Below are 47,670 nucleotides of genomic sequence, written 5' to 3'. Positions count from 1 at the left end.
CCAGGCCGGCCTCGAGCAAGCCCGGCTACACCGGCTTGCCACCCACCGCCAAGAACGACAGACTCAACCCACCCAGAACCCCGACGATGTTGGCTAATCCAACGCCAAAGTGCGTCACGAAGTCAGAAACACGTCACCACCCCACGTGAACAATCGAGGTTAACGTGATCAGCGTTGACTTCACCTCGTGCAGGGACGAGGTGAAGTCCATCTCCACGAGGTGAAGCACCATCGCTGATCAGTCGAACTGGAACGAGCGCTTCGCCAGGCCGTACCAGTAGCCGTCGATGACAGCCTCGCTCGAGCGCAGCGTCTCGACGCCCGCGCCGAGAGCGACGAACAGCGGCGCGAAGTGCTCCGTACGCGGATGTGCCCGGTGCGCGGCGGGTGCCTTGCGCCGGAAGTCGAGCAGCGCGTCGACGTCGGTCGCGGCGACCGCGCCGTCGACCCAGTCGTCGAACTCGGTCGACCACGTCGGCGGAGCGATGTCACTCCCCCGGCTCATGTCGGTCTCGTGCAGGTTGTGCGTCGTGAACCCGCTGCCGACGACCAGCACGCCGTCGTCGCGCAGCGGCGCCAGGCCGCGTCCCAGCCTGAACAGTGTCTCCGGCTCCAGCGTCGGCATCGACACCTGGAGCACCGGCACGTCGGCGTCCGGGTACATCTCGACGAGCGGCACGTACGCGCCGTGGTCGAGCCCGCGCCTGGGATCGTCGTGCACCGGGTACTCGGGCGAGTGCAGCAGCCGGCGGACGGCGGCGGCGAGCTCCGGCGCCCCCGGTGCCGGGTACTCGACGTCGTAGTAGCGCTGCGGGAAGCCCCAGAAGTCGTACGTCAGGGGCACCGTCGACGTCGCGCCGAGCGTGAGCGGCGACTCCTCCCAGTGCGCGGAGACCATCAACACCGCGCGCGGCCGCGGGAACCGTCCCGCCCAGTCGGCGAGCTCGCGGGTCCACACGGCGTCGTCGGCGAGCGGCGGCGCGCCGTGGCTGAGATAGAGCACCGGCATCCGCGTGCCCGGGGTCCGTTCGTCGGACATGAGCGCCCCCTGCGTCGTGGTCCTGGGCTCAGCGTAGCTCGACGCTTGAATCGTCAACTAGACGGCGGGGATGAAAAAGCCACCTCTTCTCGCCCCGAGAGAGAAGAGGTGGCGAAGAGCGACTATACCGAAAGTGACCGCCAGATCACACCATCTCGGCATGAGAACGACACGTGTCCTTCGCCGCGATCGGGCAGGGCCCGCGAATCAACGTCCGTAGATGCGGATCTCGCTCACCGCGACCATCGCGCGCCGCTCGCCCTTGCGGACCGCGTCGATGCTCATGGTCACCGCGCGGGTCGTCACGGGGGCGTCGAGGGTCATCGTCGCCCACGCCGGCTCCGGCCTGGCGATGCGTTGCTTGACCGACGTCTTGTCGAACCGCCAGGCGACGGCGGTCGGGGCGCCGTTCTCGGCGAACCTGTCGGCCTTGCTGGTGGGGTCCTTCGTCGCCCAGCCGGGGACGAGCGCCACCTTGGTCACCTCGACCGGTTCGGCGAACGAGAACGTCACCTGCTGCCTGCTGCCGTCGCCAGGACACCGCCAGCCGGTGGTGGTCTCGCCGTCGACCAGGTGCTTCGCGCCGAACGTCACCTTCTTGCCCGCCGCGGTCGTGCTCGGCTTGGCCGCGCACGACGCCTTGAAGGACGCCGGTGCGAGCACCCGCACCGGGCTCTTCGCCACCGGCTTGGTGTCGGGTCTGCTGTCGAACGCGCCGACCGCGTACAGGAGACCACCGGACGCGAGCAGCGCCAGGACCACGACGAGGACGACGACGGGCAGGGCCCCGAGCCGCCTGGAGGTGGTGCGGACCCGGTCGGGAACGGCGAGGATCCAGGCGACGAACCTGGCCAGCGGTGGCGGGCCGTCGTCGCGACCCGGAGGCATCCTCGTGCCGTCGCTCCCACCGGGACGACGGCTGCGCGGCGACCCGGCGCCCGCGGGACGTCGGCGCCGGGCGACCGCGGAGTCGGAGGGATACGGGTCGTCACCGGGGTCGTCGTCGAGCGCGATCCGGTTGCCGCGCTTCGTGGCCATCGACGAGCGGACGGCTTCCTCGACGACGTCCCTCACCTCGGTGTGCCTGGTACCCGTGTCCTGGGGACCCGCGGAGACGGGCTCGGCGGTCGACTCCTCGGCGAGCGCCTCCGCGCGGCGCCCCGTGACGGCCGCGGGCTCGACGGTCCGTCGCGAGGCGCCCTCAGCGGCGACGCCGGACCCGATGAAGCTCCTGCACCGCGGGCAGAAGGCACCGTCTCTTGGCACCGTCGCATGACAGTGCGGACAAACGATCTCGGCCACGGTCGCTCCCCTGTTCGCGAGGAACCTCGAGGTCACAGTGGCACAGGGCGTCGCGGCACGTTTGGAGGCGCACCGGCGCGGGTTCGAATCCACGCGCCGATGCGCCGGGTCTGTTGTGGTTTGCCCGCCGGGGAGGTCTAGGCCGCCGCGACCGATCTCGACCGGCGCCGGCGCTCTGCCGCACGCTCACGGCCGTTCATGCCGCCCCACAGGCCGTGCAGGCCGGGACGGTCGACGGCGAAGTCGAGGCAGACGGCGAGAGCCGGACAGCCGGCGCAGACCGCCTTCGCGGCCCGTTCACGGATTTCGCGTCCTTCTCGCGTCTCGCCCTCGCTGTCGAAGAACAGGTCGGCCGATACGGTGCTGCATGCGGCAGAATCGCTCCAGCGAGCGCTCGCGGACATCAGCAGCTGTAGGTCACGCACTTTTGTGTCTCCCCCGGTGTGTGAGGTTCGACGATACGAAGCGTGGGACGCCGCGATCAACACGCCGGTTCCGAATGAATTCAGCGCGACCGCAGTCCGTGATCATGCCCTAACGCAGCGAACACGCCGGCGTCGTCACACTGCTCGAAACTGTCGTACCAGCGCCCGACGGACTCGAAATCGGCCGGGGTCACGAGGGTGATGAGGTCGTCGACCACGTCGCGCAGCAGGTGTACCGCGTCGGGAGACCCGACGGGGACGGTCAGCACGAGCTTCGCCGGCCTGCGCCGCCGTACGAAGCCGACCGCGGCGCGGGCCGACCCGCCCGTCGCCAGGCCGTCGTCGACGAGCAGCACGGTGCGGCCGTCGAGGGAGTCCGGCAGCAGCCCCGACGTGAAGCACGCCAGCCGGCGCTTCATCTCGGCTCGTTCGCGCGCGAGGATGCCGTACCTGGCGGACTCGGTGCTCGGTGCCTGGCCGAGCACCGGCTCGTTCCAGACGGGGACGCCGTCCTCTGCGATGGCGCCGAGTCCGAGCTCGGGATAACAGGGATGACCGAGCTTGCGCACGAGGGTCGCGTAGACCGGGACATCGAGCGCGCGCGCCACCTCGGCGGCGACGACCACACCTCCGCGCACGAGTCCGACGACGACGGGCCGGGTGTCGCGGTACAGCTCCACCGCGAGTCCCAGCTGCCTTCCCGCATCCGCTCGGTCACGGAACTGCATGCGCACAGTCTGTACCTCGTGGTGCGCCTGCGGAAGGCGGCACCTGGGCAGCCGCGCATTCAGCGACGGGCGCGGCCCCTGGCGTCTCGCGCCTCGCGTCCGCGGCGCAGTTGCTCCTTGCGGCGCTCGGCCCGGAGGCGCTGGTCGACCCTTGCCTGCTGGTACAGCGCCTCGCGTTGCAGCTTGCGCCAGCTGCGCATGCGGCGTTCGGCCAGCTCGCCCGCGTCGAGCGCGGCGCGCACGGCGCAGTCGGGCTCGACCTCGTGGGTGCAGTCACCGAACCGGCATCGGGACGCCAGCTCCTCGATGTCCGCGAAGACGCGGCCGACGTTCTCCCTGGCGACGTTGAGGCCGATGCTGCGCAGTCCAGGGGTGTCGACGAGCACCGTGCCGTCGGGCAGCGGGATCAGCTCGCGGGTCACCGTCGTGTGCCTGCCCTTGCCGTCGGCCCGCAGCATGCGCGTGGCCATGACCGTGACGCCGGCGAGTGCGTTCACGAGTGTCGACTTCCCGACGCCGGAGGCGCCGAGCAGCGCGGCCGTCCGTCCCGGGCCGAGGTGCTCGCGGACGCCTTCGAGACCGTCGCCGGTGACGGAACTCACCGCGTGGACGGGCGCACCGGGCGCGATGGCGACGACGTCGTCGACGAGTACGTCGATCGCGTCGCCGGCGAGGTCGGCCTTGGTGAGCAGGATGACCGGGGCGGCGCCGCTCTCCCAGGCGACCGCGAGCAGCCGTTCGAGCCGGCCGAGATCGGGGTCGGGGACCGCGCCCTCCGCGATCAGGACGACGTCGACGTTGGCGACGAGCGGCTGGCTGGCCGACTGCCCGGGGGTGACCACGACACGTTGGACGAGCGTGCGTCGCTCGAGCACGACCTCGATGGTCACGCGGTCATCGGGCCAGCGTCGCGCGCCGATCCAGTCGCCGGTGCAGGGCAGGGTGGTGAGGACGCCGGATCCGTACGTGGCGCGCCAGGGGCCGTCGGCGGTCAGCAGGTCGCAGCCGCCGCGGTCGACCCTGGTGACCCGGGCCGGTGTCAGTGAGTCGTCATCGAGGGCGGCGAACGCCGCCGCTCGCTCGGCGTCCCAGCCGAGCGAGCTGAACGTGGGAGCTGACATGAGAAGGTGCCTTTCCGGCAGGACGGGCACAGGCGACGGAGGGCCGGACGCCTGTCACCGTCGCACGACCCGGTGGTCGGGAACGTGCAGTACGTGGGACGAGACCGCCATTTCCACCACCTCCTCGTACGCCGTATCTGCTCGAGGCAGACACTAGATCCCCCGGCTGCCGGTGTCACAGCAATTTCGCGTCGACGTTCACGCCGGGCCGGCCGGGCAGGCCGTTGCCGCGTGCCTGCGCGGTGCTCGGCGACGGCCACTCCCTGTCGATCTCGGCGTTGAGCGAGGCGCCGATGAGGATCGCCAGGGCCGTGAGGTAGAGCCACGCGAGCACGGCGACGGGGGCGGCGAGCGACCCGTAGATCGTCGAGCCGGAGAACGAGGCGCCGAGGTATTCGCGGAGGAAGAAGCTGCCCGTGACCCAGATGACGATCGCGACGACGGAGCCGGGCAGGTCGCGCCACCACGCCGTGCGCACCGGGACGCTGATCGAGTACAGCGACGCGAGGAACGCCACGCTGAACAGCACGACGACGGGCCAGTAGAAGATGTTCACCCAGCGAGCGCTCTCCGGGATCGCCTGCTCGACGAGGGTGGGACCGGCGACGAGCAGCGGGAGCACGACGAGCCCGATCCCGAGCCCGACGACGTAGAGGGCGAACGACAGGGCTCGGGTCCTGACGATCCCGCGGTGGCCGGCGAGGCCGTACGCGATCGTGATCGTGTCGACGTACACGTTGAGCGCGCGCGAGCCGGACCAGAGGGAGATCAGGAAGCCGATCGAGATGATGTCGGCCGAACCGCCACGGAACACGTCGTCGACGATCGGGGCGACGACGACGTCGACGGTGCGGTCGGTCAGCACGACGGCGGAGCCGTGCAGGATCCATTCCCTGATCGCGTTGAGCGTGTCGGGTCCGAGCCAGCTGCGGAAGTGGCCGAGCATGCCGATGAGCCCGAGGACCAGCGGCGGCAGCGACATCAGCGCCCAGAAGGCCGCCTCGGCCGCGAGGCCGGTGACGCGGTAGCGGAACAGCGCGACGACCGTGCGCCTGACGATGAGGCCGGCGTGGCGGACGGGACGGAACCACGGCGCACCCCACAGGCGCGCCAGTGAGCGGGTCACGAGCGCTCGAATCCCACGACGTTGACCGGTGGCCGTCGCCATGGGCTCTAAGGTACGGCGTGCGGGTCGGGATCGCCGACCACGGCCCGCCGACCACGAGGAGACCGCATGTCGACGGCACCGCTCAACCAGGTACCACCGCCGGACGACTACGACGCGTTCGCCGCCGACCCGACCCTCGCCGCGGGGGTCGGGGCATACGGCGCAGGGTGGGCGGGCGACCGGCTCACCGAGATCGGCAGGGCCACCGGCAGCGCCGAGGCGCAGGACTGGGGCGACCTCGCGAACACTCATCCGCCCGAGCTCCGCACCCACGACCGCGGCGGCGCGCGCGTCGACGAGGTCGAGTTCCACCCGTCGTGGCACCGGCTGCTCGACCGCGCCGTCGGCTGGGGGCTGGCCGGCGGGCCGTGGGCCGAGCCGCGTGCCGGCGCGCACGTCGCGCGCGCCGCCGGCTTCTACCTGTGGTCACAGGTCGAGCAGGGTCACCTGTGCCCCGTCTCCATGACCCACGCGGCGGTTCCCGCGCTGCGCGTCGACCCCGCGCTGGCCGCCACGTGGGAACCGCTGCTGACGTCCGGTCGCTACGAGCCCGGCCTCACGCCGGCGCACGGCAAGGCCGGCGCACTCGCCGGCATGGGCATGACGGAGAAGCAGGGCGGGTCGGACGTACGCGCGAACACCACGCGCGCGGAGCCCGCGGGCAATGCGGGCGAGTACGTCCTCACCGGGCACAAGTGGTTCTGCTCCGCACCGATGTCGGACGTCTTCCTCGTCCTCGCCCAGGCGCCCGGTGGGCTCACCTGCTTCGTCCTCCCCCGGGTGCTGCCGGACGGCGGCCGCAACGCCTTCCACATCCAGCGGTTGAAGGACAAGCTCGGCAACCGGTCGAACGCGTCGAGCGAGGTCGAGTTCGACGCCGCGCACGCGGCGCGGCTCGGCGAGGAGGGCCGCGGCGTACGCACGATCATCGAGATGGTCGCTGCCACCCGACTCGACTGCATCGCAGGCTCCGCCTCGGTGATGCGCCAGGCGGTGGTCCGGGCGGCGCACTACGCCCGCCACCGCACCGTGTTCGGCTCGGCGCTCGCCGACCAACCGCTGATGCGCAACGTGCTCGCCGACCTCGTCGTCGAGTCCGAGGCGGCGACGACGCTCCTGCTGCGGCTCGCCGCGGCGGTCGACGCGGGCGAGTCCGAGCTGCTCCGCATCGGGCTGCCCGTCGGCAAGTACCTCGTCTGCAAGCGGGCGCCCGTCACCACCGCCGAGGCGCTGGAGTGCCTGGGCGGCAACGGTTACGTCGAGGAGTGGGGCATGGCGCGGCTGTACCGCGAGGCGCCGCTCAACTCGATCTGGGAGGGGTCGGGCAGCGTCAACGCGCTCGACCTGCTCCGCGCGCTCCGCGACCGGTCCACGCTCGACGCACTGCTCATCGAGATCGGGTCGGCCAGGGGCGCGGACGCCCGCCTCGACAAGGCGGTGACCGACCTGCTGACCGACCTCGCCGACCTCGCCGGTGTCGAGGCCCGCGCACGACGCCTCGCCGAGCGCACCGCACTGGTCCTGACCGGCTCACTCCTGGTCAGGCACGGCGACCCGGCGGTGGCCGACGCGTTCTGCGCCACACGCCTCGGGGGTGACTGGGGTCACACGTTCGGCACCCTCCCCCGCGGCGTCGACACCGAGGCGATCATCGCCCGCGCGGCCACCCCTTAGCACGGCGAGAGGTGACCGTTACGTCCCGTCCACGGACGATCGCGGACAGCGGCGGACCGGCTAGTCTCGCGGCATGACCGTCTGGCCAGGACAGCCGTATCCGCGTGGCGCGACCTACACGGGTGCGGGCACGAACTTCGCCGTGTTCTCCGAGGTCGCGGAGCGGGTCGAGCTCTGCCTCTTCGACGACGGCGGCTCCGAGACCAGGCACGAGCTCACCGAGGTCGACGGGTACACGTGGCACGGCTACATGCCCGGCATCGGTCCTGGACAGCGGTACGGCTATCGGGTCCACGGGCCTTGGGACCCGGCCAAGGGGCAGCGCTGCAACCCGGCGAAGCTGCTGCTCGACCCGTACGCCAAGGCGATCGAGGGCGGTATCGAGTGGGAGCCCGCCGTCTTCGCGCACCGACTCGACCAACCGGCGGCACGCAACGATGACGACAGCGCGCCGTACACGATGCGCTCCGTCGTGGTGAACCCCTACTTCGACTGGGCCGACGACCGCAACCCGAAGACCCCGTACAACGAGTCAGTGATCTACGAGACGCACGTCAAGGGCCTCACCGTCCGGCACCCGGGCGTGCCCGAGGACCTCAGGGGCACCTACGCGGCGCTGGGGCACCCGGCGATCGTCGAGCACTTCACCTCCCTCGGGGTGACCGCCGTCGAGCTGATGCCGGTGCACCAGTTCGTGGTGACCGAGGAGCAGCAGAAGCACGGCAAGACCAACTACTGGGGCTACGACACGATCGGCTACCTCGCTCCGCACAACAGGTACGGCTTCGCCGGTGAGGCCGGCGAGCAGGTGCAGGAGTTCAAGCAGATGGTGCAGGCGCTGCACGCCGCCGGCATCGAGGTGATCCTCGACGTGGTCTACAACCACACCGGCGAGGGCAACCACAAGGGACCGACCCTGTGCTTCCGCGGTCTCGACAACGCCGCGTACTACCGGCTGCTCGACGACGACCCCCGCTACTACATGGACTACACGGGCACCGGCAACAGCCTCAACGTCCGCAACCCCAACACGTTGCAGCTCATCATGGACTCGCTGCGCTACTGGGTCACCGAGATGCACGTCGACGGGTTCCGCTTCGACCTCGCGTCCGCGCTGGCCAGGGAGCTGCACGACGTCGACAAACTGTCGGCGTTCTTCGACCTGGTGCAACAGGACCCCGTGGTCTCCCAGGTGAAGCTGATCGCCGAGCCGTGGGACGTCGGCGAAGGCGGCTACCAGGTCGGCAACTTCCCGCCGGGCTGGACCGAGTGGAACGGCCGCTACCGCGACACCGTGCGCGACTTCTGGCGGGGACAGACCCCGAACGTGCCCGAGTTCGCGTCGCGCATCTGCGGGTCGAGCGACCTGTACGAGTCGAGCGGCCGGCGCCCGTTCGCGTCCATCAACTTCGTCACCTGCCACGACGGCTTCACCCTCGACGACCTCGTCTCGTACGACCACAAGTACAACCAGGCCAACGGCGAGGACAACCGCGACGGCACGGACGACAACCGGTCGTGGAACCACGGCGCCGAGGGTCCCACTGACGATCCCGACATCCTCGGGTTGCGCGCCAAGCAGAAGCGCAACTTCCTCGCGACGCTGCTGCTCTCGCAGGGCACCCCCATGCTCTCGCACGGCGACGAGATCGGGCGTTCGCAGGGCGGCAACAACAACGGCTACGCGCAGGACAACGAGATCACCTGGATCGACTGGGACCTCGAGGACCGCGACACCGAGCTGCTCGACTTCACCCGCCGCCTCGTCGCGCTGCGCCACGAGCACCCGGTGTTCCGGCGCCGCCGCTTCTTCCAGGGCCGGCGGGTGCGCGGCACCCCGGACGGACTGCGCGACATCACCTGGTTCACCGCCGGCGGCGAGGAGATGACCGACACCGACTGGAACGACGGGTTCAGCCAGACGCTGAGCGTCTTCCTCAACGGCGACGCGCTCACCGAGCCCGACGCGTACGGCGAGAAAGTGCGCGACGACTCGTTCCTGCTGATGTTCAACGCCCACGACCAGGACCTCACCTTCACCCTGCCGGACAAGAGCTTCGGCGAGACCTGGGAGGTCGAGATCGACACGGCGACGCCGAGCGGCACCTACCGGCCGACCACGAAGGCGGGACAGCAGATCGACGTCGAGGCACGGTCGATGATCGTGCTGCGAAGGACCTGAGGACCTGCGGAAACCGCAGCGAAGGGCGACAGGCGAAGGAGCACGACCGTGGCGACGCCGGTGTCGACGTACCGGATCCAGCTCACGGCCGACTTCGGCTTCCGCGACACCGCGGCGATCGTCCCGTACCTGGCGAGCCTGGGCGTCACGCACGTCTACCTGTCGCCCGTCCTGGAGTCGGCTCTCGGCTCGCGACACGGGTACGACGTGGTCGACCACGGCCGGCTGTCGCGCGAGCGGGGCGGCGCGGACGGCTGGCGGGTGCTCCAGGGCTCGCTGCGCGAGCACGGCCTCGGCTGCGTGGTCGACATCGTGCCCAACCACATGGCAGTCCCGGCTCCCGAGTCGACCAACCCGGCCCTCTGGTCGGTGCTGCGTGACGGCCCGTCGTCGCCCTACGCGCGGTGGTTCGACGTCGACTGGGCGGATGACGACGGCAGGCTCGTGCTGCCGGTCCTCGGCACCGGCCTCGACCAGGCCGTCGCCAACGGCGAGCTCGTCCGCGACGGCGACCTGCTCAGGTACCACGAGCACGAGTACCCGATCGCCGACGGCACCGGCGGGCTGCCCTGGCCCGACGTCGTCCATGCGCAGCACTACGCCCTGGCCCTCTGGTCCGATCCCGTCGACCGGCTGAACTACCGGAGGTTCTTCGACGTGTCCGGCCTCATCGGGCTGCGCGTCGAGGATGCCGAGGTGTTCGAGGAGACCCACCGGCTGCTGCTCGACCTCGTCGCGGCGGGCGACATCCAGGGTCTGCGGGTCGACCACCCCGACGGGCTCGCCGATCCGCGTGGCTACCTGCGCCGGCTCCGTGCCGCCGCTCCGGACGCGTGGGTCGTCGTCGAGAAGATCCTCGGCGTCGACGAGGCGCTGCCGGCCGACTGGCCCTGCGACGGCACGAGCGGCTACGACGTGCTGCGCGCCGTCGACGACGTGTTCCTCGACGCGCCCGGCCTCGACGCGCTGACGCGACTGCACGAGGACGTGACCGGCGAGCATCGCGGCTGGGACGCGGTGGCGGCCGAGGCGAAGCGGGACGTGCTCGGCGAGGTGCTGACCGCCGAACGCGCCCGGCTGGCGGCGCTGGTGGGGCCCTGCCTGCCCGCGCACGACGAGGACCTGCTGGCGCGTGCACTCGACGAGTTGCTCGTCGCCATGCCGGTGTACCGCACGTACGTCGTCCCCGGCGAGCAGCCGTCCGCGGTCGACACCGAGGTCGTCGAACGGGCCAGGCAGCGGGCGGAGTCCGCCGACCCCGTTCTCGCGCCGGTGCTGCGTGATCTCGCCGACCTCGTGCTCGGCCGGCTGTCCGACGTCCCCGCCGGCGAGGTGGTGGTCAGGTTCCAGCAACTGTCGAGCGCGCTCACGGCCAAGGGCGTCGAGGACACGGCGTTCTACCGGTGGCACGTGCTCGTATCGCGCAACGAGGTCGGCGGCGACCCCGGACACCCGGATGTCGGCTCGGTCGCGCGGTTCCACCGCTTCGCGCAGCACCTGCCGGCCGGCACGATGACGACCCTGTCGACCCACGACACCAAGCGCAGCGAGGACGTGCGTGCCCGCCTCGCCCTGCTGAGCGAGGTGCCGGACGTCTGGGCACGGTTCCTCGCCGGCCGGCACGCCTCGGGTCCGGCGGACGTGCTCGACGGTCCGACCTCGGCGCTGTTCTGGCAGACCCTCGCGGGTACCTGGCCGTTGACGCCGGAACGGCTCACCGCGTACCTGCGCAAGGCCTGCCGCGAGGCCAAGCGCCGGACGTCCTGGCTCGCTCCCGATCCCGGCTACGAGGAGGCCGTCCTCGGGTACGCGGAGGCCGTGCTCGCCGACCCGGCGACCCGGGCGGCGGTGGAGGCGTTCGTCGCCGATCTTCGGGAGCCCTGGGCCTGCAGCATGCTCGCGCACAAGGTGCTGCAGCTCACCATGCCCGGCGTGCCCGACTGCTACCAGGGTGCGGAGGCCCTCCACCTCGCCCTCGTCGACCCCGACAACCGCAGGCAGGTCGACTACGGCCGGCTCGGCGGGCTGCTCGCCGCGCTCGACCGCGGGTCCGCGCCACCCGCATGGCGCGACGATCCCGACGTGGCCAAAGTGCACGTCGTGAGCCGCGTCCTGCGGCTGCGACGCGACCGTCCCGACCTCTTCGCCGGGTACGCCCCGCTGGCCGTCACCGGGCCCGCCGCCGACCATGCGATCGCGTTCGACCGCGGTGGCGCCATCGTCGTGGTACCCCGCCTGCCCGTGCGGCTCGCCAGGTCGGGCGGCTGGCGGGACACGTCCGTCGACCTCCCCGAGGGGACGTGGACCGACGCCTTCACCGGTCGGTCACACGCGGGCGGTACGCGGCTCGACACATTGTTCGCCGACCTTCCCGTGACCCTTCTCCACCCCTGATCGCGAGGCGGACGACCTGTGAAATGCTCCTGCCCGGAATGACGAACCTCCGTGTCTGGGCACCGAATGCGACCACCGTCGCCGTGCGTCTCGACGACGGTCGCCGCCCGATGACCGTGTCCGGGGACGCCGGCTGGTGGGAGGTCGAGCTGCCCGGTCTCGAGGCGGGCACGTCCTACGGATTCGTGGTCGACGACGGCGACCCGCGACCCGACCCGCGCGGCGTGTGGCTGCCCGACGGCGTGCACGGACTCAACCGTGTCTACGACCAGCGTGCGTACGACTGGGCCGACGAGGACTGGCGTGGGCTCGCGCTTCCCGGCGCGGTGGTGTACGAGCTGCACGTCGGCACGTTCACCGCCGAGGGCACGTTCGCCGCCGCGGCCGAGCGGCTCGACCACCTGGTCGCCCTCGGCGTCGACGTCGTCGAGCTGCTTCCCGTCCACGCGTTCCCCGGCATCCGCGGCTGGGGGTACGACGTCGCGGCGCCGTACGCGGTGCACGAGCCGTACGGCGGTCCCGACGCCCTCAAGGCGTTCGTCGACGCCTGCCACGCGAAGGGTCTCGGCGTCGCCCTCGACGTCGTCTACAACCATCTCGGTCCCGACGGCGCCTACCTCGTCGACTTCGGCCCGTACCTCACCGACACGTACACCACGCCCTGGGGACCCGCCGTCAACCTCGACGGTCCCGGATCCGACGACGTCCGCGCGTACCTCGTCGACAACGCGCTGATGTGGCTGCGCGACTTCCACCTCGACGGCCTGCGCATCGACGCCGTCCACGCGTTCGTCGACCGGTCCGCGACGCACCTGCTCGAGGAGCTCACGGTCGCGGTCGAGGCGCTGGCGGCGCGCACCGGCCGCGCCAGGTTCCTCGTCGCGGAGTCCGACCTCGGCGACCCGCGTGTCATCACGAGCAGGGCGAGGTACGGGTACGGGATCGACGCGCAGTGGAGCGACGACTTCCACCACGCGTTGCACGTCACGCTCACCGGGGAGACGGCCGGCTACTACGCCGACTTCGCCGCGGGGATCGACGACCTCGCGACCGCACTGCGCGAGGGCTATGTCTACACCGGTCAGCACTCCGTCGTCCGCGGCAGGCGGCACGGCCGCGCGCCGGAGGGCGTTGCGGGCTGGCAGCTCCTCGGCTACCTGCAGAACCACGACCAGATCGGCAACCGGGCGCGCGGCGAGCGCAGCTCCGCGTTGCTCTCGCCCGGGCTGCAGCAGGTCGCGGCGGCGCTCGTCCTCACCGCACCGTTCACGCCGATGCTCTTCATGGGCGAGGAGTGGGGTGCCAGCACACCGTGGCAGTACTTCACCGACCACGGCGACACCGCGATCGCCGACCTGGTCAGGTCCGGGCGCCGGGCCGAGTTCGCGGGCTTCGGCTGGCGTCCGGAGGACGTGCCCGACCCGCAGGACCCGGCGACGTTCACGAGGTCGACGCTGGACTGGTCGGAGGTCGACCGCGAGCCGCACCGTTCCCTGCTGGCGTGGCACCGCAAGCTGATCGCCCTGCGCCGCAGGGTGCCCGAACTGGCGAGCGGACGTCTCGGCGACGCCCATGTCGACCACGCCGACGACGGCTCCTGGCTCGTGGTGCGGCGCGGTGACGTCGTCGTCGCCGCCAACCTCGGACCCGACCGCCGCCAGGTGCTCGTCGGCGGCGCGCCGACCCATGTCCTGGCCGCGTCCGAGCGCGGCTGGTCGTTCCGCAACGGCAGCATCGACCTGCCCGGCGAGTCGGTCGCCATCGCCACCATCAGGTGAGAGAACGGAGACCATGCGCCTCGTCGTGCCACCGGCACCGCTCGCCTCGCCCACGTGGGGCGACCCCGACGAGCCCGACCTCGACGCGGTCTACGCGTACCCGCCGGTGCCCTGGCTGCGGGTCAACATGATCGCGAGCGCCGACGGCGCCGCCGTCGTCGACGGCGGCTCACGTGCGCTCGGCAGCGACGCCGACCGGCAGCTGCTCGGCCTGCTGCGCGGGCTGGCCGACGTCGTGGTCGTGGGCGCGGGCACGGTCCGCGCCGAGGGGTACGGTCCGCTCCGCCCCCGCCAGGCACGGCGCGACGCGCGCATCGAGGCCGGACTCGCGCCCGTCCCCCGGCTCGCGGTCGTCACCCACACCCTCGACCTCGACCTCACGGCCCCGGTCTTCACCGAGCCCGAGGTCACCACGCTGGTCGTGACGTGCGAGGCGGCCGACCCCGACCGCCTGCGCGCCGCGGGCGAGGTCGCCGAGGTGGTCCTCGCCGGCGGCGACCGAGTCGACCTGGGGGCCGCGCTCGACGCCCTCGTCGGACACGGGCTCCCCCGCATGCTGTGCGAGGGCGGTCCCGGCCTGCTCGGCGGCCTCGCCGCCGCCGACCGCGTCGACGACCTCTGCCTCACCGTCGCGCCGGTGCTCGCCGGCGGCGACGCGTCGCGCATCGCGCGGGGCCCCGACCTCGTCCCGCGGGCGCGCATGCGCCTCGCCCACGCGCTGGAGGACGACAGCTATCTGTACCTGCGCTACACCCGCTAGTGCCCTGGACACTAGGCCCGGCGAAGGACACCGGTGGATGCCTGGGCTCGGTGTCCGAGCTCGGGTGTCTGGGCCGAACCCGTCGATCCCGCGGGGGCGTCCGCCGGTGGAGCAGCGACCTCGGGCCGCCTGCGCCGCCATGCGCCGAGGGCGGCGCCGATGACGGGCCAGGGGGCGCTGACGAGTAGGTAGAAGAAGGAGAGGCCGCTGAGGGCGTTGCGCACCGCCTCGCCCGGCCCGGCGATGCCGTGCATCGGGGCATCGCCGTCGAGGATCCACGCGCCCGCCTCGTGGTACCAGGTGACCGCCTCGGGCACCGCGGCCACCAGGACCCCGGCGAGCGCTGCGAGCAGACCCACGACCCCGCTCTCGAGCCCAGCGCGGAACGAACGGCCGGAGCGGGCCGCGACCAGTCCGACGGCGAGGAGGACGAGCCCCGGCACCAGGGCGCCGACGAGGATGCCGCCCCGGTCGCCCGCGAGCATGATCCGGGACGCGGCGAAGGTGAGAGCCGCGAAACCGAGGAAGGAGACGGTCGCGACGAGCCGCGGCATCCTGCCCCAGTCGGTGCGCAGTGCGGTGAGGGCGAAGCCGAGCGCGAACTGCCGACGCTCCGCCGGGTCCGTGATGCTGGCGAGCTCGGCGCGCATCGCGGCGCCCCACTCGTCACCGCGGCCGTGCCGCCCGGCAGTCGCGAGGGCGAGGAGCCGTGCGGCGGCGTCCGGGCCGCGCGCAGCCCGCGCGACGTGCCACGCCACGGCAGCTGCCGCGATCGCGAACGGAAGGCCGAGGACGACGACCGCCCACGCGACCGCCTGGACGGTCGGCGGACCCGTCCCCGCCTCGACCATCGCCCAGGCGAGCCACACCCAGAGTCCGAGTGTGACCGCCGCGGTGACCGCGGCCGCCCTGGCGCCGCCCGCGTACCGCCCGTCCTGGCCGGCGCTCACGCCTCGGCCCTCGCGGGTCTCGACGCCATGACACGGGGCACGATCGTCGCCGCCCCCTCCGTCGTCGACCGAACTGCCGGCGACTGGGCGAGCCGCAGCTCGCGCACGTACTCCGCGCCGTCGGCTGAGAGGCGGTACAGGTGACGCGGCGGGCGACCCGACGGTGTTTCCTGTTCCCACGCCGTCTCGACCACGCCACGCTCGGCCAGCCGGATGAGGATCGGATACAGGGTGCCGGCCTTGATGTCGAGCGTGCGCGACAGCTCGTACCCGTGGCTCCAGTCCGCGGTGCGCTCGGCGAGCGCCGCGAGCACGGCACGTGTCTGCGGGGAGGGCTTGCGTGCGAACGTCATGGCACGATTCTCTATCTAGATAGACTTTTACGCAAGAGGGAAGGAACCACTGGCCGACGCCAGTCGCGGAGCCGGGGCACGTCAGGGGCACCCTCACCGTGTCCTGGCGCGGTGAGGGTGCCGCTCACGGGTATGGGGCCTAGGACAGACCGATCTGCGTGTAGCCGCGCAGCAGGTCGCGGGACAGGATCAGCCGCTGCATCTCGTCGGTGCCCTCGAAGATGCGGAACAGCCGCACCTGCCGGTACCACCGCTCGATCGGCAGCTCCCGCGTGTAGCCCATGCCGCCGTGGATCTGCAGGACGTCGTCGACGACCCGGTTGACCATCGCGGCACCGGAGAGCTTCGCCATCGACGACGCGTGCCGGGACGGCAGGCCCTGGTCGACGGTCCACGCGGCCCGCAGCGTCAGCCAGCGTGCCGCCTCGAGCGCGGTCTCGGCGTCGGCGATCTTCCACTGGATCGCCTGGTTGGCGCCGATCGGCCGGCCGAACGTCTCACGGGTGTTCGCGTAGTCGATCGCCATCTGCAGCGCACGCTCCGCGATGCCGAGCGCGAGGGACGGGATGACGTACCGGCCCTTCTCGATCCACTCCATGCCGAGCGGGAACCCCTGCCCGACCTCGCCGAGCACGTTGCGACCCGGCACCCGCACGTCCTCGAACACCAGTGCCGCCGGACCTCCCTCGCCCATCGTCTGGATCGGCTCGGACCGCCAGCCCATCGCCCGGTCGACGAGGAACGCAGTCGCGCCGCCGTCGCGGGGGCTCCTGTCCCTGTCGGTGACCGCGACCACGATGGCGAAGTCGGCCACGTCGCCTCCGGTGATGAACGTCTTCTCGCCGTCGAGCACCCAGTCGTCCCCGTCGCGCCTGGCACCGAGCCTGATGTTCGCCGCATCGGAGCCGGCACCCGGCTCGGTGATGGCGAAGCAGGACAGCCGCTCCCCCTCGATCGTCGGCACGAGGTACTCGCGCCGTTGCTCCTCGTCGGCGTGGAACAGGATGTTGTCCGCGTCACCGCCGAAGCGGAACTGCACGAACGTCCGCCCGATCTCGGTCCAGACCAGCGACTGCACGACGGCGGAGAGGTCCATCCCGCCGTACTCGGTCGGCGTCGCCAGGCCCCAGAAGCCGAACTCCTTCGCCTTGAGCTGCAGCTCGCGCAGCTCGTCCCTGGTCAGCCCGGGCTCGTGCGCGCGCTCGCGGCGCAGGGCCTCCTGCTCGATCGGCATCACCTCCTTGGTGACGAACGCCCGGACGGTGTCCCTGACCGCCGTCTCCTCGTCGCCGAGCGAGAAGTCCACTGCGCCACCTCCGTCGAGTCGACGCCCGCAGTCTAGGTACTGTCGGTGGGCGGTGGCAGGCTCGTGCCATGAGCGACGACGCCGAGCAGCACCCGCCGATCCAGTACTCGGAGCAGTGGGCAGACGACACCCGCACTCCACCGCCGCCGATCGCGGACGAGCGCACGATGCTGACCGCCTACCTCGACTACTACCGCGACACCCTCGCGCTCAAGTGCGCCGGGCTGTCGCACGAACAGCTCTCCGAGAAGAGCGTGCCGCCGTCCGGGCTCAGCCTGCACGGGCTCGTCCGCCACCTCTCCGGCGTCGAGCGGTGGTGGATACAGATCCAGTTCGCCGGCCACGACGTCCCGATGCTCTACTACTCCGACGACGACCCGAACCAGGACTTCGACGACCTCGGCGGCGACGTCGAGGAGGCGTTCGAGATCTGGCGGGCGGAGTGCGGGAGGTCACGCGAGATCGCGGCCGCCGCGGAGTCGCTCGACGACACCGGCACCAGGCGCCGCGACGGCACGCCGTTCTCGCTGCGCTGGGTGCTGCTGCGGATGATCGCGGAGTACGCCCAGCACGACGGCCATGCCGACCTGCTCAGGGAGCGCATCGACGGCGCCGTCGGCCACTGACGGCGGGCGTGCTCAGCGCAGGCCGAGAATCTCCTCCAGGTCGAAGCTGACCGGTTCCTCGAGCTGCTCGTACGTACACGACGTCGGCTCGCGGTCCGGACGCCAGCGCACGAACTGGGCGGTGTGGCGGAAGCGCACGCCCTCCATGTGGTCGTAGCGCACCTCGACGACGCGCTCCGGGCGCAGCGGGACGAACGAGAGGTCCTTGCCGCCACTCCACCTGCTGCCCTCGCTGTTGCGCGGTGTGCGGCTCCCCTGCTCCTGGCGCTCCCACGCCCACGGGTGTTCGTCGAAGGTCGTGACGAGCGGCTGCATCTCGGCGAACAGCTCCTTGCGCCGCGCCAGCGGGAACGCGCCGATCACACCGACGCTCGCGAGCTCGCCCTCGTCGTTGAAGAGGCCGAGCAGCAGCGAGCCGATCGCGTCGGGGCCGCTCTTGTGCACGCGGTAGCCGGCGACCACGCAGTCGGCGGTGCGCTCGTGCTTGATCTTGAACATCACGCGCTTGTCCGGCTGGTACGTGCCATCGAGCGGCTTCGCGATCACGCCGTCGAGGCCGGCGCCCTCGAATCGGGTGAACCACTGATCGGCGACCGCCGGGTCGGTGGTGGCCGTGGTCACGTGGACGGGCGGCCGCGCCGCCGACAGCGCGTCGACGAGCGCCGCACGCCGCTCGGTGAACGGGCGCTCGGTGTAGTCCTCGTCGCCGAGCGCCAGCAGGTCGAACGCGACGAACTTCGCCGGAGTGGTCTCGGACAGCATCGTCACGCGGCTCACAGCCGGGTGGATCCGCTGCTGCAGCACCTCGAAGTCCAGCCGGTCGCCCGACGGCCCGACGACGACGATCTCGCCGTCGACCACGCACCTCTCGGGCAGGTTCGCCTTGACCGCCTCGACGAGCTCGGGGAAGTACCTCGTCATCGGCCGTTCGTTCCTGCTGCCGATCTCGACCTCGTCGTGGTCGCGGAAGATGATCGACCGGAACCCGTCCCACTTCGGCTCGTAGCTGTGGGCGCTCGCGGGGATCTCCTTGACCGACTTCGCCAGCATCGGCGAGACCGGCGGCATGACAGGTAGGCGCATGTGGCCATCTTGACCGAACACCCGACGCGACGCCGGCAGCGACCCGAGATCGGTCGTGTCGGCAGTCGGGAGACCACCGCCTGCGACGTCCGTGCGTACGAAGATCTGCGTACACCGATGCCGTCACCACACGGACGACTGCGTAGGGCACGACCGACCACCCTGAAGGCATGGATACACACACCAGGTTCATCCGCTCCCGCGTCACGACGATCGCCGGCCTGGTCGTTGGTGCCATCGGCATCGCGATCCTGTGGGCCTCGGGCGTGGAGTTCCCGTTCGCCGTCCCACCGGGCCTCGTCATCCTCGTCGCCGGGGCGATCTTCGTCGCGGTCGCCCCCTGGCGGTGGGTGCCGGCCGTGGGAGCGTTCCTCGGGTTGTTCGTCGTCGTCGGCTTCCTGATCAGCCCCACCGGTGTGCCGAACCTGCTCGGCGAGGCGGGGACGAGCGTCGCCGTCGGCCAGGGAGTGCAGGTGATCGGCGTGGCGACCGCGCTGGTCGCGGGCCTGCTGGCTACCAAGGCCCACTATCGCCGGGCCGCGGGTGGCACGAGGTGAACTCCGGACTCAGGGCGCCGGCAGAGTGAGCCCGTGCTGCATGGCCAGGACGACGAGCTGCGCGCGGTCCCTGGCGCCGAGCTTGAGCATTGCGCGACCGACGTGTGTGCGGACGGTCGCCGGGCTGATGACAAGCTCCCTGCCGATCTCGTCGTTCGACCGGCCGGTGGCCACCCAGGCGACGAGCTCTCGCTCCCGCTCGGTCAGCTCGTCGACGCCGGGCAGCGGAGCCACGGATCTCGCCTGTGGACCACAGAACCGGCCGATCACCCGACGCGTCACCGACGGCGACAGCAGCGCCTCACCCGCCGCCACGACCCGGATCGCATGCACGACCTCGTCGGGCGCGGCGTCCTTGAGCACGAAGCCGCTCGCCCCGGCCTGGAGCGCACGGAAGACGTACTCGTCGGTCTCGAAGGTGGTCACGACGATCATGCGCGTGCCCGCCAGCTCGTCGTCGGCGCTGATCGCGGCGAGCGCCTCGAGCCCGTCCATGCCGGGCATCCTGATGTCGAGCAGCAGGACGTCGGGACGCAGCTCGCGGACCAGAGCGACGGCCGCCACGCCGTCCGCCGCTTCGCCGACGACCTCCAGGTCGGCCTCGCGGTCGACGAGCACACGCAGGCCCATCCGCACCACGGCCTGATCGTCGGCGAGCGCGACCCGGATCATGCCGCGCTCCCGGTGGGAAGCCGCGCGGAGACGAGGAAGCCCCCGCCCGTACGCGACTCCGTCACCAGCACCCCGCCGGCCGACGCCACTCGATCGCGCATCCCGCCGAGTCCGCGGCCGGCTCGGACGTCCGCGGCGCCGACACCGCGATCGGTGATCTCGACGAGGAGCGTGTCGCCGTCGCGGGCCACCCGCACCTCGGCGCTCGTCGGACCCCCGTGTCGCAGGACGTTGGTCAGGGCCTCCTGGACGACGCGGTAGGTGACACCTTCGATCTCGCGCGGCACCCGGACGTCGGGCAGGTCGAGGCGGACGGGGAGACCTGCCGCACGTACGGAGGCGACGAGCGGTTCGATGTCGCGGAGACTCGGAGCGTCGAGGGGATCCGCACCGTCCTGCCCGTTCCCCGACGGTCGGGGGAACGCGTCGAGCATCGCGCGGAGGTCGGTGAGTGCCTGCGTGCTCGTCGACCTGATCGCCTCGAGCGACTCCTTCGCCTGGTCGGGTCGCTCGTCGAGGAGCAGCAGGGCCACGCCGGCCTGCATCGCCACCGCGGAGAACCCGTGACCGGCGACGTCGTGGACGTCCCTCGCGACGCGTACGCGTTCCTCCAGGGCCCCCGTGGCCAGCAGGTCCCGCCTGGCACGTCGCGTCGCTGCCGCGCGCACCTGCACCAGGGCGCCGACCGACCACGGGAGGACGAGCCAGCTCGCCCAGAAGACGACGAGCAGCAGCGGCAGCTCGGCCTGCAGGACGGCGCGGAACATCAGCGCCGCTACCGTCACCGCAGTGGCGATGCCGCAGACCAGGAGCGACGCCCGCAACCGGCGCAGCCTCGCGACCTCGAACATGGCGACCACCATGCACAGCTGGATCGGCCCGTACGGATAGCCGCTCAGCAGGTACGCCGCGACGAGCGCGACCACGACGCCGAGAACGACGACCGGCGCCCGCCGGTGCCACGCGAGGGCAAGGCCCGCGAGAGCGACGAGTGCCGTCGAGCCAGCGTCGAGGGCGTGTCCGGTATCCTGCCGCATCGCTGCGACGACCGTGCCTGCGACGGCGAGCGCTGCACCCGCGACCCCGACCCCGGCGTCCAGCCTCGACGGGACGGCGATGCGGCGCCTGACCCGACGCACCTCAGGACGGGTGGAACGGCTCATTGATGTCGGCGACCGATGACGGGTTGCCGGTGTAGCTGAGCCGTCGAGGGTCGCAGCCGTAGATGTCGCGCAGCGTCGTCACGGCGACCCGGGCGACGCCGGGCGCCTTCACGGGCACGTGCAGCGTGCGCGCGTGGTTCCAGGTGCCGCTGGCCTCACCCTGTCCCGGCGGCGACCAGCCGAGGGCACGCATGCGCTGCTCCTGGTCGCCGTCGAGCCGGCGGCCGGCGGGCAGGAACTGGTTGCTCACGGCCTCGCAGGTCAGCGTGCCCCGCTGCCTGCTGCTCGCCAGCATGACGTAGTAGCCCGTCATGGCCTCCTCGACCACGAGGAAGCCGTCGGTCTGCAGCAGGCGGTGCAGGCGCTGCTCGATGCCGCTCAGGATCTTGTTCCACAGCTCGGGCGACTGCCGCGCCGACGACGGCACGCTCGGCTGGGCCGGTGCGGGCGGCTGCTGACCGCCGTACGGGCCCTGCTGCTGGTACGGCGCCTGCTGGTACTGGGGCTGCTGGTACTGAGGTGGCGGCCCCTGCGGGTACGGGTTCTGCGGGCCGTAGCCGCCCTGCTGCGGCGGGCCGTACTGCGGCCCGTACTGCTGGGGCGGGCCGTACTGCTGGCCGGGATACGGCTGGTAGGGCTGCTGGTACGGCTGGCCCTGGTGCTGGCCAGGGTACGGCTGCGGCGGGCCGTAGCCGCCGTGCTGCGGCGGGCCGTACGCCGGCGGCTGGGCCGACGCCCCGCCGTACGGCTCGTGCGCCTGCGGCGGACCTGCGGGAGGTTGCTGCGCCCGGGGCTGGGCCACCCGCTGGCCCGGCTGCGGCGGAGCGGGCTGCCGCGGAGGCGACGACGGGTGCTGCGGCGCCGGGGGCCGAGAGGCGTCGGACGGCGGCCGCGGCGCGCTCGGCGCGGGCTGCGGAGGTTCGGACACCGGCTGCGGCACCCGCTCGGGGTCGGCCTTCGACGGCGTGGGCGAGGCGCCCGCGGCGCCGTACTTCTTGCCCGTGATCATGCAGGCGCGGCGGTTGTCAAGCGGCAGCTCGACGTCGCGCTCGGCCATCAGCTCGAGCAGCCGCGACACCCCGCGATCCTGGGCGAACTCGATCTCCGGCGTCGTGAGCGGGTACGCCCAGAGGAACCGGCAGCTGGTGCCCTCGATCTCGAGCTGGTCGAAGGCGGGGTCCTCGTAGACCGGCGGGAGCAGGACGACGCCGGTGAGCAGCGACTCGTCGGTGAGCGGCTCGTCGGGGTCGCCGCCGAGCAGCTGGCCCGGCGCGTACCAGGTCTCGAGGCGGTGCACGAGGCGTCCGACGTCCTTGAGCATGCGGCACGGCCACCAGCGCGCCTCGTCGGTGCCGTACGACCAGATGGCCGGCAGGTAGGTGAACAGCTCGATGTGCCGGTAGGACGCCATCGCGTCGGGCGCCGAGGTCGGCTTGGTGCTGACGCCGACCGTGACGACGGTGGTGCGCTCACGGTTGTGTGCGGGGAGGTAGGGGTCGAGGTCGATCCTGACGAGATCGGACGAGGTCTCGGCGATGACGTTAGGACACGGACCGAGGTGGCGGTCGCAGTGACCCTCGATGGCGTCACGCCACGCCTCTTCGGCAGGATCGGTGCTGCCCTCGTCACCCTCGGGCACGCCTGCCTGCTCCTCGACCATGACCTCCCTTGCCTTCCCGCCCTGGACGCGAAATCCGCAGGCGCCACCCTACCCCGTCGTACCGGCCACGCGGGGGTGACCGACCCACTCCCGTCCGCGGTCAAGTCGGCGACGCCGCCGCGCCGGCACCGCTACGGTGTCTGCATGTCCGAGGCACTTGAGCTGCAGGTCGGCGACCGTACCGTGCGGGTGTCCAATCCCGACAAGGTCTACTTCCCCGAACGGGGCCACACCAAGGGCGACATCGTCCGCTACTTCCTCGCCGTCGGTGACGGCATCCTCGCCTCCCTGCGCGACCGTCCCACCACGCTCGAGCGGTGGCCGTCGGGCGTCTTCCCCGGCGCGAAGCTCTCGACGCGCCAGGACAACCGCGGCGACGCGTTCTACCAGAAGCGGATCCCCAAGGGCGCGCCCGACTACGTCGAGTCGGTCAGCATCGCGTTCCCCAGCGGCCGCAAGGCGGACGAGGTCTGCCCGACCGAGCTCGCGGTGGTCGCCTGGGCCGGCAACCTCGGCACGCTGACGTTCCACCCGTGGCCCGTCCGCCGGCCGAACGTCGACCACCCCGACCAGCTGCGCATCGACCTCGACCCCCAGCCGGGCACCGACTTCGCCGACGCCGCGCGGGTCGCCGGCGAGCTGCGCGGCCTGCTCGAGGAGCTCGGCATGACGGGGTGGCCCAAGACCTCGGGCGGCCGCGGCCTGCACGTGTACGTGCCGATCGAGCCGCGCTGGACCTTCGTCGAGTCGCGACGCGCGCTGATCGCGCTCGGCCGCGAGCTCGTCCGCCGCATGCCCGACCACGTCACGCTGAACTGGTGGAAGGAGGAGCGCGGCGAGCGGATCTTCATCGACTACAACCAGATGGCCCGCGACCGCACGATCGCCTCCGCCTACTCCGTCCGCGCCAAGGCCGAGGCGCGCGTGTCGGCGCCGCTGCGGTGGGACGAGGTCGGCGACGTGACGCCCGACGACTTCGACGTGGTGTCGATGCCGAAGCGGTTCGCCGAGCTCGGCCACGTCCACGCGGGCATCGACGACGAGGCGTACTCGCTCGACACCCTGCTCGAGTGGGCCGACCGCGACGAGCGCGACGAGGGCCTCGGCAACCTGCCCTATCCCCCGGACTACCCGAAGATGCCCGGCGAGCCGATGCGCGTCCAACCCAGCCGCGCCAAGCGTGTGACCAGCGATAATGCACCCGCGTAACTCGGCATGACGCCTAGTATGCCGCAATCTCGCCAGATAAGCTAGCCTCATGGCAGAACGGCTCGACGACCTGGTCGCCTCCTGGCGGCGGCACCTGCGCGCCGCGGACAAGGCGCCCCGCACGGTCGAGCTGTACGGCCAGTCGGTGCGGTTCTTCACCCGCTGGCTCACCGACCGTGGCAGGCAACCGACGCTCGACGAACTCACCCGCTCGGCGATCGCGCACTGGCTCGGTGATCTCGCCGACGCCGGGCAGTCGACCAACACCCTGTCCACCCGGTTTCGAGGTCTCCGCCGGTTCTGCCGCTGGCTCGTCGCAGAGAACCTGGTCGACCGCTCCCCCATGGAAGGGATGGAGCAACCGAAGGCCGCGCCCCAACCTGTTCCCATACTCACTGACGAGGAGATCGGCGCTCTACTGAAGGCAACGGCAGGGTCGGCGTTCGCCGATCGCCGTGACCACGCGATCCTGCGAGTGCTGTTCGACTGCGGCGTGCGGATCTCCGAGGTCACCCGACTCACTCTCCTCGACGTCGACTTCGACGTCGAGGTGGTCCGGGTGATCGGCAAGGGCCGCAAGGTGCGGGTCGTGCCGTTCGGTGCGAAGACGTCCCGCGCCCTGGACAGGTACTTGCGGGAGCGGCGCAAGCATCCCAAGGCGGGCGAGACCGACCGGCTCTGGCTGTCGCAACGCGGACCGCTATCCGTCGACGGACTAGACGAGCGGATCCGTATCCGGGGTACGCAGGCGGGCGTCGTCGACCTTCATGCGCACCGGTTCCGGCACACCGCCGCGCACTCGTGGCTAGCCGCCGGGGGCGGCGAGCAGGACCTCAAACGGTTGATGGGCTGGACATCCGACGCGATGTTGGCGGTCTACGGTTCATCCGCCGCCGAGCAGCGGGCGCGGGAAGCGGCGCGGCGGCTCCGCCTCGGAGACCGGCTCTAACTGCGCAGCGGCAGTTCGACGACACGGCTCCCGGTCCCCAGCGCGGACACGTACGCGTGGAACATCCGCGGCCCGGTGATGGGGTACGACCGGTCGCAGCGGTCACAGTCGTAGATGTGATCAGGTTCGCTGCTGACGACGCGGCGGAGTTGCCCGAGTCGGCGCCGGCAGCCTCGGCAGCAGACGCGGACGAGCGCGTCCCGACCTAGCTCGCGGGTCTGCCGGGTGAGCCCCTCACCATCCGTCACCCCTACATGCTAGCCTGGTGTCACAGCCAAATACCACGCGTGTCATTCACGGCGCGCCTGGCATGAACCCCGGCTCTCGTGTGACTCCCGGGACTCGCCGCGCAACGCGGCTGGAGTCCCGCATGGCCGCATCCAAGAATCTCACCCCTGAGCAGCGCGTCCTGCGCGCTCGGATCGCTGCGAACACCCGGTGGTCGCAGGAGGACGGCAAGGCCAACGCGCAGCGCGCGCATGCCGGTCTGCGTGCCAAGTTCCGCCGGCAGGTCGAAGCCGAGTCCCCCGGCCTGTCCGACGCCGAACTTGAGCGACGCGTCGACTGCGCGTACCGCGCGCACATGCAGCGATTGTCGTTCGCGGCATCGCGTGCCCGCAGTAACCGCAGCGGCGGTAACGGGTGACCGCAGAGAAGAGCCGCCCTGTCGGGGGACCGGGCGGCTCCGCGACGAATCAGCGGCAAGGCGTCGACGTCACGGCCATGGTACCCCCTCCGCGCCCATGCCCCTGCGGATGCTGGTCGCGCCCCCTGCCGTTGCCGCCGTGGCGGCTCGACGACCCTGACTGTCGTCTCGTCGACCTTGTCGGTGTCGTCGACTACGGCCACAGCGCGATCGGCGGGTACGGACCGCACGGGCCCTACATCACCAGTCTGCGTCAACGGATGGCAGCGGCATGACGGCGCCCGACACGTTCGTGTGGATCACTGTCGACGAGTCCCGTGGTCTGGCCCTGGTCACCGGCAGGGGCGTCAAGCGCATCTTGCAGACGGAGTTCCTCCTCACCGACCGCATGGCGAAGTGGAGCCCTTACGCGCGCGGATGGGTGATCCCGGCGGTCAAGGTCCCCGACCTCGTCGCTGCGTGCGAGTACTGGTCGGTGCCGGTCAAGGTGCGGCAGGTGACGCCGTGACGACCTTGTTCGACCTGCCCTCACGGCCTGCCGTGTCGACCGACGGGCGACGACGTGCGCGCCAGCGGGCGGCAGCCCAACGTCACCGGGGGACGCTGGCCGTACGGCTCGACCGGTGCCGTGAGATCGCGCGCCGGCTCGCCAGCTCCCCGTACGCATCTGCGACTGCTCGCCGGCGTGCCGCCGCTTGGCTACGACGGGAGGCACGCGGATGAGTTGGGTGCGCTATGACGACCGGTTCACGTCCGCCAAGGCATGGGACAACGTCTCTCATGCCGCGCGCTGGCACTATCTCGCCCTGGTCGAGACGTGCAGCGCAACCGAGCGGTACGACGGGACACTGCCGCTACAGGTGGCGTGCCGCGTGTCAGACGTCCGTGACCCTGGCGCGTGTCACGAGGAGTTGCGGTCGGCCGGTGTGCTCGATATCGGCGACCACGACGTCACCGTGTTGACCATCGACGAGCACCTGCCGCCGCCGGGTGAACGTGACGAAAGCTTGCTGCCGAGGAAGCGGAAGAACACGGCGGCGTACCGGAAACGGCAGTGCGAGGCGGGCAATCACTCGCGTCACTGCCCGCGGGATACGTGCCCGAGCAAGGCCGGGTTACCGGTTACCGGGTTACCGGTTACCCCAGGACGGGACGGGACGGGACGGGACTCACGGCAGTAACCATTTAAGGCCGTAACTGAATCGCTTAGAAGAACCAACAGAGGAGTGGCGAGTTGATCATGAAAACGGAGACTGTTCAGGCGATCCGGGGAGGGGCCGAACCGCGCTCGGATCTTCGCGCCAGGTGTGGCCCAGTGATCACGTCGGCGCGTGTGTCCGGCAAGTGTGGCCGTGGCCGTGGCCTATATAGCGGGGCCACGGGCCACACCCACGCCAAGTGCGGCCGGGCCACACCGGGCCACACCGGGCCACACCGGAGATGCGGCAGTGAGCGATGACTGATCAGCGCCGGGAAGATCACCGGGAAGCTCGTCGACATGGCGTCACCAGACGGCTCGTCAAGCGACTCCGTTTCTTCGGGCTAGGACCGGAACGCACCGGGCAACTCCTCACCGCCGCCGACCTCGACAGCGACGACCCCGACCCACGGGGTAGCGCGGTGGGCGGCAGCGACCGCAGCCGCTATCCGGCTCCTCGCAGCCCGAGACGACCACGCATCCATCAACGCCATCACTGCCGTATTCGACGAGGTGAACACACATGACGATCACTGACAACCCACCGGAGTACGAGCCGCTGGACCCGACCGACACCGAGGTCATGGCGGCACTCGACAGAGCTGAGCGAGAGCAGCGGGTGCCCAGCATCTGGGTGCGTCGTCGCCCTGGCCGTCACCGACGACGCGGCCGGCGTGGTCGACGAGGCGACACCGAGTGACCCTCGACGACCTGATCGCCAGGCTGGTCGGCCACGGTGGCAGCGACGCACACACCAGGCGTGCGAGGGGCTGGCCAACCGCACGTGCACGACGTCGGGCACGACAACGACGCAGGCACTCGGAACGCAGAGGGCGTAGGGCCATGACACGCACGCACATGACCACACATGGCCCTAGGAGGGCACAGGGAGCCCGTAGAGACCCGTACAGGGCCACCCCGGTACCGAGTACTAGGAACGGGGTGCCGGGGCCTCACAGGACACCCGTACCCCCCATGAGTACACCCGGTACCCCCCCGGGGGTGTTTTCTGATCCCGACTCCTCACGCTGACCGCTCAGTCGGGCGTTTCTGACCGTGGGTGGGAAAAGAAAACCCGTTGTGATCTTGAGCTGAAAGGGAACGAAGTGGATCTTGGTGATTTTCGGACGGAAGTGGACAGGCTCGTTGAGTCGCTCGGTGAGATGGATCCTGGTCGTCGTGCGTGTGCGGCGTTGGCCGCGCATCTGGCGGAGCGGCTGACGGATGGTTCGATCCCGGGTTACGGGTTGGGGCCGGCGGTGCGGGAGATGCGGCTGCTGCTGGCGGATCTCACTGGTGAGGGTGGCATGGGTGGTCGTGGTGTGTCGGATGCCGAGCTTGATGATCTTCTGCGACAGCGCGATGCGTGAGGCTCGGGTGCGTCGCTATGTGGCGCGGTCGGTGATTCCCGGTAGCCGGGGGTCGCGTGATCTGGCGCGTCTGGCGCTGCTGCTGGCCGAGGATGGCGATCCGGCCGCGCAGAAGTGGCTGCGTACGGTGCTGCGTGCTCTGGGCGCTTGCCGTCAGGGGGATGACGTGTTGGACGCGCTGCTGGCGCGTCGGTGCTGGCGGATGGTCTGTGCGGCTCTGTGGTCGTCGGCCGACTGCGGGTCGTGCCGGCCTGGGTGTTCCGCCTGGCGTCGCAACTCGGGTTCGGTTCCCCGAGGAACTGGGGGGCAGACATGATCATCCGCGCGTGGGAGTTCGATGACGGCGAGCTTGACCGCGCGCTGGCGCAGATCGCGCGGGAGCGTGATGCGTTGATGAGCGCGGCTCTCAAGCTCGCTGAGGAGCGTGACCGGCGGCGTGCGTTGGCGCGTGCGGTCGACGACGCGGTGACGCCGGCCGCGGGCCGTGTCGAGTGGCCGATGGGGCTCGACGAGGGGGAATAGTTCCAGAAAACTTTACTGAAACCAAGCCTCAGGTTCGTGATCGCTGATGCAGAAGGAAGCCAAGGAGCGGCAGCGGGAATCCGGGCTGGCAAGCGTTGCCAAGCGTGAACACCGGGACGGTTCAGAAAACTTTACTGAACCGTCCAAGCCTCAGGTACGCGACCAACTCGGGGAACTGGTCGGCAGAAGTCGAGTGGTAGAATGGGTAGCGCACCGACAGTGCGGCGTAAGCGGGCAGGGCGCAACCCACCCGCGAACGCGACACGGATGTGGTGGACAAACCGAGCCGCTGACCTCGAACCTAGGTTGGCCTCGCCGGGGCTTTAGTGCCCGGGGTGAACGGTTTCTACTCCGTAAGTGAATCCCTTTTGACACTTACGGAGTGAAGCTATGTCAAGCCTTGAGAAGGTGCGCGCTAATCGTGCGCGAGTTTACGAGCAGGCACGCGCCTTGGCGCAGGCCGCGGCCGATGAGAACCGTGCGTTCAGCGACAGCGAGCAGCGTGCATTCGAGGGCCTGAACTCCCAGATCGACCAGTTCGACGAGCGGATCGCCGAGCAGGAGGCGTTGCAGGCGCGCCTGGCGCATTCGGATGCGCGGTTCGAGGCGCTGGGCGGGTCCCACCGCGCCTCTGCGCATCCGCTGGCGTTCAGGCCGGAGGCGCTGGACAACCTGCAGGCTGCACTGGACACCCGTTCCGCGGGTCGGTTCGAGGCTGCCGATGTAGAACAGCGCGCGGCGCTCGTGACGACCACCTACGGCGCTCCGCGGGTGTGGGGCTCCAACGTGCTGTCCGGGCCCCGGATGCTTCACGTGGTGGCCGGTGTGCCGCGACAGGAGGCGGACGCCGCGCTAGCGCAGCACCCGAACCTGACGCTGCCCACGGCTCAGGCCTCGGTCGGGGAGAACGTGAGCCTGGCCGAGTTCGCCGCGTCCACCGCCGGAAGCGTCACCCTCGCCCGCTTCGGCCGCTGGACGGACATGAGCCGTGAATCGCGTATCGGCACCGACGCCGGCGCGATCGTCGGGATGCACGCAATCGGGGTCGCGAAGGACCTGGACCTGGTGCTGGTCAATGCGGTCGAGGCCGCGGCGGGTGCCGCGGTCGCGTTCAGCGCCGATGTGCCGGCTGCGGTCCGCTCGGCGATGGCCCGGGTGATCGACGCCACCGCCGCCACTGACTCGACCGACCTCGTGGTGCTGGTCCATCCGGACAACGCCGCGCTGCTGCAGGACGTGTCCCCGATCGGCGGTGCCACGATCGCCGAGTCGTTCCAGCGGTTCAGTGGCGCGCTGATCTATCCGTCCAGCGCGGTCAACACCGGGTTCGTGACGGTGGCGAATTTGCGGGCCGGTGCCCGGTTCTTCGACGCGCAGGGGTTCCTGACTGAGACTGAGGTCTCGGTGAAGACCGGTACCGTGACGGTCGCGTCGTCGGTGATCGGCGGGTACGGCGTTGGACTCACCGGCGGGTTCGCGTCGACGGTCGACGTGGTGACCCCGTGAGCGAGGACCGGATGTCCCGGATCTGGCGGGAACTCGCCGACGATACCGAGCTTGACGACGTGCTCGCCGAGTCTCGCCGACGTGGTGGCGCCGTGAGCGCGGACCGGATGGCCCGGCTCTGGCGCGAGGGCGACGACCCGCCGCCTGCGATGGTGGGTGCTGTCGCCTGAAGTCTTCCCCGGCGTCTCGCGGGCCGTCTAAACGGACGCTCGATGCCAGCCTGCGGCGCCGGGGGAAACGTGTCACGGCATGACACGAGGCCGGAGGCGCTGGCTACCCGCCCAACCGGCCAAACCATTGTGGGCGCGGCGCTCGGTTTACCCTTTCACGAGCGCCGCGCCCACAGTGCAGTTTGGGTGATTAGCGGGATCCTTGGGTAGTTCGCGCTTGCCGCGTGGCGGGTGAGCTGATCACGACGCGGGTGTATGAGGGCGACGCGGTGAAGTTCATCGTCAGCCACAACGTTCACCGCCGTCACCTGACGGACGCGCAGCGGGCGATGATCGCGGCCAAGCTCGCGCAGCGCGGGGGAGGGAAGGCCGAAAACTCCGCCATATGGCGGAGTTTCTACCTCCTCCACCGATGAGGCCGCCGAGCTGTTGAGCGTCAAGCCTCGCACCGTTGATCGCGCTCGCAAGGTGATGAAGGACGGCACGGAGGAGCTGCAGAAGCTCGTCACCGACGGCCGCGTACCTCTCACGACGGCGACCCGCGTCGCTGAGGAATCGCGCGAAGACCAGGTCGCGTACGTCAAGGAGGTCAAGGCTGGCGCCGATCCCGTGAAGGTGGCGCCACCTGACAAGGACGGGCAGCAGAAGAAGGCGGACTGTCGGACGTGCGGCACACCGGCATAGAACGAGCCCCCGACCACCGTGGGCCGGGGGCTCGACTAGAAGGTCTGCGTCTAGGAGTCAGAGCCTCCCCGAGCTGAGCGTGGCCAGCGTCTTGACGATCAGGTCGGCCTGCTCACGCGTCTGGGGTTGGTACGCGGCGACGATGTGCACCGCAAGCTTGACCACCAGGGGGTCGACATCACGGTCGCCGCCATGGTTGTAGTAGGCGTCGAACCCGCGTTCCAAGCGCTCCAGGTACGCGTCGTAGTCGTCAGGCGCGCTGAACCGGTACGTGTCGGTCACGAGTGGTCTCTCTTCCACTGTTCGATGAGGACAGCGGCGGCGAGCTGCCGGGTGCGCATCCGCTGGCCGATGGGGACGCCGTCGACAATCGCCTGCCACTGCCGGGCGCGGCCGAAGCCACGGAGGATGGGCCGGACGTAGCCGGCCAGCTGGCGCTCGACGAGCCCGTCGACGTCGGTGAGGATGTTGACGCGGTAGGAGCCGGTGCTGTCGTAGTCCCCGGACTTCTCCAGGCTGTAGTTCGGTAGGTTGCTGTTCACGGTGCTGACCCCTGTCGGTCGGTGCCGAGGTCCCGGGCGGGTGGTAACGCACCTACTCGGGACCGCTTACGGATTGGGCGCTTCACCTCGCCGGATAACCTGGCGGGAGCCGCTCAGCTCCGACCAGCGTTTATGCAGGTGAGCATGCCGATTAGGCGTGCGACACCCCGAAGATGCCCGGCGAGCCGCCCCGCGTGCAGCCCAGCAAGAAGAACCCGCTGAACTGGGAAAACGAGGCCGAGTGAGGCGAGAGTCGCGGCGCGTCACGACCGGGCCTGTTCACCTCGCGTTGGGTACGTACGGCTAGGCGCGGGCCTTCTCTGCTGGTAGGACTGTCCGCGGCCTAGCAACGGAGGAACCCATGCGCCGCCCAGTCGCTCTCGCGTCAGCCGCCCTCGTCGCGGCCGGCCTCACCCTCACCGCCGTTCCCGCGCATGCGGACGCCACCACGCGGATCCGCGACGTCCAGGGCAGGGCGCACGTGTCGCCGCTCGCCGGCGAGGACGTCGCGGACGTGGCGGGCGTCGTGACCGCCGTCGCCTCGAACCAGTTCTTCATGCAGGACCCGGAGCCGGACCGCGACCGGGCGACCGCGGAGGGCCTGCTCGTCTACACCAGGTCTGCGCCCGGGGTCTCGGTCGGCGACACCGTCACCGTGTCCGGCGAGGTCACCGAGTACCGCCCGGGCAACGAGCCGACCAACCTGACGACGACCGAGATCTCGACCACGCCCGACGCGGTCACCGTCGCCTCGTCGGGCAATGACCTGCCGGCCGCGACCGAGATCGGCCGGGGCGGACGGGTGCCTCCGTCGCGCGTGATCACCTCGGGGGTGGACGGCGACGTCGAGGCGTCGGGAGTGTACGACCCGCGCCGGCACGGGCTCGACTTCTGGGAGTCGCTCGAGGGCATGCGGCTGCGTCTCGACGACCCCGTCGCCGTCGGCCCGACGAACAGCTTCGGTGAGCTTCCCGTCGTCGTCCGCGGCGCGTCGCCGCGCAGCGCGAGCGGCGGCGTGGTCCAGACCGAACGCGACGGCAATCCCGAGCGGCTCGTCCTGCGCGGCGCGTTCGCGGACGTGCCGACGGCGAACGTCGGCGACACCCTGCGCGGCGCGGTCACCGGCGTGCTCGACTACAACTTCGGCAACTACTCGCTGGAGATCGACGCGACGCCGGCGGTGCGCGACGGCGGCATCCAGCGCGAGGTGACCTCGCGACAGCACCGGAGCGAGCTGTCGGTCGGCGCGTTCAACGTCGAGAACCTTGCGCCGAGCAGCCCGGCGGAGAAGTTCACCGGCCTGGCCGAGACCATCGTCCGCAACCTGCGCGCTCCCGACATCCTCACCGTCGAGGAGGTGCAGGACGACTCCGGGCCGACCGATGACGGCACCGTCACCGCCGGGCAGACGATCGAGAAGCTCACGGCCGCGATCACCGCCGCCGGCGGACCGGCGTACCGGTGGGAGTCCGTCGACCCCGAGGACAACGTCGACGGCGGCCAGCCGGGCGGCAACATCAGGGTCGGGTTCCTCTACCGCACCGACCGCGGCATCGGCTTCGTCGACGCCCCGCGCGGCGACGCCACGACCCCGGTCGGCGTCACCACCAGGCACGGGCGGCCGAGGCTCACGGTCAACCCCGGGCGCATCGACCCGGCCGACCCCGCGTTCGAGGAGAGCCGCAAGCCGCTCGTCGGCCAGTTCACCTGGCGCGGAGACGACGTCTTCGTCATCGCCAACCACTGGAACAGCAAGGGCGGAGACCAGCCGCTGATGGGACGGTTCCAACCGCCCTCGCTCACCAGCGAGGCGCAGCGCGTCGGACAGGCGAATGCCGTCGCGGCGTTCGTCGACACGCTGCAGCGCGCCGACAGGGACGCCGCGGTCGTCGCCGCGGGTGACTTCAACGACTTCCCGTGGTCACCGCCCCTGCGCACGCTGACCTCGCGCACCGGGCTGGTCGACCTGCCGCGGGCACTGCCGCTGCGGGACCAATACACGTACGACTACCAGGGCAACTCCGAGGTGCTCGACCACATCCTGCTCAGCCGCGGCCTCGCGAAGCGCGGGTACAGATACGACGTGGTGCACGTCAACGCCGAGTTCGCCGACCAGCTGAGCGACCACGACCCGCAGGTCGTCCGCGTGCGGCCCTGAGTCAGGGCAACGACGCGACGATGTCGGCGACCGGACGCCGGGTGCCCGTGTAGAACGGCACCTCGATGCGCGTGTGCAGGCGGGCCTGGGCGCCGCGGAGGTGGCGCATCAGGTCGGTCAGCCGGTGCAGCTCGTCGGCCTCGAACGCCAGCATCCACTCGTAGTCACCGAGCGCGAACGACGCGACCGTGTTGGACCTGACGTCGGGGTACTCGCGCGCCATCTTGCCGTGCTCGGCCAGCATCGCCCGCCGCTCGAGCGGGTCGAGCAGGTACCACTCGAGCGTCCGCACGAACGGGTAGACGCAGATGTACGTGCGCGGCTCCTCCTCGGCGAGGAACGCCGGGATGTGGCTCTTGTTGAACTCCGCCGGCCGGTGCAGCGCGACCGCGGAGAACATCGCCTCGCACGAGCGCCCGAGCTGCGTGCGGCGGAACCGCGCGTAGACGTCCTGCAGGCTCTCCGGCTGCTCGGCGATCCACCAGAACATCACGTCGGCGTCGGCGCGGAAGCCGCTGACGTCGTACGTGCCGCGGGTCGTCACGCCGTCCGCCTCGGCGGACGCCAGCAGTTGCTCGACCTCCCCGGACACACGCTGCCGGTCGCCGTGGCCGTCGATCGGGGACGTCACACGGAAGACGGACCACATCGTGTAGCGGACGACCTCGTTGAGCTCGCGTGCCTGCTTGCCATCATTCGTCACGCGGCCATTCTCACGTGTCGGCCAGAGCGGCCGACACCCGGTCGACCGCCTGCCGCGCGCTCGCCACGCACGCGGGGATGCCGACACCCTGGTACGCCGCGCCGCACACCGCGAGACCGGGGAGTCGGTCGACGGCGGCGGTGATGCGCGACACCAGGTCGAGGTGCCCGACGGCGTACTGCGGCAGGGCCCCGCCCCATCGCGTCACCCGGGTCTCGATCGGCGGGCCGGTGACGCCCACCGCCTCGGCGAGCTCGGCGGAGACCGCGGCAGCCAGCGTGTCGTCGTCGACCTGCAGCGAACGTTCCTCGCCGTGGCGACCGACCGAGCACCGGACGACGACGATGCCGGCGCCGGCGAGGTACGGCCACTTCGTCGTGACGAACGTCGCGGCCTTCGTCAGCCGGCCCCGCGACGCGGGGACGAGGAATCCGCTGCCCACAGGCGGTTCGGGGAACGCTCCCGCGGGGAAGGCGAGGGTCACCAGCGCCGTGCTCGCGTACTCGATCATCGCGAGATCCGCCGCCGCGTACGGACTCTCGACTGCGAGCAGCCGCGATGCGGGACGCGCCGGCAGCGCGAGCACGACGGCGTCCGCGGTCACCTGCTCCGGCGACCTGGGCGACCCGACCGTGAGCGACCAGCCGCCCTGCAGCAGGCGCAGCTCCCTGACGGTCGCGGACGTCCTGATCTCCGCGCCGCACCGCGACGCGAGCGCCGTGGGCAACCGGCCGAGCCCGCCCCGCAGGCTCGCGAACACCGGTGCGGACGTCCGTGGTGCACCCGCGGTCACCGCACGTGCGGCCGCGACCAGCGAGCCGTTGTCACGCAGGTACGGCACGAGCTGCGGGACGGTGGCGTGCAGCGAGAGCACGTCGGCGCGGCCCGCGTACACGCCGCCGAGCAGCGGCTCGACGAGACGGTCCACGATCGCGCGACCCATCCGCTCCCCGACATACCGGCCGACGGACACGTCCTCGATCACCGGAGTCGCCGGCAGGCGTTCGTCCTCGCGTACCCGGTCGACCTCCGCGGGCGCGAGGAGGCCCGACGACGCCAGCGCGTCGAGGTCGGCGGGGACGCCCATGACGTGCCCCGTGGGCATCGGTCGCAGCGTGTCCGTCCAGATCGCGGCTCTCGTGGTCCCGGGCTCCACGAGCTCGTCGCCGAGACCCAGCGCGCAGACGAGCTCGACGCCCTCAGGACGCCGGGCGAGCATCGCCTCGGCACCCTCGTCGACGGGCACGCCGGCGACCTCGGACACCTGGAGCTTGCCGCCGACCCTGGGCGAGGCCTCGAGGAGGGTGACCCGGACGTTCTCGTCGCGGCGGGTCAGCTCCCACGCCGCGGTGAGCCCCGCGACTCCCCCGCCGACGACCACGACGTGCCGACGACCTGACGGGTCGGGACCACTGGACATGACCGAAAGGCTCTCAGACCGCGCGGCGGGTAACGGAACGGCGTCGGTCACATCCCGGAGGCATCCCTCCAGCCGGGTGAGGCGTGTAGGGGGACATCGGACGATCGAGGAGGCACACGGTGACCCATCGGACCGCGCCGCGCAGGCGGCGCCTCTACTCCGCGGTGGCGATCACGCTCGCGTGCGTGGCCGCCGCCACCGCATGCAGTGCGGGCGACGCCATGAGCGGCCCGAGCGGTGACCGGGCGGAGTCCCGTGCGGCCGAGCCTGCCGACACCGCGGTGCCCGGCCAGACGCAGGGCGGGTCGAGCAGGGAAGAGGGCGGGTCGGGCAAGGACGAGGGCGGTGCCTCGAAGCAGGCGCCGGTGGACGACCAGCTCCTCACCTACACCGCGAGGCTCGAGGTGCGGGTGAAGAACGTGGCCGACAAGAGCGCCGAGGCCGACCGGATCGTCACGCAGGCCGGCGGCTACGTGGAGAACCAGCAGGAGTACGGCGAACGGCCCGAGGCGCGCACCGTGACGAGCCGGTTCCGCGTGCCGAGCGACGAGTACCGCCGGGTGCTCGGCCGGCTCACCAAGCTCGGCACGAAGACCAGCTCGTCACAGCAGGTCGACAACGTCACCGAGGCCGTCGCCGACGTCGACGCCCGGGTGAAGTCGGCGAACGCCTCCCTCTCGCGGCTCCGCTCCCAGATGGGCAAGGCGGAGGACCTCACCGAGGTGCTCGCCGTCGAGAGGGAGATCAGTCAGCGCCAGGCCGAGCTCGAGTCGTTGCAGGCACGCCAGCGCGTCCTCGCCAAGCAGGTCAGCCACGCCACGATCACCCTCGAGCTGGTCGGACCGAAGCACGCGCCGGATCCCGACGAGGCCGGCTTCCTGCCCGGGCTGCGCGCCGGCTGGCACGGCCTGGCGGTGTTCGTGACCGGAGCGCTCACCGTCGTCGGCGCGTTCGTCCCGTTCCTGCTCATCGTCGTCCCGCTCGGGGTCGTCACGTACGCCGTCGTGCGCCGCCTCCGGCGCTCCCGCAAGCCCTCGACCCCGGTGGAGGAACCGGCCGACGCGTAGCCCCGGCCCCTCTCCGAATGATCATGTTGAGTGCGTCGTTTCCGTGATCCCACCGTGATTCGGGGGTTCCCACCTGCTGCAGGTGAGGGGAACCCCCGAATCGCGATGCACCGCTGGACCCCGGCAGGGGCCAGCACCCCCGCTGGGGTCCCCGGCTGGGGTGGACACCACGACCGGGGACCCCAGCGAGGGCCGGGACCACGACCGGGGACCCCGACAGGGGTAGGCGGCACGAGACGGCCGTCAGTGGCGAGCACTATCCGGCGGGCGTGGGGCGGCCAGGGCCGTCCTGGTCGTCGACGGCGTCCGCGAGCTGGTCCAGGGACCGCTGGAGCTGCGCACGATTCACCACCGGCATGTGGGCCAGCATGTCGAGGTGGGTGAAGGAGGACCAGTCGTACGTCTGGCTGACCACGGTGCGGTGCTCACCATCGGGTTCCAGGCGCCACACGTAGGTGTGCCCGGCGGGCTCGTGGCCCGGCTCGGCCGGTGCCCAGCCAAGGGCACGGTCGGGTTCGTAGACGACGACGTGGTTCTCGACCTGATGGTCGCCCTTGAAGTCGTTGTGCATGTTCATCACGAACACCGATCCCACCTCCGACACAGTGAGGTGGTCCACCGACCCACGAACCATTCCGCTGGTGTCGAGCAGCGGATGGTTGTCGACGTTCGCGAGGAAGGCGAACACTCGACCGACGGGAGCCGCGACCACGCGGCTGACCTGGCTCATGCGGATGTCGTCGGTCATGGTCTACCCCGTCGTTGCCGACTCCGTGTGCACCAGGTCGACCAGCCGGGTGAGGATGTCGGGGTCGGTCGACGGCATGACGCCGTGGCCGAGGTTGAACACGTGGCCGTCGGCGGTGCCGCCGTACCTCAGCACGTCACGTGCCCGGTCGGCGACGAGCTCCCAGGGGCCGAGGCACGCGGCCGGGTCGAGGTTGCCCTGCAGCACGACACCGGGGCCGACCCGCGCGGCCGCGTCGTCGAGCCGTACGCGCCAGTCGACGCCGACCACCCCGGCCCCGGCATCGGCCAGGTCACCGAGCAGCTCGCCGGTGCCGACCCCGAAGTGGACCTTCGGCAGCTCAGCGGGCAGGGCCGCGAAGACGGCACGCGTGTGCGGCAGTACGAACGTGCGGTAGTCCTCCTGCGCGAGGACGCCGGCCCAGGAGTCGAACAGCTGGACGGCGGACGCCCCGGCGCGGACCTGCGCGTCGAGGAACGCGCTGGTGATCCCCGCGATCCGGTCGAGCAGCGCGTGCCAGGTGTCGGGGTCGCCGTACATCAGCGCCCGGGTCCGCTCGAAGTGCCGCGAAGGACCGCCCTCCACGAGGTACGACGCGAGCGTGAACGGCGCGCCAGCGAACCCCAGCAGCGGCGTGGCGCCGAGCCGCTCGACGAGCAGCCCGACGGCCTCGCCGACGAACGAGACCGCGGACGGGTCGAGCTCGGGCAGCGCCGCGACGTCGGCGGCCGACCGCACCGGGGTGTCGACGACGGGACCGACGCCGGGACGCAGGTCGACGTCGACGCCCGCCGCGTGGAGCGGCACGACGATGTCGCTGAACAGGACCGCCGCGTCGACGCCGTACCTGCGCACCGGCTGGAGCGTCAGCTCGGCCACCAGCTCGGGCCGGCGGCAGGCCTCGAGCATCGGCACGCCCTCCCTGGCCCGCCGGTACTCGGGCAGCGCGCGGCCGGCCTGGCGCATGAACCACACGGGGGTGTACGGGACGGGCTCGCCCCGGCACACGCGCAGGAAGGGGGCGTCGGCGAGTTGATCGGTCACCGCCGTGATGCTGGCACACCGCGCGGCGCCCGCGACACGCCGGGGCGCCTCACGCCCCGACCGGCCGTCGTCTGCCACCGTCGGAGACAGCAGCACACGAGTTCGCAGCCGGGGGCAGACGGAGGACCGCTCATGACCCAGCGCTTGCCCACCGCCCTCCGCCGCTCCGCTCCTCGCTCGGCGGGCAGGTGGTCCTACGCGGCGCTCCGAACCGCTGCGATGCTCACTCTGGAGGACGGCTCATGACCCAGCCCGAGCGTTACTGCCCCTCGTGCGTGGCGGTCGTCGCGTTCGAGCAGCCACCCTGCCCCGACGGCCACGAGGAGTGCCCTGACCTGGCCTGCACGCTGTGCGGGACGGTGCTGTTCACCGGGGTCGCCCCGAGTCGCCGAGGCCACGACGCCTCCCACCGGGCTCCGCACGCCGCGTGACCCCTTTCGGCGCGCCGGACCGGCGCAACTCGACGAGTTCGTCCTACGCTGCACGCATGACCGTGTTCGGGGACACGGACGGGACTCCCGTGGAGTTCCGCCGCGCCATCACCAGCCTGCGGGCGGCGTCGTTGCGTCCGGAGATCCAGCTGGACGAGACACCGGCGCCACGCCGGCTCGCTCCCTACGCGGTCGCCATGTCGGCCGACGTGGTCGTCGCCGGCGACGAGGAGCTCGCGACCGGACGGTTCGTGCTCCTCCACGACCCGGACGCCCCCGACGCCTGGGACGGCACGTTCCGGGTGGTCTCCCTCGTCCAGGCCGATATCGAGCCAGAGGCCGCCGCCGACCCACTCCTGCCCGCGGTCGGCTGGAGCTGGCTCATCGACGCGCTCGACGCGTGGCAGGCGCCCTACGGCAACGCCAGCGGCACCGTCACGAGGCTGGCCGAGGAGTCCTTCGGTCTCGACCGCCCGCCGACCGCCAAGGTCGAGATCCGGGTGTCCTGGACCCCGCACGACACCGAGCTCGGTCACCACCTCAGCGCGTGGGCCGACCTGCTCTGCCAGGCCGGCGGGCTGCCGCCGGTGCCGCCCGACGTCGCGATCCTGCCCGGCCGCTCCCGCTGACGGCGCCGCTCACCGCTGTCGCAAGACCGCCGGAGGCAGTCGGCACTGTCGCCAAGACCGCCGTCAGTACCGCGTGACGGTCGCCGCCAGCCGGGCGAACCGCACGGCCAGCCGGCGCCAGGTGTGGGCCAGCTCGTCGTCGGCGGCCCGTACGGCCGAGACGGCGGCCGGCACGTCGATCCCCCGCCTGCTCTGCGCAGCGCCCTCGCCGGCTGCCCATCCTGCGAACCCGCCGACGTCGACCTCGGGATGGAACTGCACCCCCCACGCGGCACGCCCCAGCCGGTACGCCTGCGGGTAGCCGTCGGCGCTCCTGGCGAGCGGCTCGGCACCCTCGGGCAGCCGGGTGACCACGTCGGCGTTCCAGTGCACCGACCTGACCCCCGCCGCGAACCCGCCGAGGAGCTCGTCGCCGGCGGCGGCGGGCAGCAGGCCGACCTCACGCAGCCCGATCTGGGTGCCGGCAGGGCTCCGCCTGACCTCGCCGCCCGCGGCGACGGCGAGCAGCTGGTGGCCCAGGCAGATCCCCAGGCACGGCGCGGAGCGTTCGACGTATGACCGCAGCAGCCGCTTGGCGCCGGCCAGCCACGGGAACTCCGCGTCGTCGTTCGCACCCATCCGGCCACCGAGGACGACGAGTGCGTCGTGCGCGGGGGCGGACGGGACCTCGTCACCGGCGTACGGGCGGACGACGTCGGGTTCGAGGCCGGCGGAGCGGAACCACGGCTCGAACGAGCACAGCCCGGCCCCCTGTTCGTGTTCGATCACCAGGACATTCGCCACCAGGCCGAGCATACGAGGCCGTTCGCGACACCTGTGCGACCGCTTTCCGGCGCGTCTGCGGGACCGGTGACCGGTCGGCGACATACGGTGGAGGTCATGTCCCAGGCGGTTCCCGACCACGCGGTGGCACCCGACGCCACCGACGCGGCGCACGACACGGTGCGCCTGTTGGAACCACGAGACGGCATCCCGACGGTCATCGAGCGCCCGGCCGACCTGCACGCGGCGCTCGACCGCTTCGCCGCGGCGCGCGGCCCGGTCGCGTTCGACGCCGAGCGCGCGTCGGGCTACCGCTACGGCCAGCGCGCCTACCTCATCCAGCTGCGGCGACCCGACGTCGGCACGCTGCTCATCGACCCCGTCACGCTGCCCGACCTCGGCGTGGTGACGGAGACCTTCGCCGAGGACGAGTGGGTGATCCACGCCGCGATCCAGGACCTCTCCTGTCTCGCGGGGGTGGGGCTCACCCCGCCGCGCCTGTTCGACACCGAGCTCGCCGGGCGCCTGCTCGGCTACCCGCGGGTCGCGCTCGGCACCCTCGTCGAGGCCTTGCTCGGCTACACCCTCGAGAAGGGCCACGCCAGCGCCGACTGGTCCACCCGGCCGCTGCCGCGGGAGTGGCTGGCGTACGCGGCGCTCGACGTCGAGCTGCTCGTCGAGCTGCGTGACCACCTCGAGGACGAGCTCGAGGAGGCCGGCAAGCTCGCCTGGGCCCGCGAGGAGTTCGCCGCCCTGCTCGCCGCGCCGCCGCGTACCGAGCGTCCCGACGCCTGGCGGCGCACGTCGGGGATCCACAAGGTCCGTGACGCGCGTGCCCTCGCGATCATCAGGGCGATGTGGCTCACCCGCGAGGAGCTCGCCCGGACGCGTGACCTGGCTCCCGGCCGGGTGCTCTCCGACGACCTCATCGTGGCCGCCGCGCTCGCCGCCCCCGCCACGGTCGACGAGCTGCGTCGCGTCCCCGGGTTCGGCAACCGCAAGATCGCGGCGTCGGTCCAGGCCTGGCACCGGCCGATCGCCGAAGGGCTCGCCCTGCCCGACCGCGACCTGCCGCGCCGCCGGCAGCACGCCGCCGACGAGCCGCCTCCCACCAAGCGCTGGGGCAGCAAGCAGCCCGAGGCCGCCGCGCGGCTCACGGCGGTGCGGGGCGTGGTCACCACCCTCGCCGAGCAGCACAACCTGCCGCAGGAGAACCTCCTGCCGCCGGCCGCCGTACGCCAGCTCGCCTGGCAGCCGCCGTCGCGCACCGACCACGACGCCGTCGCCGCCGCCCTTCGCGCCGAAGGGGCACGCGAGTGGCAGATCGACCTCACTGCCGCGGACATCGCGCACGCCCTGACCTGACGCGGCACTAGGATCATGGCCATGCCCGGGCCGCCCCACGCCGATCCCCCGGGTCCGCCGACCCCGCCGCCCTACGGTCAGGCGCCGGTCGGCCAGCAGGCGCCGTACGGCCAGCAGGCGCCGTACGGCCAGCCGGTACCGTACGGCCAGCCGCCCGCTCCTCCCGCCGCCGGGTACCTGACCGCGGGCTTCGCCCCGCCGGCCGCGCCTCCGTACCCTCCCTACCCGCCGGCCGTTCCGCAGATCCCCGTGGGCGTGCGCGCCGCCGCCGCGCGCACGACCGGTGCACTGCACCGCTTCGCGCTCGGTCTCGGCGCGTACTGGCTCGGCCTCGCGCGGCTCGTGGTCAGCCCGATGCTGTGGCTCCTCGTCCTCGCCCCGGTCGTCGTGGGCCTGGGCGTCTACTTCGGCGTCGTCACGCTGCTCTACCACCTCGTCGACCCGCTCGTCGTCTGGCTGACCGGCTTCATGGCGGACTGGCCGGACCAGGTCAGGGACCTCACCAGGCGGGGCGTCGCATGGTGGGCCACCCGGTCGGTCCGCGGACTGGTCCGCGACGTGCTGCTGCCGTTCAGCGTCGTCGTCGGCGCGTTCGGCTACGTGCTCACCGTGCGCCGGATCGAGCGACGTCTCGGCGAGGGTCCCGGCGCGGCGCGGCAGCCGTACGGCTCCGCCGTCCTCGCCGCGACCGCGCGGACCGCCCTGCTGCTCGGCGTCTCGCTCCTGCTGTGGCTGCCCGTCTTCGTCGTCGGCATGCTGCCGGTCGCGAAACCGTTCGTGTTCCTGTTCGAGTTCTTCCTCAGCGGGTTCCTGTTCTGCTGGCTCTTCTGGACGATCCCGCTCGGCCACTACGGGATCACCGGGTTCAGGGCGCAGTGGCGGTCCTGCTGGTACGACCGCGCCTACCTGTTCGGCCTCGGCGGGATGTACTTCCTCCTCGACGTCGTCCTCTCGTTCACCTCGTTCGACTGGCTCGCCTTCGCCACGACGCCGGCCGCGTTCGTCGGCGGTGCGCTGCTCCACCGCCGGGCCAGGGGCCTGCCGACGAGGCGGCCGCGCCCGACCCGCGTTGCGGAGGCACGATGAGTGTGCTTAGCCTTACCTAAGTCCACTCCGCCACCGTGATTCGAGGACCCATCGTGCTCGGCAACTACCTCATCGGGCTGCGCGAAGGGCTCGAAGCCTCGCTCGTCGTCAGCATCCTCGTCGCGTACCTGGTCAAGACCGACAACCGCGCCGGCCTGCGACCGGTCGCACTCGGCATCGGCGCCGCGGTGGCGCTCGCGCTCGCGTTCGGCGGCGTCCTCACGTTCACGGCCTCGCAGCTGACGTTCCAGCTGCAGGAGGCGTTCGGCGGGTTCCTGTCGCTCCTCGCCGTCGGGCTCGTCACCTGGATGATCTTCTGGATGCGGCGCACCGCACGCCGCCTCAAGGCCGACATCGAGGGACGGCTCGACCGGGCGCTTCAACTCGGGCCCACCGCCATCGCGGTCGTCGCGTTCGTGTGCGTCGGCCGCGAGGGTCTGGAGACGGCCCTGTTCCTCTGGACGAACATCCTCAACTCGGGCTCGACCCTGATCCCGATCGTCGGTGCGGTGCTCGGCCTGCTCACCGCGGTCGCGCTCGCGTACCTGCTCTACCGGCGCGCGGTGAAGATCAACCTGGCCAGGTTCTTCACCTGGACCGGCGCGTTCCTCATCGTGGTCGCGGCGGGCGTGTTCGCGTACGGCTGGCACGACCTGCAGGAGGCGAACATCCTGCCGGGCCTCTCCCTGCTCGCATTCGACGTCAGCGGCGTCATCTCCCCGGCAAGCTGGTACGGCATCCTGCTCAAGGGCACGCTCAACTTCTCCCCGACGCCGACGGTGCTCGAGGCCGTGATGTGGGTGGCCTACTTCGTGCCCACCGTGATCGCGTTCTTCTGGCCGAGCCGCAAGCCGCGCGCCGGCACGTCGAGCGCGTCCACCGGCCCGGCCGAGCCCGCCTCCGCCGAGCACTGAGGCTCCTCCCGCACTCGTCGGCGGGGTTCCTGGCGGACCTTTGTTACTCGTGAGTAGCATGGGCTCGTCCACCGCCTCTGACCCGGAGGAACCAGTGCCCGACAAGTCCGCAGAGCCCCGCGCGCCACGCACCCTGCGCGAGGTCGTGTTCGTCGACGGCGTCCGCACGCCGTTCGGCAAGGCCAAGGGCGCGTACACCGAGACGCGCGCCGACGACCTCGTCATCCGCTGCCTGCGCGAGCTGCTGCGCCGCAACCCCGGGCTGCCGCCCGAGCGGGTCGACGACGTCGCGATCGCGGCCACCACCCAGATCGGCGACCAGGGCCTCACGATCGGGCGCACCGCCGCCCTGCTCTCCGGCCTGCCGAAGTCCGTGCCCGGCTTCGCCGTCGACCGGATGTGCGCGGGCGCGATGACGGCGGTCACCACCGTCGCGTCTGGCATCGCGGTGGGGGCGTACGACGTCGCGCTCGCCGGCGGCGTCGAGCACATGACGCGGCACCCGATGGGCGAGGCCGTCGACCCCAACCCGCGGATCATCGCGGAGAAGCTCGTCGACCCGTCGGCCCTGGTGATGGGGCAGACGGCGGAGAACGTCCACGACCGCTACCCGGAGATCAGCAAGGAGAGGGCAGACGCCTTCGGTCTCGCCAGCCAGCGCAAGCTCGCGCAGGCGTACGCGGAGGGACGCATCCAGCGCGACCTCGTCTCCGTCGCCACGAGGAACCAGGAGGAGGGCTGGGGACTGCAGTCCGTCGACGAGCCGCCCCGGCCGGACACCAGCCTCGACGCCATGGCGGGGCTCAAGACGCCGTTCCGGCCGCACGGCCGGGTGACCGCGGGCAATGCCGCGCCCATCACCGACGGCGCGACCGCGTGCCTGCTCGTGGCGGAGGACGTCGCCGAGGAGCTCGGGCTGGCACCGCGCATGCGCCTGGTCTCGTACGCGTTCGTCGGCGTCGAGCCCGAGGTGATGGGCGTCGGCCCGATCCCGGCGACGGAGAAGGCGCTCGCCAAGGCCGGCCTGGGCATCGACGACATCGGACTGTTCGAGATCAACGAGGCGTTCGCCGTCCAGGTGCTCGCGTTCCTCGACCACTTCGGCATCAAGGACGACGACCCACGGGTCAACCCGTACGGCGGCGCGATCGCGGTCGGCCACCCCCTCGCCTCATCGGGCGTGCGCCTGATGACCCAGCTCGCGCGGCAGTTCGCCGAGCATCCCGAGGTCAGGTACGGCATCACCACGATGTGCGTCGGCATCGGCATGGGCGGCACCGTCATCTGGGAGAACCCGCACTTCGGCACCGGGGAGAACGCATGAGCAGCGCCACACTGGAGTTCCCCGACGAGGTCGTCACGCACGCGCACGTGCGGTACGCCGACCTGCCGCACGGTGCCGGCACGGCGGCGCTGATCACCCTCGACAACGGCCTCGACCACACCAAGCCGAGCACGTTCGGCGTCGGCGGCCTGCGCGAGCTCGGCGCCGCGCTCGACGAGGTCGAGGCCCACGACGACCTGGCAGCGGTCGTCGTCACCGGCAAGCCGTTCATCCTCGCCGTCGGGGCCGACCTCAAGGGTCTCCCCCAGCTCGCGACGCACGAGCAGGCACTCGCCATCGGCCGGCTGGGACACGACGTGTTCCGGCGCCTCGGCGAGCTCTCCGTGCCGTCGTTCGGCCTGGTCAACGGTGCCGCGATGGGCGGCGGCCTCGAGGTCGCGCTGCACTGCACGTACCGCACGATCTCGTCCGCGGCGAACGGCATCGCGCTGCCCGAGTGCTTCCTCGGCCTCGTGCCCGGCTGGGGCGGCACCCAGCTGCTGCCGAACCTCGTCGGTCCCGACGCCGCGGTCACGGTCATCATCGAGAACGCGCTCAACCAGAACCGCATGCTCGACGGGCCGAAGGCGTTCGGGCTCGGCATCGCCGATGTGATGTTCGACGGCGCCGACTTCCTCGAGCGCAGCCTCGACTGGGTGGCGCAGGTCGTGACCGGCGCCGTGACAGTCGAACGTCCGGAGATCGACCGCGGCGAGGCGTGGGACGCCGCGCTCGCCCGCGGCCGCGCCGTCGCCGACCAGAAGCTGCATGGCGCGGCGCCGGCCCCGTACGCCGCACTGGAGCTGCTGGAGCTGGCCCGCACCGCCGACCGCGACACCGGCTTCGCGGCGGAGGACGACGCGCTCGCGACGCTCATCATGAGCGACGAGCTGCGCGCGAGCCTCTACACGTTCGACCTCACCCAGCGCCGCGCGAAGCGGCCGGCGGGAGCGCCGGACAAGAGCCTCGCCAGGCCGGTCACCAAGGTCGGCATCGTCGGTGCCGGACTGATGGCGAGTCAGCTCGCGCTGCTGTTCGTGCGCCGCCTCGAGGTGCCCGTCGTCCTGACCGACATCGACCAGGAGCGCGTCGACAAGGGCGTTGGCTACGTCCACGGCGAGGTCGACAAGCTGCTCGGCAAGGGCCGCATCGGGTCCGACAAGGCCAACCGGCTCAAGGCGCTGGTCACCGGCTCGCTGTCGAAGGATGCCTTCGCCGACGCCGACTTCGTCATCGAGGCCGTCTTCGAGGAGATGAAGGTCAAGCAGCAGGTCTTCGCCGAGTGCGAGGCCGTGGTGGGCGAGACCTGCGTGCTCGCGACGAACACGTCAGGGCTGTCGATCACCGAGATGACGAGCGGACTGCGGCACCCGGAACGCGTCGTCGGCTTCCACTTCTTCAACCCGGTCGCTGTGCTCCCGCTGCTCGAGGTCGTCCGCGGCGAGGCCACCGACGACGCCACGCTCGCCACCGCGTTCGCCGTCGGCAGGCAGCTGAAGAAGTCGTGCGTCTCGGTGAAGGACGCGCCCGCGTTCGTCGTCAACCGGCTGCTCACCAGGTTCCTCGGCGAGATCACCGCAGCCGTCGACGAGGGCACGCCGCTGGAGACCGCCGACCGGTCCGTCGCGCCACTCGGACTGCCCATGTCCCCGTTCGTGCTGCTGCAACTGGTCGGACCCGCGATCGCGCTGCACGTGTCCGAACAGCTGCACGAGGTATACCCGGACCGGTTCGGCGTGTCAGAGAACCTCCGCCGGCTCGTCGAGGCCGGCAAGTCGGGGGTCTACGTGTGGGAGGGCGCGACCCCGAAGTTCGACCCGGAGGTGGCCGCCCTTTTCGAGTCCGGCGACTCGCCGTCCACCGAGGACGAGGTACGCGCCCGCGCACTCGGCGCCCTCGCCGAGGAGGCCAGGCTGATGCTCAACGAGGGCGTCGTCGCCGAGCCGCAGGACGTCGACCTGTGTATGGCCCTGGGTGCCGGCTGGCCGTTCCACATCGGCGGCATCACGCCGTACCTCGACCGCGAAGGCGTCAGCGAACGCGTGACCGGCCGCCGCTTCCTCGCCCCGGGGGTGGCGAGCCTCCCGGCGTGAGCTCGCCGGTCCACAGCTTCACCTCTCCGAGGTGGACTTCACCTCGTCCCGGGACGAGGTGAAGTCGACGTTGATCACGTTAACCTCGATTGTTCACGTGGGGTGGTGGTGTGGCCGTGGTGGGGTGTTGTGGGGTGTGGTTGAGGTGTTTGCGGGGTGGGGGGTAGGGCGGTGGCCCGGTTGTCGCCT

At 71.3% G+C, this 47,670-nt stretch carries 45 protein-coding genes and 1 pseudogene; 24 read left to right on the top strand and 22 right to left on the bottom strand.

What is annotated here, in order from left to right; all coding sequences use genetic code 11:
• Window positions 1-238 precede the first annotated feature (238 nt).
• The 6 genes from GEV10_13910 to GEV10_13885 all read right to left on the bottom strand — a co-directional run bounded on the left by GEV10_13910 (window position 239) and on the right by GEV10_13885 (window position 5,783).
• Window positions 239-1,009 carry a dioxygenase gene (locus GEV10_13910; GenBank protein MQA79549.1) on the bottom strand — a complete coding sequence of 257 codons (771 nt, stop codon included), beginning with the start codon at window positions 1,007-1,009 and terminating at the stop codon, window positions 239-241.
• A gap of 237 nt (window positions 1,010-1,246) precedes the next feature.
• Window positions 1,247-2,305 (bottom strand): hypothetical protein, encoded by a 1,059-nt coding sequence (locus GEV10_13905; protein MQA79548.1) that lies wholly within the window; start codon window positions 2,303-2,305, stop codon window positions 1,247-1,249.
• A 173-nt stretch (window positions 2,306-2,478) separates the two neighbouring features.
• The gene (locus tag GEV10_13900) at window positions 2,479-2,745 is read right to left on the bottom strand and encodes a WhiB family transcriptional regulator (GenBank protein MQA79547.1); all 267 of its coding nucleotides are present in this window, start codon (window positions 2,743-2,745) and stop codon (window positions 2,479-2,481) included.
• Window positions 2,746-2,846: 101 nt separating this feature from the next.
• Complete coding sequence (locus GEV10_13895) at window positions 2,847-3,494, bottom strand: phosphoribosyltransferase (protein MQA79546.1); 648 nt, start codon at window positions 3,492-3,494, stop codon at window positions 2,847-2,849.
• Between the two features lie 59 nt (window positions 3,495-3,553).
• The gene (rsgA, locus tag GEV10_13890) at window positions 3,554-4,615 is read right to left on the bottom strand and encodes a ribosome small subunit-dependent GTPase A (protein MQA79545.1); all 1,062 of its coding nucleotides are present in this window, start codon (window positions 4,613-4,615) and stop codon (window positions 3,554-3,556) included.
• A 175-nt stretch (window positions 4,616-4,790) separates the two neighbouring features.
• Window positions 4,791-5,783, bottom strand: coding sequence for a YihY/virulence factor BrkB family protein (locus GEV10_13885; GenBank protein MQA79544.1), 993 nt, complete (start codon window positions 5,781-5,783; stop codon window positions 4,791-4,793).
• A 66-nt stretch (window positions 5,784-5,849) separates the two neighbouring features.
• Between GEV10_13885 and GEV10_13880 the strand changes: the two genes are divergently transcribed.
• From GEV10_13880 to GEV10_13860, 5 genes are all read left to right on the top strand, one after another.
• Window positions 5,850-7,457, top strand: a complete 1,608-nt coding sequence (locus tag GEV10_13880; protein MQA79543.1) for a DNA alkylation response protein — start codon at window positions 5,850-5,852, stop codon at window positions 7,455-7,457.
• A gap of 73 nt (window positions 7,458-7,530) precedes the next feature.
• Complete coding sequence (gene glgX / locus GEV10_13875) at window positions 7,531-9,639, top strand: glycogen debranching protein GlgX (GenBank protein MQA79542.1); 2,109 nt, start codon at window positions 7,531-7,533, stop codon at window positions 9,637-9,639.
• A 48-nt stretch (window positions 9,640-9,687) separates the two neighbouring features.
• Entirely contained in the window at window positions 9,688-12,033 is a 2,346-nt protein-coding gene (gene treY, locus GEV10_13870; protein ID MQA79541.1) for a malto-oligosyltrehalose synthase, read from the top strand.
• Between the two features lie 38 nt (window positions 12,034-12,071).
• Window positions 12,072-13,811 carry a malto-oligosyltrehalose trehalohydrolase gene (treZ, locus tag GEV10_13865; protein ID MQA79540.1) on the top strand — a complete coding sequence of 580 codons (1,740 nt, stop codon included), beginning with the start codon at window positions 12,072-12,074 and terminating at the stop codon, window positions 13,809-13,811.
• Window positions 13,812-13,824: 13 nt separating this feature from the next.
• Window positions 13,825-14,571 (top strand): pyrimidine reductase family protein, encoded by a 747-nt coding sequence (locus GEV10_13860; GenBank protein ID MQA79539.1) that lies wholly within the window; start codon window positions 13,825-13,827, stop codon window positions 14,569-14,571.
• 11 nt (window positions 14,572-14,582) lie between these two features.
• Here GEV10_13860 and GEV10_13855 read toward each other — a convergent pair whose 3' ends face one another.
• From GEV10_13855 to GEV10_13845, 3 genes are all read right to left on the bottom strand, one after another.
• Complete coding sequence (locus GEV10_13855) at window positions 14,583-15,521, bottom strand: hypothetical protein (GenBank protein ID MQA79538.1); 939 nt, start codon at window positions 15,519-15,521, stop codon at window positions 14,583-14,585.
• Window positions 15,518-15,874, bottom strand: a complete 357-nt coding sequence (locus GEV10_13850; GenBank protein ID MQA79537.1) for a PadR family transcriptional regulator — start codon at window positions 15,872-15,874, stop codon at window positions 15,518-15,520. The genes GEV10_13855 and GEV10_13850 overlap by 4 nt, the downstream gene beginning before the upstream one ends.
• A 139-nt stretch (window positions 15,875-16,013) precedes the next feature.
• The gene (locus GEV10_13845) at window positions 16,014-17,180 is read right to left on the bottom strand and encodes an acyl-CoA dehydrogenase (GenBank protein MQA79536.1); all 1,167 of its coding nucleotides are present in this window, start codon (window positions 17,178-17,180) and stop codon (window positions 16,014-16,016) included.
• A gap of 68 nt (window positions 17,181-17,248) precedes the next feature.
• Between GEV10_13845 and GEV10_13840 the strand changes: the two genes are divergently transcribed.
• Window positions 17,249-17,806 carry a DUF664 domain-containing protein gene (locus GEV10_13840; GenBank protein ID MQA79535.1) on the top strand — a complete coding sequence of 186 codons (558 nt, stop codon included), beginning with the start codon at window positions 17,249-17,251 and terminating at the stop codon, window positions 17,804-17,806.
• A 12-nt stretch (window positions 17,807-17,818) separates the two neighbouring features.
• Here GEV10_13840 and GEV10_13835 read toward each other — a convergent pair whose 3' ends face one another.
• On the bottom strand, window positions 17,819-18,889 hold the full coding sequence (locus GEV10_13835) for an ATP-dependent DNA ligase (GenBank protein ID MQA79534.1): 1,071 nt from the start codon (window positions 18,887-18,889) through the stop codon (window positions 17,819-17,821).
• A 170-nt stretch (window positions 18,890-19,059) separates the two neighbouring features.
• Here GEV10_13835 and GEV10_13830 point away from each other — a divergent pair, with 170 nt between their 5' ends.
• Window positions 19,060-19,446 carry a hypothetical protein gene (locus tag GEV10_13830; protein MQA79533.1) on the top strand — a complete coding sequence of 129 codons (387 nt, stop codon included), beginning with the start codon at window positions 19,060-19,062 and terminating at the stop codon, window positions 19,444-19,446.
• Between the two features lie 9 nt (window positions 19,447-19,455).
• On the opposite strand, the gene GEV10_13825 is transcribed toward GEV10_13830, so the two are convergent.
• From GEV10_13825 to GEV10_13815, 3 genes are read right to left on the bottom strand one after another with little or no spacing between them, the layout of a single operon-like run.
• Entirely contained in the window at window positions 19,456-20,118 is a 663-nt protein-coding gene (locus GEV10_13825) for a response regulator (GenBank protein MQA79532.1), read from the bottom strand.
• Window positions 20,115-21,281, bottom strand: a complete 1,167-nt coding sequence (locus GEV10_13820; protein MQA79531.1) for a sensor histidine kinase — start codon at window positions 21,279-21,281, stop codon at window positions 20,115-20,117. The genes GEV10_13825 and GEV10_13820 overlap by 4 nt, the downstream gene beginning before the upstream one ends.
• Window positions 21,259-22,941, bottom strand: coding sequence for a hypothetical protein (locus GEV10_13815; GenBank protein MQA79530.1), 1,683 nt, complete (start codon window positions 22,939-22,941; stop codon window positions 21,259-21,261). Before GEV10_13815 ends, GEV10_13820 begins: the two co-directional genes overlap by 23 nt.
• 144 nt (window positions 22,942-23,085) lie before the next feature.
• On the opposite strand from GEV10_13815, the gene GEV10_13810 reads away from it, so the two are divergent.
• On the top strand, window positions 23,086-24,150 hold the full coding sequence (locus tag GEV10_13810; protein MQA79529.1) for an ATP-dependent DNA ligase: 1,065 nt from the start codon (window positions 23,086-23,088) through the stop codon (window positions 24,148-24,150).
• A gap of 49 nt (window positions 24,151-24,199) precedes the next feature.
• Window positions 24,200-25,099, top strand: a complete 900-nt coding sequence (locus tag GEV10_13805; GenBank protein MQA79528.1) for a tyrosine-type recombinase/integrase — start codon at window positions 24,200-24,202, stop codon at window positions 25,097-25,099.
• On the opposite strand, the gene GEV10_13800 is transcribed toward GEV10_13805, so the two are convergent.
• Entirely contained in the window at window positions 25,096-25,347 is a 252-nt protein-coding gene (locus GEV10_13800; protein ID MQA79527.1) for a hypothetical protein, read from the bottom strand. The genes GEV10_13805 and GEV10_13800 overlap by 4 nt on opposite strands.
• A gap of 122 nt (window positions 25,348-25,469) precedes the next feature.
• On the opposite strand from GEV10_13800, the gene GEV10_13795 reads away from it, so the two are divergent.
• Window positions 25,470-25,745 carry a hypothetical protein gene (locus GEV10_13795; protein ID MQA79526.1) on the top strand — a complete coding sequence of 92 codons (276 nt, stop codon included), beginning with the start codon at window positions 25,470-25,472 and terminating at the stop codon, window positions 25,743-25,745.
• 271 nt (window positions 25,746-26,016) lie between these two features.
• Complete coding sequence (locus GEV10_13790; protein ID MQA79525.1) at window positions 26,017-26,253, top strand: hypothetical protein; 237 nt, start codon at window positions 26,017-26,019, stop codon at window positions 26,251-26,253.
• A gap of 1,896 nt (window positions 26,254-28,149) precedes the next feature.
• On the opposite strand, the pseudogene GEV10_13785 reads toward GEV10_13790, so the two are convergent.
• Window positions 28,150-28,230 (bottom strand): annotated as a pseudogene (locus tag GEV10_13785) (Tat pathway signal sequence domain protein).
• Window positions 28,231-28,625: 395 nt separating this feature from the next.
• On the opposite strand from GEV10_13785, the gene GEV10_13780 reads away from it, so the two are divergent.
• The 4 genes from GEV10_13780 (at window position 28,626) to GEV10_13765 (ending at window position 31,195) form a co-directional block, all read left to right on the top strand.
• Window positions 28,626-28,835, top strand: a complete 210-nt coding sequence (locus GEV10_13780; protein ID MQA79524.1) for a hypothetical protein — start codon at window positions 28,626-28,628, stop codon at window positions 28,833-28,835.
• A gap of 390 nt (window positions 28,836-29,225) precedes the next feature.
• On the top strand, window positions 29,226-30,341 hold the full coding sequence (locus GEV10_13775; GenBank protein MQA79523.1) for a hypothetical protein: 1,116 nt from the start codon (window positions 29,226-29,228) through the stop codon (window positions 30,339-30,341).
• Between the two features lie 394 nt (window positions 30,342-30,735).
• Entirely contained in the window at window positions 30,736-30,927 is a 192-nt protein-coding gene (locus GEV10_13770) for a hypothetical protein (protein MQA79522.1), read from the top strand.
• Window positions 30,928-30,982: 55 nt separating this feature from the next.
• Window positions 30,983-31,195, top strand: coding sequence for a hypothetical protein (locus GEV10_13765; GenBank protein MQA79521.1), 213 nt, complete (start codon window positions 30,983-30,985; stop codon window positions 31,193-31,195).
• A 57-nt stretch (window positions 31,196-31,252) separates the two neighbouring features.
• Here the strand turns inward: GEV10_13765 and GEV10_13760 are convergent, their stop codons facing one another.
• Together GEV10_13760 and GEV10_13755 are read right to left on the bottom strand one after the other, a co-directional pair.
• On the bottom strand, window positions 31,253-31,477 hold the full coding sequence (locus tag GEV10_13760; GenBank protein MQA79520.1) for a hypothetical protein: 225 nt from the start codon (window positions 31,475-31,477) through the stop codon (window positions 31,253-31,255).
• Window positions 31,474-31,737, bottom strand: coding sequence for a hypothetical protein (locus tag GEV10_13755; protein MQA79519.1), 264 nt, complete (start codon window positions 31,735-31,737; stop codon window positions 31,474-31,476). Before GEV10_13755 ends, GEV10_13760 begins: the two co-directional genes overlap by 4 nt.
• A 361-nt stretch (window positions 31,738-32,098) precedes the next feature.
• Between GEV10_13755 and GEV10_13750 the strand changes: the two genes are divergently transcribed.
• On the top strand, window positions 32,099-33,895 hold the full coding sequence (locus GEV10_13750) for a hypothetical protein (protein ID MQA79518.1): 1,797 nt from the start codon (window positions 32,099-32,101) through the stop codon (window positions 33,893-33,895).
• Between the two features lies 1 nt (window position 33,896).
• Here GEV10_13750 and GEV10_13745 read toward each other — a convergent pair whose 3' ends face one another.
• Window positions 33,897-34,544, bottom strand: a complete 648-nt coding sequence (locus GEV10_13745) for a hypothetical protein (protein MQA79517.1) — start codon at window positions 34,542-34,544, stop codon at window positions 33,897-33,899.
• Between the two features lie 64 nt (window positions 34,545-34,608).
• Complete coding sequence (gene hemG, locus GEV10_13740) at window positions 34,609-36,018, bottom strand: protoporphyrinogen oxidase (protein ID MQA79516.1); 1,410 nt, start codon at window positions 36,016-36,018, stop codon at window positions 34,609-34,611.
• 119 nt (window positions 36,019-36,137) lie between these two features.
• On the opposite strand from hemG, the gene GEV10_13735 reads away from it, so the two are divergent.
• Entirely contained in the window at window positions 36,138-37,085 is a 948-nt protein-coding gene (locus tag GEV10_13735; GenBank protein ID MQA79515.1) for a DUF4349 domain-containing protein, read from the top strand.
• Between the two features lie 256 nt (window positions 37,086-37,341).
• Here GEV10_13735 and GEV10_13730 read toward each other — a convergent pair whose 3' ends face one another.
• Together GEV10_13730 and hemE are read right to left on the bottom strand one after the other, a co-directional pair.
• Window positions 37,342-37,833, bottom strand: a complete 492-nt coding sequence (locus GEV10_13730; GenBank protein MQA79514.1) for a hypothetical protein — start codon at window positions 37,831-37,833, stop codon at window positions 37,342-37,344.
• A gap of 3 nt (window positions 37,834-37,836) precedes the next feature.
• Window positions 37,837-38,886: a uroporphyrinogen decarboxylase gene (gene hemE, locus GEV10_13725; GenBank protein ID MQA79513.1), complete on the bottom strand. Its 1,050-nt coding sequence runs from the start codon at window positions 38,884-38,886 to the stop codon at window positions 37,837-37,839.
• 233 nt (window positions 38,887-39,119) lie between these two features.
• On the opposite strand from hemE, the gene GEV10_13720 reads away from it, so the two are divergent.
• Together GEV10_13720 and GEV10_13715 are read left to right on the top strand one after the other, a co-directional pair.
• Window positions 39,120-39,308, top strand: coding sequence for a hypothetical protein (locus GEV10_13720; GenBank protein MQA79512.1), 189 nt, complete (start codon window positions 39,120-39,122; stop codon window positions 39,306-39,308).
• A 56-nt stretch (window positions 39,309-39,364) separates the two neighbouring features.
• Window positions 39,365-39,937: a DUF3000 family protein gene (locus GEV10_13715; protein MQA79511.1), complete on the top strand. Its 573-nt coding sequence runs from the start codon at window positions 39,365-39,367 to the stop codon at window positions 39,935-39,937.
• 63 nt (window positions 39,938-40,000) lie between these two features.
• Here the strand turns inward: GEV10_13715 and GEV10_13710 are convergent, their stop codons facing one another.
• A complete protein-coding gene (locus GEV10_13710; protein MQA79510.1) occupies window positions 40,001-40,804 on the bottom strand; it encodes a type 1 glutamine amidotransferase in 804 nt (267 codons plus the stop codon).
• Window positions 40,805-40,816: 12 nt separating this feature from the next.
• On the opposite strand from GEV10_13710, the gene GEV10_13705 reads away from it, so the two are divergent.
• Genes GEV10_13705 through GEV10_13685 form a run of 5 tightly spaced genes read left to right on the top strand, consistent with a single transcriptional unit; the run spans window position 40,817 to window position 47,481 of the window.
• Window positions 40,817-42,064 carry a ribonuclease D gene (locus GEV10_13705; protein ID MQA79509.1) on the top strand — a complete coding sequence of 416 codons (1,248 nt, stop codon included), beginning with the start codon at window positions 40,817-40,819 and terminating at the stop codon, window positions 42,062-42,064.
• A 21-nt stretch (window positions 42,065-42,085) separates the two neighbouring features.
• Entirely contained in the window at window positions 42,086-43,150 is a 1,065-nt protein-coding gene (locus tag GEV10_13700; GenBank protein MQA79508.1) for a hypothetical protein, read from the top strand.
• Between the two features lie 53 nt (window positions 43,151-43,203).
• On the top strand, window positions 43,204-44,064 hold the full coding sequence (locus GEV10_13695) for an iron transporter (protein ID MQA79507.1): 861 nt from the start codon (window positions 43,204-43,206) through the stop codon (window positions 44,062-44,064).
• Between the two features lie 58 nt (window positions 44,065-44,122).
• Window positions 44,123-45,388 carry an acetyl-CoA C-acyltransferase gene (locus GEV10_13690; protein MQA79506.1) on the top strand — a complete coding sequence of 422 codons (1,266 nt, stop codon included), beginning with the start codon at window positions 44,123-44,125 and terminating at the stop codon, window positions 45,386-45,388.
• A complete protein-coding gene (locus tag GEV10_13685) occupies window positions 45,385-47,481 on the top strand; it encodes a 3-hydroxyacyl-CoA dehydrogenase (protein ID MQA79505.1) in 2,097 nt (698 codons plus the stop codon). The genes GEV10_13690 and GEV10_13685 overlap by 4 nt, the downstream gene beginning before the upstream one ends.
• The last annotated feature ends 189 nt before the right edge of the window (window positions 47,482-47,670 follow it).

It is taken from the genome of Streptosporangiales bacterium, assembly GCA_009379955.1.
Lineage (GTDB): Bacteria > Actinomycetota > Actinomycetes > Streptosporangiales > WHST01 > WHST01.
This window is presented reverse-complemented; position numbering and strand designations above follow the sequence as displayed.

Coding starts and splice junctions, on each gene's coding strand:
- GEV10_13910 (MQA79549.1), bottom strand. CDS start 1,009: ATGCCGGTGCTCTATCTCAGCCACGGCGCGCCGCCGCTCGCCGACGAC.
- GEV10_13900 (MQA79547.1), bottom strand. CDS start 2,745: ATGTCCGCGAGCGCTCGCTGGAGCGATTCTGCCGCATGCAGCACCGTA.
- GEV10_13895 (MQA79546.1), bottom strand. CDS start 3,494: ATGCAGTTCCGTGACCGAGCGGATGCGGGAAGGCAGCTGGGACTCGCG.
- rsgA (MQA79545.1), bottom strand. CDS start 4,615: ATGTCAGCTCCCACGTTCAGCTCGCTCGGCTGGGACGCCGAGCGAGCG.
- GEV10_13885 (MQA79544.1), bottom strand. CDS start 5,783: ATGGCGACGGCCACCGGTCAACGTCGTGGGATTCGAGCGCTCGTGACC.
- GEV10_13880 (MQA79543.1), top strand. CDS start 5,850: ATGTCGACGGCACCGCTCAACCAGGTACCACCGCCGGACGACTACGAC.
- glgX (MQA79542.1), top strand. CDS start 7,531: ATGACCGTCTGGCCAGGACAGCCGTATCCGCGTGGCGCGACCTACACG.
- treZ (MQA79540.1), top strand. CDS start 12,072: ATGACGAACCTCCGTGTCTGGGCACCGAATGCGACCACCGTCGCCGTG.
- GEV10_13860 (MQA79539.1), top strand. CDS start 13,825: ATGCGCCTCGTCGTGCCACCGGCACCGCTCGCCTCGCCCACGTGGGGC.
- GEV10_13850 (MQA79537.1), bottom strand. CDS start 15,874: ATGACGTTCGCACGCAAGCCCTCCCCGCAGACACGTGCCGTGCTCGCG.
- GEV10_13840 (MQA79535.1), top strand. CDS start 17,249: ATGAGCGACGACGCCGAGCAGCACCCGCCGATCCAGTACTCGGAGCAG.
- GEV10_13835 (MQA79534.1), bottom strand. CDS start 18,889: ATGCGCCTACCTGTCATGCCGCCGGTCTCGCCGATGCTGGCGAAGTCG.
- GEV10_13830 (MQA79533.1), top strand. CDS start 19,060: ATGGATACACACACCAGGTTCATCCGCTCCCGCGTCACGACGATCGCC.
- GEV10_13825 (MQA79532.1), bottom strand. CDS start 20,118: ATGATCCGGGTCGCGCTCGCCGACGATCAGGCCGTGGTGCGGATGGGC.
- GEV10_13820 (MQA79531.1), bottom strand. CDS start 21,281: ATGAGCCGTTCCACCCGTCCTGAGGTGCGTCGGGTCAGGCGCCGCATC.
- GEV10_13815 (MQA79530.1), bottom strand. CDS start 22,941: ATGGTCGAGGAGCAGGCAGGCGTGCCCGAGGGTGACGAGGGCAGCACC.
- GEV10_13810 (MQA79529.1), top strand. CDS start 23,086: ATGTCCGAGGCACTTGAGCTGCAGGTCGGCGACCGTACCGTGCGGGTG.
- GEV10_13805 (MQA79528.1), top strand. CDS start 24,200: ATGGCAGAACGGCTCGACGACCTGGTCGCCTCCTGGCGGCGGCACCTG.
- GEV10_13795 (MQA79526.1), top strand. CDS start 25,470: ATGGCCGCATCCAAGAATCTCACCCCTGAGCAGCGCGTCCTGCGCGCT.
- GEV10_13790 (MQA79525.1), top strand. CDS start 26,017: ATGACGGCGCCCGACACGTTCGTGTGGATCACTGTCGACGAGTCCCGT.
- GEV10_13780 (MQA79524.1), top strand. CDS start 28,626: ATGATCATCCGCGCGTGGGAGTTCGATGACGGCGAGCTTGACCGCGCG.
- GEV10_13775 (MQA79523.1), top strand. CDS start 29,226: ATGTCAAGCCTTGAGAAGGTGCGCGCTAATCGTGCGCGAGTTTACGAG.
- GEV10_13765 (MQA79521.1), top strand. CDS start 30,983: ATGAAGGACGGCACGGAGGAGCTGCAGAAGCTCGTCACCGACGGCCGC.
- GEV10_13750 (MQA79518.1), top strand. CDS start 32,099: ATGCGCCGCCCAGTCGCTCTCGCGTCAGCCGCCCTCGTCGCGGCCGGC.
- GEV10_13745 (MQA79517.1), bottom strand. CDS start 34,544: ATGTGGTCCGTCTTCCGTGTGACGTCCCCGATCGACGGCCACGGCGAC.
- hemG (MQA79516.1), bottom strand. CDS start 36,018: ATGTCCAGTGGTCCCGACCCGTCAGGTCGTCGGCACGTCGTGGTCGTC.
- GEV10_13730 (MQA79514.1), bottom strand. CDS start 37,833: ATGACCGACGACATCCGCATGAGCCAGGTCAGCCGCGTGGTCGCGGCT.
- GEV10_13720 (MQA79512.1), top strand. CDS start 39,120: ATGACCCAGCCCGAGCGTTACTGCCCCTCGTGCGTGGCGGTCGTCGCG.
- GEV10_13715 (MQA79511.1), top strand. CDS start 39,365: ATGACCGTGTTCGGGGACACGGACGGGACTCCCGTGGAGTTCCGCCGC.
- GEV10_13710 (MQA79510.1), bottom strand. CDS start 40,804: ATGTCGCCGACCGGTCACCGGTCCCGCAGACGCGCCGGAAAGCGGTCG.
- GEV10_13705 (MQA79509.1), top strand. CDS start 40,817: ATGTCCCAGGCGGTTCCCGACCACGCGGTGGCACCCGACGCCACCGAC.
- GEV10_13700 (MQA79508.1), top strand. CDS start 42,086: ATGCCCGGGCCGCCCCACGCCGATCCCCCGGGTCCGCCGACCCCGCCG.
- GEV10_13690 (MQA79506.1), top strand. CDS start 44,123: ATGGGCTCGTCCACCGCCTCTGACCCGGAGGAACCAGTGCCCGACAAG.
- GEV10_13685 (MQA79505.1), top strand. CDS start 45,385: ATGAGCAGCGCCACACTGGAGTTCCCCGACGAGGTCGTCACGCACGCG.